This is a genomic window from Sphingomonas sp. TX0543 (genome assembly GCF_048565505.1).
Taxonomy (GTDB): Bacteria; Pseudomonadota; Alphaproteobacteria; order Sphingomonadales; family Sphingomonadaceae; genus Sphingomonas.
Genome location: NZ_JBLZUS010000002.1, coordinates 169,184 through 222,846 on the forward strand (window position 1 = coordinate 169,184; position 53,663 = coordinate 222,846).

The 53,663-nt window shown below is 66.3% G+C and carries 63 protein-coding genes and 1 pseudogene (2 of these 64 running past the window's edge); 25 read left to right on the top strand and 39 right to left on the bottom strand.

What is annotated here, in order from left to right; genetic code table 11:
• Both ACM61V_RS01250 and ACM61V_RS01255 read right to left on the bottom strand, forming a co-directional pair.
• A protein-coding gene (locus ACM61V_RS01250; protein WP_137785284.1) for a xanthine dehydrogenase family protein molybdopterin-binding subunit crosses the window boundary here: on the bottom strand, window positions 1-1,285 show its 5' portion. It extends 929 nt beyond the left edge of the window; only the first 1,285 of its 2,214 coding nucleotides appear in the window; the start codon lies at window positions 1,283-1,285; the stop codon falls past the left edge of the window.
• A gap of 46 nt (window positions 1,286-1,331) precedes the next feature.
• A complete protein-coding gene (locus tag ACM61V_RS01255) occupies window positions 1,332-3,029 on the bottom strand; it encodes a class I adenylate-forming enzyme family protein (RefSeq protein WP_171007460.1) in 1,698 nt (565 codons plus the stop codon).
• A gap of 65 nt (window positions 3,030-3,094) precedes the next feature.
• On the opposite strand from ACM61V_RS01255, the gene lgt reads away from it, so the two are divergent.
• From lgt to pgeF, 4 genes are read left to right on the top strand one after another with little or no spacing between them, the layout of a single operon-like run.
• Entirely contained in the window at window positions 3,095-3,976 is an 882-nt protein-coding gene (gene lgt, locus ACM61V_RS01260; RefSeq protein ID WP_137785285.1) for a prolipoprotein diacylglyceryl transferase, read from the top strand.
• A 5-nt stretch (window positions 3,977-3,981) separates the two neighbouring features.
• Window positions 3,982-5,013, top strand: coding sequence for a class I SAM-dependent methyltransferase (locus ACM61V_RS01265; protein ID WP_419714237.1), 1,032 nt, complete (start codon window positions 3,982-3,984; stop codon window positions 5,011-5,013).
• Window positions 5,010-5,525 carry a GNAT family N-acetyltransferase gene (locus tag ACM61V_RS01270; protein ID WP_137785286.1) on the top strand — a complete coding sequence of 172 codons (516 nt, stop codon included), beginning with the start codon at window positions 5,010-5,012 and terminating at the stop codon, window positions 5,523-5,525. The genes ACM61V_RS01265 and ACM61V_RS01270 overlap by 4 nt, the downstream gene beginning before the upstream one ends.
• Window positions 5,522-6,286: a peptidoglycan editing factor PgeF gene (gene pgeF, locus ACM61V_RS01275; protein ID WP_137785287.1), complete on the top strand. Its 765-nt coding sequence runs from the start codon at window positions 5,522-5,524 to the stop codon at window positions 6,284-6,286. Before ACM61V_RS01270 ends, pgeF begins: the two co-directional genes overlap by 4 nt.
• 32 nt (window positions 6,287-6,318) lie before the next feature.
• Here pgeF and hslU read toward each other — a convergent pair whose 3' ends face one another.
• The 5 genes from hslU to ACM61V_RS01300 form a co-directional block, all read right to left on the bottom strand.
• Window positions 6,319-7,617 (bottom strand): ATP-dependent protease ATPase subunit HslU, encoded by a 1,299-nt coding sequence (hslU, locus tag ACM61V_RS01280; protein ID WP_137785288.1) that lies wholly within the window; start codon window positions 7,615-7,617, stop codon window positions 6,319-6,321.
• Window positions 7,618-7,643: 26 nt separating this feature from the next.
• Window positions 7,644-8,189, bottom strand: a complete 546-nt coding sequence (gene hslV / locus ACM61V_RS01285; RefSeq protein ID WP_137785557.1) for an ATP-dependent protease subunit HslV — start codon at window positions 8,187-8,189, stop codon at window positions 7,644-7,646.
• 128 nt (window positions 8,190-8,317) lie between these two features.
• A complete protein-coding gene (locus ACM61V_RS01290) occupies window positions 8,318-8,725 on the bottom strand; it encodes a holin family protein (protein ID WP_137785289.1) in 408 nt (135 codons plus the stop codon).
• A gap of 17 nt (window positions 8,726-8,742) precedes the next feature.
• Window positions 8,743-9,282, bottom strand: a complete 540-nt coding sequence (locus tag ACM61V_RS01295) for a glycoside hydrolase family 108 protein (RefSeq protein ID WP_137785290.1) — start codon at window positions 9,280-9,282, stop codon at window positions 8,743-8,745.
• Between the two features lie 67 nt (window positions 9,283-9,349).
• Window positions 9,350-10,675 (bottom strand): dihydroorotase, encoded by a 1,326-nt coding sequence (locus ACM61V_RS01300; protein ID WP_137785291.1) that lies wholly within the window; start codon window positions 10,673-10,675, stop codon window positions 9,350-9,352.
• A 45-nt stretch (window positions 10,676-10,720) separates the two neighbouring features.
• Between ACM61V_RS01300 and ACM61V_RS01305 the strand changes: the two genes are divergently transcribed.
• Window positions 10,721-11,434: a YgfZ/GcvT domain-containing protein gene (locus tag ACM61V_RS01305; protein ID WP_137785292.1), complete on the top strand. Its 714-nt coding sequence runs from the start codon at window positions 10,721-10,723 to the stop codon at window positions 11,432-11,434.
• On the opposite strand, the gene ACM61V_RS01310 is transcribed toward ACM61V_RS01305, so the two are convergent.
• The 5 genes and pseudogenes from ACM61V_RS01310 to ACM61V_RS01330 form a co-directional block, all read right to left on the bottom strand.
• Complete coding sequence (locus ACM61V_RS01310) at window positions 11,417-11,860, bottom strand: VOC family protein (RefSeq protein WP_419713753.1); 444 nt, start codon at window positions 11,858-11,860, stop codon at window positions 11,417-11,419. The genes ACM61V_RS01305 and ACM61V_RS01310 overlap by 18 nt on opposite strands.
• Before the next feature lie 2 nt (window positions 11,861-11,862).
• Window positions 11,863-13,164, bottom strand: coding sequence for a UDP-glucose dehydrogenase family protein (locus tag ACM61V_RS01315; RefSeq protein WP_137785294.1), 1,302 nt, complete (start codon window positions 13,162-13,164; stop codon window positions 11,863-11,865).
• A gap of 330 nt (window positions 13,165-13,494) precedes the next feature.
• Complete coding sequence (locus tag ACM61V_RS01320; RefSeq protein ID WP_137785295.1) at window positions 13,495-14,613, bottom strand: OmpA family protein; 1,119 nt, start codon at window positions 14,611-14,613, stop codon at window positions 13,495-13,497.
• Between the two features lie 109 nt (window positions 14,614-14,722).
• A complete protein-coding gene (locus ACM61V_RS01325) occupies window positions 14,723-15,226 on the bottom strand; it encodes a DUF2793 domain-containing protein (RefSeq protein ID WP_137785296.1) in 504 nt (167 codons plus the stop codon).
• Window positions 15,227-15,238: 12 nt separating this feature from the next.
• A pseudogene (locus tag ACM61V_RS01330) lies at window positions 15,239-17,373 on the bottom strand (phage tail protein).
• 88 nt (window positions 17,374-17,461) lie between these two features.
• Between ACM61V_RS01330 and ACM61V_RS01335 the strand changes: the two are divergent.
• Window positions 17,462-17,779, top strand: coding sequence for a hypothetical protein (locus tag ACM61V_RS01335; RefSeq protein WP_171007461.1), 318 nt, complete (start codon window positions 17,462-17,464; stop codon window positions 17,777-17,779).
• Here ACM61V_RS01335 and ACM61V_RS01340 read toward each other — a convergent pair.
• The 16 genes from ACM61V_RS01340 to ACM61V_RS01415 all read right to left on the bottom strand — a co-directional run bounded on the left by ACM61V_RS01340 (window position 17,764) and on the right by ACM61V_RS01415 (window position 28,599).
• The gene (locus tag ACM61V_RS01340) at window positions 17,764-18,561 is read right to left on the bottom strand and encodes a DUF2163 domain-containing protein (RefSeq protein WP_137785297.1); all 798 of its coding nucleotides are present in this window, start codon (window positions 18,559-18,561) and stop codon (window positions 17,764-17,766) included. The genes ACM61V_RS01335 and ACM61V_RS01340 overlap by 16 nt on opposite strands.
• A 1-nt stretch (window position 18,562) precedes the next feature.
• Entirely contained in the window at window positions 18,563-20,815 is a 2,253-nt protein-coding gene (locus tag ACM61V_RS01345; protein WP_419713754.1) for a DUF2460 domain-containing protein, read from the bottom strand.
• Entirely contained in the window at window positions 20,815-21,369 is a 555-nt protein-coding gene (locus ACM61V_RS01350; protein WP_137785299.1) for a tail tape measure protein, read from the bottom strand. Before ACM61V_RS01350 ends, ACM61V_RS01345 begins: the two co-directional genes overlap by 1 nt.
• Window positions 21,362-21,559, bottom strand: a complete 198-nt coding sequence (locus tag ACM61V_RS01355) for a phage tail assembly chaperone (RefSeq protein WP_137785300.1) — start codon at window positions 21,557-21,559, stop codon at window positions 21,362-21,364. The genes ACM61V_RS01350 and ACM61V_RS01355 overlap by 8 nt, the downstream gene beginning before the upstream one ends.
• On the bottom strand, window positions 21,556-21,870 hold the full coding sequence (locus ACM61V_RS01360; RefSeq protein ID WP_419713755.1) for a gene transfer agent family protein: 315 nt from the start codon (window positions 21,868-21,870) through the stop codon (window positions 21,556-21,558). Before ACM61V_RS01360 ends, ACM61V_RS01355 begins: the two co-directional genes overlap by 4 nt.
• Window positions 21,867-22,274 (bottom strand): phage tail tube protein, encoded by a 408-nt coding sequence (locus ACM61V_RS01365; protein ID WP_137785302.1) that lies wholly within the window; start codon window positions 22,272-22,274, stop codon window positions 21,867-21,869. The genes ACM61V_RS01360 and ACM61V_RS01365 overlap by 4 nt, the downstream gene beginning before the upstream one ends.
• Window positions 22,274-22,666 (bottom strand): DUF3168 domain-containing protein, encoded by a 393-nt coding sequence (locus ACM61V_RS01370; RefSeq protein ID WP_137785303.1) that lies wholly within the window; start codon window positions 22,664-22,666, stop codon window positions 22,274-22,276. The genes ACM61V_RS01365 and ACM61V_RS01370 overlap by 1 nt, the downstream gene beginning before the upstream one ends.
• Complete coding sequence (locus ACM61V_RS01375; RefSeq protein ID WP_137785304.1) at window positions 22,663-22,851, bottom strand: hypothetical protein; 189 nt, start codon at window positions 22,849-22,851, stop codon at window positions 22,663-22,665. The genes ACM61V_RS01370 and ACM61V_RS01375 overlap by 4 nt, the downstream gene beginning before the upstream one ends.
• The gene (locus ACM61V_RS01380; protein WP_137785305.1) at window positions 22,848-23,399 is read right to left on the bottom strand and encodes a head-tail connector protein; all 552 of its coding nucleotides are present in this window, start codon (window positions 23,397-23,399) and stop codon (window positions 22,848-22,850) included. Before ACM61V_RS01380 ends, ACM61V_RS01375 begins: the two co-directional genes overlap by 4 nt.
• 110 nt (window positions 23,400-23,509) lie before the next feature.
• On the bottom strand, window positions 23,510-24,517 hold the full coding sequence (locus ACM61V_RS01385; protein ID WP_137785306.1) for a phage major capsid protein: 1,008 nt from the start codon (window positions 24,515-24,517) through the stop codon (window positions 23,510-23,512).
• Between the two features lie 83 nt (window positions 24,518-24,600).
• Window positions 24,601-24,981, bottom strand: coding sequence for an HK97 family phage prohead protease (locus ACM61V_RS01390; RefSeq protein WP_137785307.1), 381 nt, complete (start codon window positions 24,979-24,981; stop codon window positions 24,601-24,603).
• The gene (locus ACM61V_RS01395; RefSeq protein WP_137785308.1) at window positions 24,969-25,262 is read right to left on the bottom strand and encodes a DUF6127 family protein; all 294 of its coding nucleotides are present in this window, start codon (window positions 25,260-25,262) and stop codon (window positions 24,969-24,971) included. Before ACM61V_RS01395 ends, ACM61V_RS01390 begins: the two co-directional genes overlap by 13 nt.
• Window positions 25,259-26,353, bottom strand: coding sequence for a phage portal protein (locus tag ACM61V_RS01400; protein ID WP_137785309.1), 1,095 nt, complete (start codon window positions 26,351-26,353; stop codon window positions 25,259-25,261). The genes ACM61V_RS01395 and ACM61V_RS01400 overlap by 4 nt, the downstream gene beginning before the upstream one ends.
• 25 nt (window positions 26,354-26,378) lie before the next feature.
• Window positions 26,379-27,707 carry a DNA-packaging protein gene (locus tag ACM61V_RS01405; RefSeq protein WP_419713756.1) on the bottom strand — a complete coding sequence of 443 codons (1,329 nt, stop codon included), beginning with the start codon at window positions 27,705-27,707 and terminating at the stop codon, window positions 26,379-26,381.
• Window positions 27,704-28,183 (bottom strand): hypothetical protein, encoded by a 480-nt coding sequence (locus ACM61V_RS01410; protein ID WP_419713757.1) that lies wholly within the window; start codon window positions 28,181-28,183, stop codon window positions 27,704-27,706. Before ACM61V_RS01410 ends, ACM61V_RS01405 begins: the two co-directional genes overlap by 4 nt.
• 224 nt (window positions 28,184-28,407) lie before the next feature.
• Entirely contained in the window at window positions 28,408-28,599 is a 192-nt protein-coding gene (locus tag ACM61V_RS01415; RefSeq protein ID WP_171007462.1) for a hypothetical protein, read from the bottom strand.
• Between ACM61V_RS01415 and ACM61V_RS01420 the strand changes: the two genes are divergently transcribed.
• Window positions 28,598-29,242: a peptidylprolyl isomerase gene (locus ACM61V_RS01420; protein WP_137785311.1), complete on the top strand. Its 645-nt coding sequence runs from the start codon at window positions 28,598-28,600 to the stop codon at window positions 29,240-29,242. The genes ACM61V_RS01415 and ACM61V_RS01420 overlap by 2 nt on opposite strands.
• Before the next feature lie 61 nt (window positions 29,243-29,303).
• On the opposite strand, the gene ACM61V_RS01425 is transcribed toward ACM61V_RS01420, so the two are convergent.
• Window positions 29,304-29,744 (bottom strand): MAPEG family protein, encoded by a 441-nt coding sequence (locus ACM61V_RS01425; protein ID WP_137785312.1) that lies wholly within the window; start codon window positions 29,742-29,744, stop codon window positions 29,304-29,306.
• A gap of 197 nt (window positions 29,745-29,941) precedes the next feature.
• Here ACM61V_RS01425 and rpmF point away from each other — a divergent pair, with 197 nt between their 5' ends.
• The 5 genes from rpmF (at window position 29,942) to ACM61V_RS01450 (ending at window position 32,919) form a co-directional block, all read left to right on the top strand.
• A complete protein-coding gene (gene rpmF, locus ACM61V_RS01430) occupies window positions 29,942-30,121 on the top strand; it encodes a 50S ribosomal protein L32 (RefSeq protein ID WP_419713758.1) in 180 nt (59 codons plus the stop codon).
• A 32-nt stretch (window positions 30,122-30,153) separates the two neighbouring features.
• Entirely contained in the window at window positions 30,154-31,185 is a 1,032-nt protein-coding gene (plsX, locus tag ACM61V_RS01435) for a phosphate acyltransferase PlsX (RefSeq protein ID WP_137785314.1), read from the top strand.
• On the top strand, window positions 31,182-32,150 hold the full coding sequence (locus ACM61V_RS01440; protein WP_137785315.1) for a beta-ketoacyl-ACP synthase III: 969 nt from the start codon (window positions 31,182-31,184) through the stop codon (window positions 32,148-32,150). Before plsX ends, ACM61V_RS01440 begins: the two co-directional genes overlap by 4 nt.
• A gap of 111 nt (window positions 32,151-32,261) precedes the next feature.
• On the top strand, window positions 32,262-32,561 hold the full coding sequence (locus tag ACM61V_RS01445) for an integration host factor subunit alpha (protein WP_137785316.1): 300 nt from the start codon (window positions 32,262-32,264) through the stop codon (window positions 32,559-32,561).
• Between the two features lies 1 nt (window position 32,562).
• Window positions 32,563-32,919, top strand: a complete 357-nt coding sequence (locus ACM61V_RS01450; RefSeq protein ID WP_137785317.1) for a MerR family transcriptional regulator — start codon at window positions 32,563-32,565, stop codon at window positions 32,917-32,919.
• Between the two features lie 53 nt (window positions 32,920-32,972).
• On the opposite strand, the gene dapF is transcribed toward ACM61V_RS01450, so the two are convergent.
• Together dapF and ACM61V_RS01460 are read right to left on the bottom strand one after the other, a co-directional pair.
• Complete coding sequence (dapF, locus tag ACM61V_RS01455) at window positions 32,973-33,932, bottom strand: diaminopimelate epimerase (protein ID WP_137785318.1); 960 nt, start codon at window positions 33,930-33,932, stop codon at window positions 32,973-32,975.
• A 19-nt stretch (window positions 33,933-33,951) separates the two neighbouring features.
• A complete protein-coding gene (locus ACM61V_RS01460; protein WP_137785319.1) occupies window positions 33,952-34,413 on the bottom strand; it encodes a DUF6456 domain-containing protein in 462 nt (153 codons plus the stop codon).
• Window positions 34,414-34,497: 84 nt separating this feature from the next.
• On the opposite strand from ACM61V_RS01460, the gene ACM61V_RS01465 reads away from it, so the two are divergent.
• Window positions 34,498-35,061 carry a helix-turn-helix domain-containing protein gene (locus tag ACM61V_RS01465; protein ID WP_137785320.1) on the top strand — a complete coding sequence of 188 codons (564 nt, stop codon included), beginning with the start codon at window positions 34,498-34,500 and terminating at the stop codon, window positions 35,059-35,061.
• Between the two features lie 561 nt (window positions 35,062-35,622).
• Complete coding sequence (locus ACM61V_RS01470) at window positions 35,623-36,123, top strand: MucR family transcriptional regulator (RefSeq protein WP_137785321.1); 501 nt, start codon at window positions 35,623-35,625, stop codon at window positions 36,121-36,123.
• A 106-nt stretch (window positions 36,124-36,229) separates the two neighbouring features.
• Here the strand turns inward: ACM61V_RS01470 and ACM61V_RS01475 are convergent, their stop codons facing one another.
• On the bottom strand, window positions 36,230-37,192 hold the full coding sequence (locus ACM61V_RS01475; protein ID WP_419713759.1) for an alpha/beta fold hydrolase: 963 nt from the start codon (window positions 37,190-37,192) through the stop codon (window positions 36,230-36,232).
• An 80-nt stretch (window positions 37,193-37,272) separates the two neighbouring features.
• Here ACM61V_RS01475 and ACM61V_RS01480 point away from each other — a divergent pair, with 80 nt between their 5' ends.
• The gene (locus tag ACM61V_RS01480) at window positions 37,273-37,959 is read left to right on the top strand and encodes a DUF2490 domain-containing protein (protein ID WP_419713760.1); all 687 of its coding nucleotides are present in this window, start codon (window positions 37,273-37,275) and stop codon (window positions 37,957-37,959) included.
• Window positions 37,960-38,040: 81 nt separating this feature from the next.
• Here ACM61V_RS01480 and ctaD read toward each other — a convergent pair whose 3' ends face one another.
• Both ctaD and coxB read right to left on the bottom strand, forming a co-directional pair.
• Window positions 38,041-39,720 (bottom strand): cytochrome c oxidase subunit I, encoded by a 1,680-nt coding sequence (ctaD, locus tag ACM61V_RS01485; protein WP_419713761.1) that lies wholly within the window; start codon window positions 39,718-39,720, stop codon window positions 38,041-38,043.
• A 2-nt stretch (window positions 39,721-39,722) separates the two neighbouring features.
• The gene (gene coxB, locus ACM61V_RS01490; RefSeq protein ID WP_137785325.1) at window positions 39,723-40,817 is read right to left on the bottom strand and encodes a cytochrome c oxidase subunit II; all 1,095 of its coding nucleotides are present in this window, start codon (window positions 40,815-40,817) and stop codon (window positions 39,723-39,725) included.
• 193 nt (window positions 40,818-41,010) lie between these two features.
• Here coxB and pyrE point away from each other — a divergent pair, with 193 nt between their 5' ends.
• From pyrE to maiA, 6 genes are read left to right on the top strand one after another with little or no spacing between them, the layout of a single operon-like run.
• On the top strand, window positions 41,011-41,595 hold the full coding sequence (gene pyrE, locus ACM61V_RS01495; protein WP_137785326.1) for an orotate phosphoribosyltransferase: 585 nt from the start codon (window positions 41,011-41,013) through the stop codon (window positions 41,593-41,595).
• Window positions 41,592-42,320 (top strand): pyridoxine 5'-phosphate synthase, encoded by a 729-nt coding sequence (locus ACM61V_RS01500; RefSeq protein WP_137785327.1) that lies wholly within the window; start codon window positions 41,592-41,594, stop codon window positions 42,318-42,320. The genes pyrE and ACM61V_RS01500 overlap by 4 nt, the downstream gene beginning before the upstream one ends.
• Complete coding sequence (gene acpS, locus ACM61V_RS01505; protein WP_137785328.1) at window positions 42,317-42,721, top strand: holo-ACP synthase; 405 nt, start codon at window positions 42,317-42,319, stop codon at window positions 42,719-42,721. The genes ACM61V_RS01500 and acpS overlap by 4 nt, the downstream gene beginning before the upstream one ends.
• A 4-nt stretch (window positions 42,722-42,725) precedes the next feature.
• Complete coding sequence (gene lepB / locus ACM61V_RS01510) at window positions 42,726-43,670, top strand: signal peptidase I (protein ID WP_137785329.1); 945 nt, start codon at window positions 42,726-42,728, stop codon at window positions 43,668-43,670.
• A 14-nt stretch (window positions 43,671-43,684) separates the two neighbouring features.
• On the top strand, window positions 43,685-44,749 hold the full coding sequence (locus ACM61V_RS01515; protein WP_137785558.1) for an AI-2E family transporter: 1,065 nt from the start codon (window positions 43,685-43,687) through the stop codon (window positions 44,747-44,749).
• On the top strand, window positions 44,746-45,375 hold the full coding sequence (maiA, locus tag ACM61V_RS01520) for a maleylacetoacetate isomerase (RefSeq protein ID WP_137785330.1): 630 nt from the start codon (window positions 44,746-44,748) through the stop codon (window positions 45,373-45,375). The genes ACM61V_RS01515 and maiA overlap by 4 nt, the downstream gene beginning before the upstream one ends.
• Here the strand turns inward: maiA and ACM61V_RS01525 are convergent.
• Window positions 45,269-46,420 carry a glycosyltransferase gene (locus ACM61V_RS01525; protein ID WP_419713762.1) on the bottom strand — a complete coding sequence of 384 codons (1,152 nt, stop codon included), beginning with the start codon at window positions 46,418-46,420 and terminating at the stop codon, window positions 45,269-45,271. The two genes, maiA and ACM61V_RS01525, sit on opposite strands and share 107 nt — an antisense overlap.
• Before the next feature lie 124 nt (window positions 46,421-46,544).
• Between ACM61V_RS01525 and ACM61V_RS01530 the strand changes: the two genes are divergently transcribed.
• From ACM61V_RS01530 to ACM61V_RS01540, 3 genes are read left to right on the top strand one after another with little or no spacing between them, the layout of a single operon-like run.
• A complete protein-coding gene (locus tag ACM61V_RS01530) occupies window positions 46,545-47,480 on the top strand; it encodes a hypothetical protein (protein WP_137785332.1) in 936 nt (311 codons plus the stop codon).
• A complete protein-coding gene (locus ACM61V_RS01535) occupies window positions 47,465-47,980 on the top strand; it encodes a DUF2141 domain-containing protein (RefSeq protein WP_137785333.1) in 516 nt (171 codons plus the stop codon). The genes ACM61V_RS01530 and ACM61V_RS01535 overlap by 16 nt, the downstream gene beginning before the upstream one ends.
• 2 nt (window positions 47,981-47,982) lie before the next feature.
• Window positions 47,983-49,173 carry a glycosyltransferase gene (locus ACM61V_RS01540; RefSeq protein WP_137785334.1) on the top strand — a complete coding sequence of 397 codons (1,191 nt, stop codon included), beginning with the start codon at window positions 47,983-47,985 and terminating at the stop codon, window positions 49,171-49,173.
• On the opposite strand, the gene ACM61V_RS01545 is transcribed toward ACM61V_RS01540, so the two are convergent.
• Both ACM61V_RS01545 and ACM61V_RS01550 read right to left on the bottom strand, forming a co-directional pair.
• Window positions 49,152-49,889, bottom strand: a complete 738-nt coding sequence (locus ACM61V_RS01545; protein WP_137785335.1) for a DUF2334 domain-containing protein — start codon at window positions 49,887-49,889, stop codon at window positions 49,152-49,154. The genes ACM61V_RS01540 and ACM61V_RS01545 overlap by 22 nt on opposite strands.
• Window positions 49,886-51,301 (bottom strand): glycosyltransferase family 87 protein, encoded by a 1,416-nt coding sequence (locus ACM61V_RS01550; protein WP_137785336.1) that lies wholly within the window; start codon window positions 51,299-51,301, stop codon window positions 49,886-49,888. The genes ACM61V_RS01545 and ACM61V_RS01550 overlap by 4 nt, the downstream gene beginning before the upstream one ends.
• 96 nt (window positions 51,302-51,397) lie before the next feature.
• On the opposite strand from ACM61V_RS01550, the gene ACM61V_RS01555 reads away from it, so the two are divergent.
• Window positions 51,398-53,026 (top strand): alkaline phosphatase D family protein, encoded by a 1,629-nt coding sequence (locus ACM61V_RS01555; protein WP_137785337.1) that lies wholly within the window; start codon window positions 51,398-51,400, stop codon window positions 53,024-53,026.
• Window positions 53,027-53,035: 9 nt separating this feature from the next.
• Here ACM61V_RS01555 and ACM61V_RS01560 read toward each other — a convergent pair whose 3' ends face one another.
• Together ACM61V_RS01560 and ACM61V_RS01565 are read right to left on the bottom strand one after the other, a co-directional pair.
• Window positions 53,036-53,230, bottom strand: coding sequence for a hypothetical protein (locus ACM61V_RS01560; RefSeq protein WP_137785338.1), 195 nt, complete (start codon window positions 53,228-53,230; stop codon window positions 53,036-53,038).
• Window positions 53,231-53,290: 60 nt separating this feature from the next.
• Window positions 53,291-53,663: the end of a phytoene/squalene synthase family protein gene (locus tag ACM61V_RS01565; RefSeq protein WP_419713763.1), read on the bottom strand. Its footprint extends 509 nt past the window's final position; 373 of the gene's 882 nt are visible here — the last part of the coding sequence; the start codon falls outside the window, past its right edge — the gene reads right to left on this strand; it ends in the stop codon at window positions 53,291-53,293.

The window sequence follows — 53,663 nt, forward strand, 5'->3', positions numbered from 1 at the left end:
TGGCCTCCGCTGCCAGGATCGCCGCCTGTGCTGCCACATCCACCTCGAGCGCTGCGCCGAATGAGCCGCCGATCAGTGTAGGGTGAAGGATCACTGCGTCTGGAGATATGCCGATCGCGCGTGCCGCCGCCTCGCGCGCGAGGCCCGGTGCTTGCGTGCCGATCCACATTTCCAGCCGGTCGCCGTGGAACCACGCGGTGGCGCATGGCGGCTCGAGCGCGGCGTGAAAGGCAGGCGTGACCAGATAATCCGCCACGATCAACCCGGGACCGCCCATTACCGGCGCAATATCGCCGCTCGTCGCGAAGCGATGACCGGGTGTTTTCAACGCGGCGTCGAGCACTCCAGCAATGCTCGCGTCGTTCACCACCGGGCCGCGGGTTGCGAAACGCGGCGCGAGCGCGGCGATGGCGCGATCAGCCGCCCACCAATCGGTCGCGAGTGCGGCCACCCAGCGTTCGTTCTGCACGACGGCGACCACGCCCCGCACCCGCTCGGCCGCCGCGCGATTGACCCCGATCAGCCGGGAATCCCCGAGCGGCCCCTGCATGATGCTGGCGAACACCATGTCCGGTAGGCGCACGTCGGCGGCGAAATTGGCCGATCCATCCACCTTCGACGGCACATCAAGGCGGGGCACGTCCTTGCCGGTCAGCCGCCCGTCCTCGTCCACGCGTAGCGGCAGATCCGCCGGCAGGTCGAAGCTGATCGCCTCGGCGGCAAGCTCGGCGAAGCGGATGCGTCGTTTGTCGGCCACGACAAAGCCTTCCGCCGTTTCGCACGCCGTCCAGTCAATCCCCCAGCGCTTCGCCGCCGCCTTGCAAAGAAGCACGCGCGCCGCCGCGCCCGCCTCCCGCATGGCAGATTCGAACCTCCGGATCGACGTGGAGCCACCCGTCAGCATCAGCGCACCGCGCACCGCGCGTTCACGGCGCAACGCGGCCGGAATCCGGTCGAACGCGCCGGCGAACAGCGTGTCGGCAGCGAGCGGATTGGCGTAAAGCGGGTTGAGCGGCGCGGCCTCGACGCCGATGGTGCGCCAGTCCGCGCCCAATTCGTCGGCGACAATCTGCGCCAGCGCGGTCCAGACGCCCTGCCCATGCTCCGCCTGCGGCACCGCGACGATCACTTGGCCGTCCGTCCCGATCTTCAGCCACGCGCCATAGATTGTCTCGCCCGGCGCTGCGGTAAGATTCGGCCGATAGCTGCGCGGCCACGCAGCCCAGGCAACGATCAGCCCCAGTCCCGCCCCCCCGGAGACGAGCAAATTGCGTCTAGTGACCATCGGGGAAGCCACTAGGCGGGATCACCCTTCGACGGAAGCGACGGGATCAGGCCGCCTCCGCTTCAAATTGTGCGCCATAAGTTGCGCGTAGCGCCACCTTGTCGATTTTCTCCGTGCCAAGCCGGGGGAGCGGTTCCGATACGATCCAGATCCGCGCCGGCACCTTGAACGCGGCGATATGCTCGAGGAGGAAATCGGTCAGTTCCCCGGCCGTCAGCGAAGCACCATCCGCCGGATGGACCACCGCGCCCGGCACCTCGCCATACTTCTCGTCAGGCAAGCCAAACACGGTCGCCTCCGCAACTTGCGGATGCTGATAGAATGCCGCCTCCACCTCCTGACAGGAGATGTTCTCGCCGCCACGGATAATGATGTCTTTCTTGCGATCGACGATGAACAGATAACCGTCCTCGTCGAGATACCCTATGTCGCCGGTGCGGAGATAGCCGTCGGCGGTAAAGGCGTCGGCGGTCGCGCGCTCGTTGTTCCAGTAGCGCTCGAAATTGGCGACCGAGCGGATGCAGACCTCGCCACGCTCACCCGGCGCGACCGGCTTGCCCGCATCGTCGAGGATCGCGAGATCGACCAGCGGCGGCGAGGGGCGGCCGGCCGAATTGGGCTTTGCGATGTAATTCCCGCGCCAGTTGCCGGTGCCGATGCCATTTGTTTCGGTGAGACCATAGCCGATCAGCGGCGCGCCCTGCATCTCGTCATGGATGCGGCGGACATGCTCCACCGGACGCGGCGCGCCACCGGACGCGATATCGCTCACCGTCGAGAGATCGTATTTGTGCCGGTTGGGATGCGTGAGCATCTCGAAACTCATCAGCGGCACGCCGACGAAATACGTGATCCTTTCCTTTTCGATCAGCCGCATCGCCTCTTCCGCGTCCCATTTCGGCATCAGCACCAGCTTGCGCCCGATCGCCAGCGACTGGAGCATCACCGGCACTTCGGCAGTGACGTGGAACAGCGGCACGTTGAGCAACGTCGCAGGCTGCAACGCGCTCACCTCGCCTTCCTGCGTCGCGATCGCAAGCATCATCAACGCCGAGGCGAGAAAGTTGAACACGCCCTGCACCACCTGCCGGTGCGTGGACAGCGCGCCCTTGGAGCGGCCGGTCGACCCGGAGGTGAACAGGATCGTGGCATGATCGTCCGGGGCGATTTCCGGCAGGGGCGTCTCATCCGCGCGCGCGGCGATGTCGGCGAGCGCCTGCGGTAGCGGCAGCCGATCATCGAAGGTGACAATGGTTGCACCCAGCCCCGTGATCGCGGCCAGCCGCGCGGCGCGCGGCGCATCGGCGAAAACCAGCCCGCAATCGACATCCTCGATCCCGTCGCGCAATTCGTCGGATTGCCACCAGCCGTTGAGCAGCGTCGCGACCCCGCCGGCCATCAGGATGCCGAAATAAAGCGTGATCCATGAGGGCGAGTTGCGCGCCGCGATGCCGACGCGATCGCCCTTCTTCACGCCAAAGCCGCCCACCAGTGCGCGCGCGACCTTCTGCGCCTCGGCATGGACCTGCGCGAAGGTAAGCCGCTCGTCGCCCGAGATCACGAATTCTGCGGCGGCATGCTGCGCGCAGAAGTGCGAGAAATAGGCGGTGAGCGTGGGCGGGGCGGCAGCGATCAGCGGCAGCTCGCGCCCGAAACGCTCCACCGAGCCAAGCGCGAGCTGACCGCCCTCGCCCGTCATCGCGGCGATCACGGTGTCCATCTTCAGGTCAAGCTCGGTCTTCATGCGCCTCTCCGCTTGGTCTTGTCATTTGACGCTACTATGCAGGGGCGAAGCACGAGGGAAAAGCCTTGATCCTGTCTTTGTTCGCCGCATCCGCCGGCCATATCCGTTTCACCGACCTGGGATTGCACCCGGACGTCTTCTCGATCGGCTTCTTCACGCTGCGCTGGTACAGCCTCGCCTATATCGCCGGGATCGTCGTCGGCTGGTGGTATCTGCTGAAGCTGCTCGCCGAGCCGGCCGCACCGATGGCGCGGCGCCACGCGGACGATCTGGTGTTCTACGCAACGCTCGGCATCATCCTGGGCGGGCGGATCGGCTATGTCCTGTTCTACGCGCCCGACATGATCCTGCATCCGATCCGCATCCTGCGGCTGTGGGACGGCGGCATGTCGTTCCACGGCGGCGTGATCGGCACGACGATCGCGATCATCCTGTTCGCGCGCAAGAACGGGCTGAACTGGCTGCGCATCCACGATTATGTCGCCTGCGTCGCGCCGTTCGGGCTGTTCTTCGGCCGGCTGGCCAATTTCGTGAACGGCGAATTGTGGGGCAAGCCGACCGACGTGCCCTGGGCGATCGTCTTCCCCCACACCGTGCCGATCGGCATGATCGAGCCGGCACGGCACCCGAGCCAGCTTTACGAGGCGGGGCTCGAGGGGCTGCTGCTGTTCGCGGTGCTCGCCTTCTTCTTCTGGCGGACGAAGGCGCGATACGAGCCGGGCAAGCTCGTCGGCATCTTCGTGCTCGGCTATGGCCTGTGCCGGTTCTTCGTCGAATTCTTCCGCGAGCCGGATTCCCAGTTCGCGGGCACCTTCTTCGCGACGACGATCCACATGGGGCAGATCCTGTGCCTGCCGATGATCGCCGGCGGGATCTGGCTGATCGCCACCGCGCGCGGGCGGCGCGAGCGCGTCGAGCCGATCGCCGGGAGCGACAGCGTCGCGTGAGCCGGATTGTGGAAGAGGGCCCGCTGCCAGAACGGCTGGCGCGAGCGATCACTCTCGGCGGGCCGATCCCGGTCAGCCAGTTCATGGCGGCCGCCAACGCGCATTACTACGGCACACGTGATCCGCTCGGCGCCGGAGGTGATTTCACCACCGCGCCGGAGATCAGCCAGATGTTCGGCGAGCTTATCGGCCTGTGGTGCGCGGACCTGTGGGATCGCGCCGGGCGGCCAGATGTGGCGTGGGTGGAGCTGGGGCCGGGGCGCGGAACGCTCGCCGCCGATGCGCTGCGCGCGATGGCGACGGCAGGGCTTACCCCGCCCGTGCATTTCGTCGAGACCAGCCCCGTACTGCGCGACGAGCAAGCCAGGCGCGTGCCCCACGCCACATGGCATGATGACGTGGAGGAGCTGCCGACTGACCGGCCGCTGCTGGTCGTCGCCAACGAATTCTTCGATGCGTTGCCGATCCGCCAGCTCGTGCGGCGCGGCGCGACGTGGCATGAGCGGCTGGTGGCGTGTCAGGACACGTTGTTTCTGCCTGTCGCCGGCAAGCAGGTGCCCGACGACGTGATCCCACCGCATCTTCGCGACGCGCCCGCCGGCTCGATCATCGAAACATCGCCCGCCTCGGTCGGCATCATGCGCGTGCTGGCCGCGCGCATCGTGGCGCAGGGCGGCGCGCTGCTCGCGATCGATTATGGCTATGAGGGGCCGGCGGTGGGCGACACGCTCCAGGCGGTGCGCGCCCACACCTATGCCAATCCGTTCGAGGAGCCGGGCGAACGCGATCTGACCGCGCATGTCGATTTCGCGACGCTGGCGCTGGTCGGCCATGCCAGCGGGGCGATCGCGAGCGGCCCGGTCGGGCAGGGCGCGTTTCTCCGCGCGCTGGGTGTTGATGCCCGAGCGACGGCGCTGGCGCAGAGCAACGCCGATGTTCTTGTCGATCGCGACCGGCTGGTGGAGGACATGGGCGAACTGTTCAACGTAATCGGCCTGCGCCACGCGGACTGGCCCGAACCCGCAGGATTCGCATGATCGATTATCGCACCCCTACCCTCGCCGACGGCACCGAGATCGACGCGATGGCGAGGAAGGTGTGGCTGGAGACGTTCGAGCCGTTCACCAGCCCGCAGAATATCGCCGCCTATTTCGCCGAGGCCTATGGCCCGAACGGCAAACTGATCCGCGATCTTTCGAATCCGGACGTATCCTGGCGCGTCGCGTGCGCCGGGGACGAGATCGTCGGCTATGCCAAGCTCACCCCGCCATTTCTGCCCGATCCCGCGATGACCGCTGGCGCGCTGCAACTGAGCCAGCTCTACATCGCCGGCACGCATCACGGCGCCGGCATCGCACAGGCGCTGATGGCGTGGACGATCGATACCGCGCGCGCGCGCGGCGCGAAGGCACTGCTGCTCACCGTCTATGAGGCGAACCCGCGCGCGATCCGTTTTTACGAGAAGCATGGGTTCGCGCATATCGGCGATTATGCTTTCCCGGTCGGCGATCAGGTCGATCGCGATCTCATCATGCGGCTGGCATTATGAGCGCGGTGGAGGTCAATCGCGCCGCCGCGCTGTCGGGCGTGGCACACGGCTTTCTGGGCCGGCGCGGCGGCGTTTCGACCGGGCTGCACGGCGGGCTCAACGTCGGCGCCGGATCGGCCGACGACGCGGATGCGATCGCGGAGAACCGTCGCCGTGCGGGCGACGCCGTACTGCCAGGCGCGGCGCTGGTGACGGTCTATCAGGTTCATTCGGCCGAGTGCGTGACGGTTCGCGCGCCGTTCGATCCCGCGCTGCGCCCTCGTGCCGATGCGCTGGTGACGGATCGACCCGGCCTGGCGATCGGCGTGCTGACGGCGGATTGCGCGCCGGTGCTGCTTGCGGATGCCGAAGCCGGCGTCGTCGGCGCGGCCCATGCCGGGTGGAAGGGCGCGCTAGCCGGGGTGACGGATACGACGATCATCGCGATGGAAGCGTTGGGCGCGCGTCGCGACCGGATCGCCGCCGCTGTCGGCCCGTGCATCGCGCGCGCCAGCTATGAGGTTGATCTCGCGTTTCGCCGTCGCTTCGAGGAGGCGGATGCGGCGAACGAACGCTTTTTCGCGGACGGGCGGGCATGCCACGCGCAGTTCGATCTGGAAGCCTATGTCGCGCATCGCCTGGCCGATGCGGGCGTCACCCGCATCGAAACGCTGGGGCTGGATACCTACGCCGACCCCACGCGCTTCTTCAGCTTCCGCCGCGCCACGCATCGCGGCGAGCCGGATTACGGGCGGCAGATCTCGATCATTGGCCTCAGATGAGGGCGGCCCCGGCCGAAGCCGGGGTTTGAAGGTTACAGCACGAACCGGCTGAGATCGGTATTCCGCGCAACGCTGGAGAGTTGCTTTTCCACATAGGCTGCGTCGATCGTCAGCGTGCCGCCGCCGCGATCCTCCGCGTCGAAGCTCACTTCCTCCAGCAGTTTTTCCATGACCGTCTGGAGCCGCCGCGCACCGATATTCTCGATCTCGCCGTTCACTTCGGCGGCAATCTTCGCCACCGCGCGAATACCGTCCGGCGTGAAGTCGATCGTGACCCCTTCGGTGCCGAGCAAGGCGCGATACTGCGCCGGCAGCGATGCCTTGGTGTCGGAAAGGATCGCCACGAAATCCTCCTCGGTCAGCCCCTTGAGCTCCACGCGAATCGGCAGCCGCCCCTGAAGCTCGGGCAGCAGATCGCTCGGCTTGGCGACGTGAAACGCGCCGGAGGCGATGAAGAGGATATGGTCCGTCTTCATGGGGCCGTATTTGGTGGACACGGTGGTCCCCTCGATCAGCGGCAACAGATCGCGCTGCACGCCCTCCCGGCTGACACTCCCGCCCCGCACGTCGCTCACCGCGATCTTGTCGATCTCGTCAAGGAAGACGATGCCGTTCGCCTCCGCATCCGCCAGCGCGACGCGGCTCACCTCGTCCTGATCGAGCCGCTTGTCCGCCTCTTCCTCGACCAGCTTTTCCCACGCCGCCGGCACCAGCAGCTTGCGGCGCTTCGCCTGCCCGCCGCCGAACGCTTTACCCATCATCTCGGACAGATTGATCATGCCGACCGATCCGCCGCCGGGCAGCTCGAACGGCATCTGCGGCGCCTGTTGCAGTTCCAGCTCGATCTCGGTGCTCTCGAGGTGTCCGTCGCGGAAGCGCTGACGGAAGCTTTCGCGCGTCGCCTGGCTCGCATCCTTGCCGACCAGCGCGTCGAGCAGACGCGCCATCGCGGCTTCCTCCGCCTTGTCCTTGACAGCGTTGCGGCGGCGCTCCTTTTCCAGCCGGACCGCTTCCTCGACGAGATCGCGCGCGATCTGTTCCACATCGCGCCCGACATAGCCGACCTCGGTGAACTTGGTCGCCTCGACCTTCACGAACGGGGCATCCGCGAGCTTCGCGAGGCGGCGGCTGATCTCGGTCTTGCCGCAGCCGGTGGGGCCGATCATCAGGATGTTCTTGGGCGTCACCTCGTCGCGCAGGTCCGGGCTCAGCTTCTGCCGACGCCAGCGGTTGCGCAGCGCGACGGCCACCGCGCGCTTCGCATCGCGCTGGCCGATAATATGCGCGTCAAGCGCGGCGACGATCGCCTTCGGGGTGAGATTGTCGTTCATGGTCATCTTTCGTGAATCGGGAGAAATCAGGCGGCGCTGCCGAGCGTTTCGACGACCAGCCGATCGTTGGTGAACACGCACAGCTCGGCGGCGATCTTCATCGCCTTGCGCGCGGCGGTTTCCGCGTCCTGCTCATATTCCACCAGAGCGCGCGCCGCGGCCAGCGCATAGTTGCCGCCAGATCCGATCGCAGCAATGCCTTCCTCAGGCTCCAGCACGTCGCCGTTTCCGGTCAGGATCAGCGTCGCATCCTTGTCGGCGACGATCATCATCGCTTCGAGATTTCGAAGGTATTTGTCGGTGCGCCAGTCCTTCGCCAGTTCCACGGCGGCACGCATCAGATGGCCCTGATGCCGTTCCAGCTTGGCCTCCAGCCGCTCGAACAGAGTGAAGGCATCCGCGGTGGCGCCGGCGAACCCCGCGATCACCTTGCCGTCCGCGCCCAAGGTGCGAACCTTGCGCGCGTTTGGCTTCATCACCGTATTGCCCATCGATACCTGGCCGTCCCCGGCCACCACCACCTTGCCGCCGCGTCGGATCGACAGGATCGTCGTGCCATGCCACACGGGCATGCTGCTTTCGTTGCTCATGGGCCCGCATATGGTGCGGCGGCCGGAAGGCTGCAATCTCCTCGCCGGTCAGGCGTGGTCGATGGGGAGGCTAACGCCCGCGAACCACACGCGATCACGGCCGCGAATGCTCAGCGCCCCTTTGCCTTCCCCCATTCGCGCGCCACCGTATAGCCCAGATACCCGGTGCCGAACAAAGCATAGAGCGGTTCGGGTATGCCGCTGAGATAGGCATTCATCCCCTGCCCGATCGCGGTCGCCCAGCTCGGCCGGATCGCTGCGATCAATCCCATCGGGATCGACCACAGCAGCAGCGCGTACATCACATAGAGGAAGCTGGGGCGAGCGCGGCTGGTCCACGGATCGGCGGAATTCGCCTCTGCCAGCACCGCGGTCATCTGTGTCTTGATCCGTTCCAGCTCCTGTGTTCCGTCGAGCCGCAGCAGTTCCAGCTTGGCCGCTTCGCGCATTTTCGGATCCGGGATCAGCCGGTCGAGCAGGCCAGCCACCGGCGCGATAATCCCATCGAGCAATGCCATAATGTCTCTCCCGAACCTCAACCGAGCCGATTGGCGAGCCAGCCGTAAAGGAACGCTTCATTGGCCGGGCGGCTTTCCGCCAGCGCCATGTAGCGCGCGCCCTGCAGCGCCTCGAGCGCCTTCATGAGCACCTTTTCCCCCGCCGCGCCGCGCCGCGTGACGAACCCATCCAGCGCCGCCAGCGTGCGTGGGCCGATCACCCCGTCGACCGCGATATCCGGATAGTCGCTTGCGCCACGATTGAGCGCATTGAGCGCCCGCTGCAGAAAGCCAGTGGCCACCTTGGTCCCCATGTTGACCCCGGTGTCGAACATTTCGGCCGCAACCTGCGGCATTCGGCGTGCCACGCGATCATAACCCGGGTGTTGCCAGTAAAGCCGCCGGTAGATGGCCGCGGCCACAGATCGCGATAGCGCGCGCATGTCGCCGGAATAGCCGTTCGCGCGCGCGACCCGCTCGGTGATGCCCCAGCGGGTGGCGCCGCCACGATCCGCCGGATGATTCGCATAGCCGCCCTCGCGACCGATCACCTCATCGATCAGTTCGTCGATATCCATTTGCCGTCCCTCATATCGGAAAACGGCAAGCCATTTAACCCAATTGGTTCATGTAGGACAGAATGACTTAGCTGAAATCGACCGACTCAAAGCGGATCGGCGTGCCTTGCGGGCCTTCCCCGAGGCTGTCTTCCCACATCGCCACCGTCCCGCGGATGATCGTGCCGATCGCCTTGCCGGTAAGCTGCATCCCGGTGAACGGCGACCAGCCGCAGCGTGAGGCCAACCAGTTCTCCTCAACCGACCAGCGCTTTTTCAGATCGACGATGGTGAAATCGGCGTCATAGCCGGCCGCGATTCGCCCCTTGCCCTCGATGCCGAAGATACGCTGCGCGCCCGCGCTGGTCAGCTCGATCACACGCTGTAGGGTTAGCCGTCCGTGCACTGCATGATCGAGGAGCAGCGGCAACAACGTCTGCACGCCCGGCATGCCGCTGGGCGATCCGGGGTAGGGCGTGGATTTTTCCTCCAGTGTGTGCGGGGCGTGATCCGAACCGATCACATCCGGGACGCCCTGGTTCAGCCAGTGCCACAACCCGTCGCGATGCGCGCCCGATCGGATCGGCGGGTTCATCTGCGCCAGCGTGCCGAGGCGCGGATAGGCCTCCTCCCCCGCGAGCGTGAGATGCTGGGGCGTCACCTCGCACGAGGCGATATCCTTGTGCTGCGAAAGCAGCTCAAGCTCGGCGGGCGTCGTGACGTGGAGCACATGGATGCGCCGCCGCGCCGCCCGCGCCAGCTTCAGGATGCGGCGCGTGGCAAGGATCGCGCTTTCGTCATCACGCCATACCGGATGGCTGGAAGGATCGCCCGCGATGCGCTCATCGGCGCGCGCGTTCATGCGGTCTTCGTCCTCGGCGTGGATCGCGACGCGGCGATGGCCGGACGCCAGCACTTCCGCGAGCCGCGCGTCCTCACTCACCAGCAGATCGCCGGTCGAGGCGCCCATGAAGATCTTCACGCCCGCGGTCCCCGGCAGCCGTTCGAGTTCCGCCAGGTCTCGCGCGTTATGGTTGGTCGCGCCGACATAGAAAGCGTGGTCGCACCACATCCGCCCCTTGGCGCGGGCGAGCTTGTCCGCGATCGCTGCGGCGCTGTCGGTATTGGGCTTGGTGTTGGGCATCTCGAACACGCCGGTCACGCCGCCCATCACCGCCGCGACGCTGCCGCTGGCGAGGTCTTCCTTGTGCTCCAGCCCCGGCTCGCGGAAATGCACCTGTGTGTCTATGACGCCGGGCAGGATATCGAGCCCGGTGCAGTCGATCGTTCGGCCGGCATCGCCGCTCGCGCCGATCGCGGCGATCTTCCCGTCCCGCACGCCGACATTCGCCGCGATCGGGCCGCCGGGCGTATGAACGATCCCGTTCGCCAGCAGGAGATCAAAGGTTGCCATCGTTCAGCCCTTTCGTCGCGTGTCGCGCATCCCTAACTGGGCGGCATGAGCGATACCACCCCGACGATGCTGCCAGACCGCGCCGTGATCCGCATTTCCGGCGAGAATGCGCGTGATTTCCTGCAAGGGCTGGTGACGAATGACGTGTCGGGCGCGCTCCCCGTCTGGGCGGCGCTGCTGACCCCGCAGGGAAAGGCGTTGTTCGATTTCATCATCTGGGAGGACGGCGCCGATCTGCTGATCGATTGCGAGGCGACGCAGGCGGACGCGTTGGCACGCCGGCTGACGGTCTATCGCCTGCGCCGGGCGATCTCGATCACCCGCGATGAGACACTTGCGGTGCATTGGAGCGCGTCCAGCAATGAAGGCACGGCCGATCCCCGCCTGGCTGCGCTGGGCAATCGCTGGATTGCCGCGCCGGGCGCGCCGGCGGAGGGCTGGCTCGCGCACCGCCTTTCCTGCGGCGTGACGGAAGGCGTTGCCGAATTAGGCGACGGTACGACACTATGGCTGGAATGCAACGCGCGCGAGTTGAACGGCGTCAGCTTTGCCAAGGGATGCTATGTCGGGCAGGAAAACACGGCGCGCATGCATCATCGCGCCAAGGTCAACCGCCGCCTGATCGTCGCCCCGCTCGGCGACGCAAGCGAGCGGACGCGGATCCGCTATCCCGCGCTCGGGCTGATGGTCGAGCATCGCCGCGTCGAGGCACTGGGCGACGCGCTGGTTCCCGAGTGGCTGTCATCCGCGATCGCTTGACCGCCGATCCTCGTCATTAGGCCACAGCCCGGGCGTCGCCAGCTCGAGCACGTGACCATCCGGGTCTTCAAAATAGACGCTGGTGCCGCCACGTGGCCAGCGCATCTCGCCACGCATTACAACGCGATGATCCGAAAGATGCGCCCTCCACCGATCGAGTGCATCGGCCGGAATCGCAAACGCCATATGCAGTGGCCCATCGCCGTCATGGCCGGGAATCGTGCCGCTTTCGGTTGTGACGTCGCGCGTCGCGCCGCCGCACGGGAACAGCAGCAGCACCCCGCCGCGCCCAGCATCGAACGCCGTTAGCCGCGCGCTCTCGATCATGATACGCAGCCCGAGCGTATCCCGGAAGAACGCTGCCGATCGCACCATATCGGAAACATAGAGCGACGTTTCCAATAATCCCGCGATCGGCGGCGCCATTGCTATCGTCCGACCGCCGTATAAGCGAAGCCCGCCCGCTCGGCCTCGTCGCGATCATAGATATTGCGCAGATCGACAAGCGCCGCGCCCGCCATCATTGTGGCAAGCCGCTTGAGATCAAGCGCGCGGAATACATCCCATTCGGTAACGATTGCCACCGCATCCGCGCCCTCGGCCGCGTCATATGCATCTCTGCAATAGGTGATGTTCGGCATCACTGCCTTCGCGGTTTCTTCGCCCTCCGGGTCGAACGCACGGACATTGACGCCGGCATCAATGAGGCTTTGCACGATCGCGATCGACGGCGCGTCCCGCATATCATCGGTATTCGGTTTGAATGTCAGGCCGAGCACCGCGACCGTTTTGCCGCGCGGTTCCCCGCCAAGCGCCGCTAGCACCTTGCGCCCCATTGCGCGCTTGCGCGTGTCATTCACCTGAACGACTGCCTCGACGATCCGCACCGGGCTTTCGAAATCTTCCGCTGTCTTGAGCAGCGCCAGCGTATCTTTCGGGAAGCAAGAGCCGCCATAACCTGGGCCGGCGTGAAGGAACTTGCGCCCGATCCGGTTGTCCAGCCCAATCCCGCGCGCCACGTCCTGCACGTTCGCGCCGACTGCTTCGCACAGGTCGGCCATTTCGTTGATGAAGGTGATCTTCGTGGCGAGAAACGCGTTGGCGGCGTATTTGGTGAGTTCGGCTGTTCGCCGCCCGGTGAAGAGTATCGGGCTTTCACCCAGATACAGCGGGCGATACACTTCGCGCATCACCGCCTTGGCGCGTTCGTCATCGGTGCCTAGCACGATACGGTCCGGGCGTTTGAAATCACCGATCGCGGCGCCTTCACGCAGGAATTCCGGGTTTGAAACCACGGTGAAATCGCCGTCCGGGCGCGTTTCACGCAGGATATGCTCGACCCGGTCACCCGTGCCCACCGGCACGGTTGACTTGTTTACCACCACCAACGGCCCGGTCGCCGCGCGGGCAATCTCCTCGGCCGCGGCATAGACGTAGCTCAGATCCGCATGGCCATCACCGCGACGCGATGGCGTGCCGACCGCGATGAAGACAGCATCAGCTCCCGCGACCCCTGCCGCAAGGTCGGTCGTGAAAGCGAGCCGGCCGGCCGCGACGTTGGCCGCCACGAGTTGGTCGAGCCCGGGCTCGTAGATAGGCATCCGGCCCGCGAGCAGGGATTCGATCTTCTCCGCAGCCTTGTCGACACAGGTGACGCTGTGGCCGAAATCGGCGAAGCAGGCGCCGGATACCAATCCGACATAGCCTGAGCCGATCATCGTGATACGCATCTGAACTCCCTTCATCAGGCGTGTTGCCGACGCGGCTCTAAAGTCTTCACCGGCAAACACCACCTCTAACCGCACATCATCAGCCCGGTTGGCAACGTCGTCCGCTTGGCAGCCGATTGCCGCGATACGATGAAACGATGCGGTCAAAGCAGATCATGGCGACAGCTTGGCGTTGGCGGCAATACCCCCGCAAGCGCGTGATCCCGGTCGCGCCTGTGCAATCAACTGTAAACGGCTAGATCCCGCCGGCCGTGTTCCTGTCCAGCCGCACACAAAAAAAGGGAGGCCGGCAATGCCGACCTCCCGATTTTCTCTGTCTTGTGAAAGACCTTACTGACCCGAACCCGGGCCGTAGGTGATTTCCACGCGACGGTTCTGCACTTCGCGGACCCCATCGGCGGTCTGCACGCGCAGGTGCGTCTTGCCGAATGCCTGCGTCGCGATCACCCCATCCGGGATCGACTTCGACGTCAGGTAAGCCTTCACCGCATCTGCACGACGCTGCGAGAGGCCCATGTTGTACTTCGCCGAACCCGAGGTGTCGGTGAAGCCCGCGACCATAACCTGCGCGTTGCCGCAGCTCTGGTACTGCGTGACCGCGTTGTCGAGGATCGACGCTGCCTCTGGGGTAACGTCCGACTTGTCCCACTCGAAGAACACGATGAACGGACCCGGCGAGCACACCACTTCAGGCGGCGGCGGCGGCGGCGGGGGAGGCGGCGGGGGAGGCGGCGGCGGCGGCGGCGGCGGCGGCGGTGCAGCCGGCTCACCGAAGTTGTAGGTCAGACCGCCCAGGATGCTGTGCGACCGGAACCGCCCGTCGTAAGCCGAACCCGCGAGGTCGTTCAGCTTCACCTTGTCAGCGTTGAAGAAGCGATACTTCAGCGAGACATCGACATGGTCGGTCAGCGGCGCGCGAACGCCGGCCAGAGCCTGCCATGCGAAAACGGTGTCGGAATCGTCCAGCGGCGACCCTGCGGTGCCCAGGTCGATCCGGCTCTTCACGCGAGCGACACCGGCACCACCGCCGACGAAGCCCTGCAGGCCATCATCCGGGCCGAAGTCCAGAAGGCCGTTCAGCATGAAGCTGAGTGCGGTCGAGCGGCCACCGGCGCCATTGTAGGTTCCGGCTGCGAGCGTGCCACCCGCATAAGGAATACCGGCAGAAGCCTGATAGCTGTCCACGTTGGCCGTCCGGTAACCGACTTCGGCCTCGAGGCGGAAGCCGCCGAAGTCGTAACCGATCACGCCGTCAGCGTCCCAACCGTAATGATGGTTGACGGTGGACGTTCCGTTCAGCGCAGGCGTCGCGCTGGCGATGTTATAATTGATGTCTTCGACGAGCATCCCGCCGAAATCAGCCCCAACATACCACGCCTTGTCGCGCGCAAGCGCCGGCGAGGCAAGTGCGGTGGAGGCAAGTGCCACTACAACGGCAAGCTTCCGCATCATAATCCCCTTCTCAATGGTGTCACTACGGACAACGCAAACTCACTACCCAAGAGAAGGTTTCCACGCAAGCGCGCAAAAACCGGGCGTTGTTGCATAAAGGCAACAATTATACCTCGATTATCCCGTGTTCCCTGAGAGTTGCCAGAATCGTGTTCAGCGCGTCGCGCGCCTGTGCATCGATCACCACGCCGCCCGTCGGATCGGGAATGGCGGCCGCCTGCGGCCCGATCACCTGCTTGCCTTCGATCATCAGCCGCGCGCCGCGAATATCCCCGCTGCGCCAGCCGCCCGCCTCGTATCGGACGGGCAGACTGTCCGGTACGCTCCACACCGTCATTCCCGGCTGCGGTGTAAGGAACCGCCATCCGCCGCTCGTCCACGCCGCCAGTGCAGCGGCGTGTTCTGCCCACGCTCCCACCGGAGAGGGGCCGACGATCCAGCAGTCGCCCGGCACCGGATCGGCCGGCGGCGCGTTCACCGCCACCGCAAGCACAGACGCCTGCGTTGCGATGTCGAGCAGCGCCAGAGCCTCGTTGTGATCGTTTTCCTTCTGCGCCTGGCCCGGCTGCAACAATGGCAGCGCGAGACGTGGCGATCGTTCGTCGCTCATCATTCTCTCCGTTTAGAAACTGAAGATCGCCGCGGGGGAGATGCCATTCGTGCCGATCTGCGCGACAGAGATCGACACCGGCCCGGCCGCGCGCTCGGCGGCGGACACCAAAGCCGCGGCGACCTCTACCGTCATCGTCCGGGTCGGCAGCGTCGCCGGCGCGATCGTGACGCGATATTGTTCGCGCTCCTCGCCCAGCGGCGTTTCCGCGCCGTCACGCCAGCGCCAGCCGCTGCGCCCGCGCCGCCGCCATCGCACCAGCGCGCTGCCGTCCACCTGCGAGACGGCCTCGATGCGCACCGGCGACGGCGGCAGGATCGAGGCCCCGGTAAGCAGCACCTCCGCCTCGGCCGAGTCCGCGACAGCATCGGCCGCAACGCGGAGCGTCCGCCCCACCGATGCGGCTACCGAAACGGCGGCGACGGCATCCTGCTCGATCAGCACGAAGCGCTCGCCCGGCGTATGTGCAACAGCGCCCGTTCCGCGGCGCCCGCGCCACAATCCGCGAAGCAGCCATCGTCGCGGCGCGATCTGTGTCGCCGCCGCGAACTGAATCAGTTCGTCGCCGATCAGCGCCAGATTCGCGCCAAGATCCAGCGCACCCGCGCCCGCATCGCCCAGCGACATATCCTCATGCGCCAGATCGACGATGATCTCGTTGCGCTGGTCGATCAGCGCCACTGGCCCGGCCGGCACCGCGCCAACCGTCGTGCCAAGCGTCGCCGGCAACGCCGTGCCGCCGATCGCTATCCAGCTTGCCCCCGCGTCCAGGCTGTATCGCAATCCTGCCCGGCGCCACCCCGGGCCGGTTCCGGCCGCGGCGATCAGGATACGCGGTTCCGTCAGCAGCGCCTCGTCGAGCGCAGGCAATTCGAAAGCGTGCAGGATCGTAGCACCCGCCACCATGTCCGGCGCGCCGACCGATCGCCCGGGCGACGCGCGCGCCGGAAGCGTCGCCGCGCGCTCCGCGACCAGTTCGAGCGTCGTCGCCATCCCCTCCAGCGACGTGCCCGTCACCGCCACCGCCCGCTCTCGCCCCGGATCGTCACGCGGTCGCCCGGCGCGATCCCGATCGCACAGGTGTCGGTCGAAACCGTGCGCCCCACACGTTCCGTTTCAGCGCGGGCGAGTGTCGCCGTCGCAATCGCCTTCGCCGCCCCCGCGCCGATCGCGACGGGAGCATCGATGGTGTCGTGCCGGTTGCCCGCGCCGGGCCGCGTCGCGCGCTGGATCCCGGTCTGATAGTCGCGATCGGGATCATAATGCGCGACGGAAACCGATTGCGGCACCGCCTCGATCGGCCGGATCGAACGGGCGCGCGTCGATCGCTTCACGCCGTCATCGGCGATCATCAGCACCGGCCCGGAACCCGGCCCGCGCATCTCGGTCGCCGCGCCGACCTGCGCAAAGCGGCAGCCACCGATCCGCCCGAGCGTTTCCACCACTGCCCGCGCCGTATCGCCATAGCCGGAGAAGCCGTCGATAACGGTCGCGGCCCCCGCGTCCCGCACCACGCCATCGCTCATCGCCGCCGCGATTCCGCCGATCGTCACCGGCCCGGCATCCGCCTGCACCTCGAAGGTTAGCGAGGGGATGCGGTTCCCGAAATCCTCCAGCGCCATATCCTCGAACACCGCATAGGCGATGCCGCGATGCGCCGGAGTCAGCGCGCTCCCCTCCGCGCTCGCGATCAGCGGATCGGCCGGCTGGTCTTCCGCGCCGGGATGGAGCCGGAAGCGCGTCGCGGATTTCCAGTCCCCCGCCGCGCCGCGCAGCAGCTTGCCGTCAGCCCAGATTCGCCGCACGCCCAGGATCTGCCGCGCCGACAGCGCCACCGCGAACGAGGCCGTGTAGCTATAGGTTGTAACGCTCGGCCGCCCCTTCCCCCCGCCGCTGGTGGCGCGATGTTCCACCAGGTCAGTCGCCCAGATGACCGATCCCGCGACCCGCATCGTGCCGAACATCTTCGGAATCTGCGTGCCGTAGCTCGACGTCTGTACCGCCAGTTCGGTCAGCCGCGGGCCCTCGCGTCCCTTCGGCTTGAACAGGACGGTCCGATCGACCGTCTGCCCGATCAGCGCGCCTATCGCGCCGCCGATCGGCCCGCCGATCACTGTGCCCACCGCCGTCAGCACCAAAGTCGCCATCTTCTTCCCCTTCCAATCGCCACGCGCCGATCACCGGCCACGGCGGTGCACCCGGTCGCTCGACCACACGGCGCAGGCCCGCATCAGCGTGAACAAGGCCCGCGTCGGTGACGATGGCGAGATGCAGCCCGCCATCGGCGCAACACAGCAGCAGATCGCCCGGCGCATCGCCCGGGCAGGTCGCCAGCCCGGCAAGCATCGCGTCTTCCAGAGCCGCCGGGCCGGATCGCAACGCATAGCCGGCCGGCACCTGCCCTCGGTAGCCGCCGGCCCGCAGCGCCCAGCCCGCCACGCCGACGCAATCCAGCCCCAGCGCCGGATCGCGCCCGTGCGGCCGGAACCGCGCGCCGACCGTCGCTCGCGCCGCCGCGACGACGCGGTCCGCGCGCGTCATCCGCCCGGATAGCGCGTCAGCAGGTCGATCCCCGGCAGATACGGCTCGCCGCGAAAGTTCACCGCGTTGCCGAACCGCCCCGCGCAGGTGGCGAGCGTCTTGTCGCATCCCTCGCTCACCTCGATCAGCGCCCCCGCTTCCACCGCGAACGGCGGCAGGCTGCGCAGCGTCACCGTCGAGCCCGACGAGGCGGTCACAGCGCTTTCGAACCCGCTGTTCGCCCCGCCGAACCAGCGCAGCAGCCCCCCGCCATAGGCATCGGCCACCGGCTCCGCCCGATCGAGCGTCAGCATTTCGTCGCTCGCGGCGGTCACCCGTGCGAACCGCCGCCGCCCCGCCATCGCCACGCGGCAGCGCCGGTCGCCCAGCGCGGCGCGGCAATCGGGCGAGGTCGCCTCCGTCGCGGGGCGATCGAGCGCCGCGGCTGCCCCGCGCAACTCGGCGGTGAACGCCTCGCCACCCAGCTCCACCGCCCCGATCGTCCCTTCGCCGAGCGGCACCGCATCGCCTCGTGCCACCCGATCGACCGCGAAGATCGCCACGCGCGCGCCGTCCCAGCGGCCCGCGATCAGGTCACGCTCGGTGATCGCCGCGCTGGAAAGCGAACCCTTCGCGTCCATCGTCGCGGGATCGAGGCCGTCTCCGCGCACGATCGCCGACGGGGTCATGCCCGGCGCCGCGCGATAGGCCATGCCGTCGATCTCCAGGTCGCGATCGTGATCGGTCAGCCCGATCGCCACGCCGTCGCGCCGCTCGATCCGCCAGCAGATCGCAAGATGCGTCACCCGGTCCATCTCACGCCTCCCGGATCTCGATCAGCGGCACCGACGGCGCGGCGCCCGCAAGAAACGTCGAGCGCGTCACGCTCAGCCGGTCCTCCGCGAAACGCACCGGCACGTCGAACGCGAAGGAGGCGGTGATCGCAACGCCCTCGGCCGGCGCCGCATCCAGCACGATATCCCCGCCCTCCAGCGCGAACGCCGCCGTCGCCACCCCACCGACCCTGACCGATACGCTCCCCGCGACCGGCCGCGTTATCCGTCGCACCGTGGCGCCATAATGCTTCACCAGCGCGAACCGCCGCGTAACGCCGTCCCCGGTCCCGATCGCCTCGTCGCCCGCCGCCGCGTCGAACGGATCGCGCAGGCGGAAGCCGCGCGCCGATCCGCCGCGTGCGCGGAAGAAATCGAGCAGCACGCGAATGTCCGCCTCGCTTCTCACCCCCGGCCCGACATCGTAGCGCGTGCGCGCCTGCTCCCACGCCACGTTGCGGGTCTCGCTACCGCCCGCGCTCGTCACGATCGTGGTGGAGAATTCCGGCGCCACTTCCGCCTCGCGGCCCAGCGCGAGCGGGAACAGCACGTCATCGAACGCGGTCACATCATCCTCCTCATCCCAGTGCACCAGGCCGTCGCGCATCACCTGCGGCAGCGCCCAGAGATACGCGCGCCGCGCGCCGCGCCGCAGCGCCGCATCGGCGGCCGCGTCGATCAGCCGCCATTGCGCGGCATCCTCCGTCTTCAGCACGAAGCCAGCGAGATATTCCTGCCGTTCGGGCGGATAGCCCAGCCGCGTGAGCGCCGCTTGCGCGCCTTCCCGCGAGGCCGCGGTATCGCCCGCCGTCACCCAGTCGTAATCCTCAAGCTGGAGCACGTCGAAGGCCGGCGCGGCCCAGCCCGTTGGCAGGTTCGCGCGCTTCGCATGGGGCGCGGCGGCATCCAGCACCGTCGGCAGATAGGCGAGCAGATATGTCTCGCACCCCGCGGCCACTTCCCGCGCCGCCGCGCACAGCGCCGCCGTGGACGTCGCCAGCGCCGCCCCGGCAGCGTCCAGCGTCGCGATCTCCGCCGCGCTCTTTGCGCCCCGGATCGATGCGATCGGCACCGGCGCGAACGCCGCAACGGCGCTGGCATCGTAGAGGCATGGCCGCCCGTCCGGCATCGTCCACCACCACGGCTCGCCGACCTGGAATTTCCCCGCCAGCCCTGCCGCCGTGCCGATCGCCACGAACGCCGCCGCCACCGCGCGCAGATAGGCCATCGCCCCCTCATGCGTGGGCGACAGGAGGGTGGACGGCGGCGACCATCCGGTCAGCGCGGGCGCGCCATCCGCCGCGCGCTGCTTCCACGCCTCCGGGCAATGCGCGTCGAACAGTTCGTAGCTCAACGACCAGATCAGGTCGTAGCCAAGCTCCTTCGCCCGCCGCGCGAAATCGCGGTGCCACGCGGCGCACGCCACGTTGAGCGCCCCGCCGCCAAGGCTCGCCACGCCGCCCGAGAGCCGGAAATAATGGCTCATCCCGACGTAATGAACGATCGCTCCGCGATACCCGAGATACAGCGCGTTTCGCAGCAGCCGCGCGGGCGTCAGATTATAGCTGTCGTCATAGCCGCTCGCGATGCCGAGCCGGTGCTCGGGTACGACCGCCTCGCCGATCGCGATCACCGCGCCGGCGCCGTCGCAGCGGATCTCGCTGATCTCGGCCCAGCCCTCGGCCGGTGCGGCGAGCGGCGCATCCGCCTCGGTATAGCCCGGCGGCACGAGCGAGAAGAACATCCGGTCCACGTCGCCCGCCCACACCGGATCCGCCTCTGCAGGCAGCATGAAGCCGCCTTTCAGATCGGCGAAGTCGATCGTGACGCGCGCGTCCTCGGGCGCGCCCTGCGCGTAGTTCCACAGTCGCACGTACCAGGAACGCGCCTGCCCCGCCGCGTCGCGCCCCTCGATCGTCAGCACCGGGCCGTTGATCGCGTCGAGCGCGCGGACGCCGCCGGATCGCCAGCGGAACGACAGCCGGCAGGCGCGGAAATCGCGCGCCGTCTCATATTTCAGCAATGGGTGATCGTGGCGGTCCTCCGCGTCCCAGATCAGCCCGGCGAGATCGTTCTGGCGATAGAAGGCGCAATCGACGCGCAGCGCATCCGGCGCGATGGTCGTCACCGCCGCCATCATCGGGCGCGGGAAGTTCACCGTCCAGAAACGCGGATCGAAGCGCGATATCGTGCCCGTCGTCTGATGCCGCCGTTCGCGGCAGAGCCAGTGCGCCATCAGTCCCCCGCCCCCTCGAGCGCGGCGCGCACCGCGCGCGCCACCTGCCGGCTGGACCGCGCGAGCACGCCCGGCGCGGTATCGGCGGCGGCGTTGATCGTGATCGCCACCCGCACGTCGCGCCCGCCGCCGCCCGTTGCCGCTGGCGCGATCGATCCGCTCGCCGTCGGCACGAACAGTTCCGGCCCGCGCTCGCCCACCCAATAGGCGCGCGCGGGCGATACCGGCCCGCCGGTCGCGCGGCCGGGCAATCCCAGCAGGCTCGTCAGGCCGCCGAGCAGCCCCGCCCCGCCGGTGATCTGCCCGATGCCCGCGCGCAGCGCCGAAGACGCGATCTCGGTCATCGCGGACATCGCCACCGTCTTGAGATCATCGAAACCCAGCTTGCCGCTGCGCACCGCGCGCAGCAGCGTGTTCTCGATCGCGCGCCCGGCGCGATCGGCGCCGCTCGCCAGCGGCCCTTCCAGTTCGCCCCGCATCGCGCCCACGTCGCGCGCGAAGCCGGCGGTGTCGGCGCGCACGCTCACCACCAGCCGTTCGATTTCCTCATCCATCGGGAAACATCTCCCTCAATCGTGCGATCGCGCCGGCATCGGGCGGATCGCCGCCCGCCGCCTCGCCGGTCATCGCGCCAACCAGCACGCCCAGCTCCGCCGGGGTTGCGCGCCAGAATGTATCCGGGGACCAGCCGAACGCCGCCCCCGCCAGCCCGGCGAGCCGGGCGGCGCTGTCGCGGAACGTCATTTTCCCGCCAGGATCTGGCCGAGCAGCAGCTTCAGCACCGGCGTCGCCGCTGCCAGCCCGCCCGCCGTCACCGCCTCGCCCAGCCGCTCGCGGGTCAGCCCCTCGGGCCGCCCGCGCAGGCAGTGCCAGAACAGCGCGACGATCTCTCCCAGCGTCAGCCTGCCCGCCACGGCGCGCTCCACCAGCGCGAACAGCGGCCCCAGTTCCTGCTCCGCCGCCACCAGCGCCGCGAAGCTCGGGCGCAGCGCCAGCATCTCGCCCGCCACACGGATCGCCGCCTCGCCGCGCGCGGGATTTGCCGGCGCGCTCATGCCGCCACCACCGCGCCGGAGCTTTCCAGATTCAGCGTGTACGATCGCTCGCCGTTGAAATCGCCGGCATAGTCCAGCCGCGTCACGAGGAACCGGCCGGTCATCGTCTCCCCGCCCTCGAACGTCAGGCGATAATCGTCGATCAGCCCGGCCAGCGCATTGGCCTTTACCCGCGCCTCCGCCGCCGATCCGGTGAACACCCCCGCCGCCGACACGCTGACGCTGCGCACCCCCGCGCCGGACAGCAGCTCGCGCCACCCGCCCGAGCCCTTGTTGGTAACGACCACCGCGTCGCCGTTGATGTTCATCTGCGTCGTGCGCATCCCCGCGACCGTCTGCCACGCGACCGGGCTGCCCCCGTCGCCGACCTTGAGCAGGAACGCGCTCCCTTTCTCCACCGCCATCACACACTCTCCCGATAGATCCGTACCGTGAACTCGCTCGTCGCGGCCCAGCGATCGTCGCCCGCCCGCGCGATCCGGCTCCGCACCAGGCGCGCCGAAACGCAGCGCCAGCCATCGCCCATGTCTGGCGGCATCGCCTCCACCGCTTCCTCGATCGTGCCCGCCACTTCGCGCAGCCACGCCGGCCGCTCGCCGCGATCGAATGCCGAGACGACCAGCCGCCCCTCGCGTCCGCGCCAGTCCTTCGTGCTCCAGTCGATCAGCAGCGGCGGATCGACCACCACGTAGCGCGGCGCCGCGCGCACCGGCGGCGCATCGAACACCGCCACCGCGCCCAGCGCCGTGCGCAGCGCCGTCACCGCCGCCGCCTGCACCGCCTGTTGCCCGCTCATCGCCCCAGCCCTCCCGGCCAGCGCAGGCGGGAGAGCACGCCGCGCCCGGTGATCGTCACGGTCGCGCCCTCGCGCGCCACCCGCACGCCCGGCAGCGCCGCGCCCGCCGCCGCCGCCACCCGCGCCGCGACCACCAGCGCGCGCGCCTTGCCGATGCGCGCCGCGATCTCGCCGGCGCGCGTCATGCCCGTCGCTCCGTCGTCAGCCGCAGCCGCCGGTACGGCCGCCACAGCGCCGCCACCGCCGCCGGCGGCTGGGTGGCGCGCCCGCGATCCTCGAACAGGTGCGCGATCAGCGCGACCACGCCCTGCGCGATCGGCGCGGGCAAGGCCGCCCAGTCCGTCGCCACCCCGGCGGTGTAGTTCACCGCGATCCGCCGCGCATTGCCCGGCGCGCTCACGCGTATCCAGCCACGGCCGTCGCCATCGATATCGATCGCATGGCCCGCCGTCGGCAGCGCGAACGGCGCGCCTTCCTCCGGCAGGCCGGTGATCTGCGCGATCGCGTTCACCGGCGCTTCCGCCAGCATCCGCCAGTCCGCCGACACCGGCAGCACCTCGTCCACCGCGCGGCGGATCAGCAACGTGCCGGTGAATGCCTCGCCGAGCAGGATGGCGCTCGCCGCCAGTTGTTCCAGCAAGGCCTGTTCGCCCACGCCGGAATCGCGCAGGAATTCGCGCGCCGCCGCCACCGCCGCCTGCGCCGCGGCGGCCGGAACCGGGGCGGCGCTCATCGGCCGGCCCGGCGCATCGCGCCGGTCGTTCTTGTCGTCACCATGTCATTCTCCCTGATCCGACGCCGCTTGCCGGGCGACGCATGCGCGTCACCCGGCCCGTCCCCGGCTCAGGCGGCGGCGAACTTCATCAGCTTGATCGCCTCGCTGTTCGACACGCATCCGCCGATCCGCTTCGTCGCGTAGAAGCTGACGAACGGCTTGTTGCTGTACGGATCGCGCAGGATCGCCGTTTCGCTGCGTTCCGCGATCAGATAGCCCGCCTTGAAATTGCCGAACGCGATGGACAGCGAATTGGCGGCGATATCGGGCATGTCCTCCGCCTCGATCACCGGATAGCCGAGCAGCGTCGCCGGCTGGCCCTGCGCCAGGCTCGGCTGCCACACGAACGCGCCGTCGCTCGTCTTGAACTTGCGGATGCGCGCCAGCGTGGCGGCATTCATCACGAACACCGCGCCCTGCCGATATGGCGCGCGCAGGCTCTGGACGAGATCGACGAGCCGCTCCTGCGGATTCGCGGAGAAATCCCCCGCCGCGCCCGCCGGCAGATATTGCAGCGTGCCGAACGCCCGCGCGCCGTCGCCGGTCGCGGCCGTCGGGGACTGGAGGAAGCCCTTGGGCCGATTCGTGCCGTTGCCGCTGACGAAGGCCGCGCCCTCCGCCTTCGCGAATTCGGTCGCGATCTCTCCGGCGAGCCATTCCTCCACGTCGAACTGCGCATCGTCGAGCATCGCCTGCGTCGCGGTGGGGTTGGCATAAAGCTCGCCCATCGGCGGCGCGATCTCCACGAAGTTCGGGCTGGCGGTTTCGGGCCGCGCGCCATTCTCCGCCGACCAGCCCGAAGGCGTGCCGCCGGTCGTCACCAGCTTGCGATACCCGGCCGATCCCACCGCCACCACGTTCGCGATCGCGCGGATCGGCGAGGCGGCCTTCAGCGTCGCGTCGATCACCACGTCGATCTCACGCGGCACGGCATAGCCGCCGCTATCGCCGGAAACGCCGCTGAACGCCTTCATCTCCATCGTCGCGCCGCTGCGCACATAGCCTGCGAACACGCGGCTTCCCGCTTTCGCCGCCGCACCTTCCAGCACCGGCCGCGCCATCACCATCTCACCCATGCACACCTCCGCAAAGCCCGCCACGCATGGCCGGCGAAAAGAACGGGGACCGTCCCCGCCCGATCTGTTGAAAATCCGCCCGGTCAGTCGCCGGGGATCAGCTCCACGCGCGCCGCCGGTTGCGCCGGCCGCGCGACGAGGCTCACCTCGAAGAGCTGCGCCGCCAGTATCTCGCGCCACGCCCCCTGCCGCGTCGCGGTCGCGCGATAGCCGACCGACAGGCCCGGCAGCGCGCCGGCGCGCACCAGCCGTGCGGCATCCTCCCGCGCCACCGCCGCCTCGATCCACAGGCCGCGCGCATCTTCGGCGATGGTCGCGATCGTGCCCACCGGGGCCCCGCGATGCTGCATCAGCAGCGGCACCACCGCGGGCGCGCCGAATGCGCCGCGCCGGATCACGTCACCCGCGCGGTCCACCCGGTCATAGACGGCGGCATAGCCCCGGATGCGCGTCACTTCACCCATTGGCCGAACCCCAGCTTCACCGCGAGCACCGCCAGCAGCAGCGCCGCCACCCAGCCCGCGAACGCCTTCCACGCGCTCTGCTTGGCATCGCGCCATGCCGTCAGCAGCGCGCGCAGCTCCGCCACGTCGCGCGTCGCCTCGTCGTCGGCGAGGCCGAGCCGGGTCAGCGCGCGCGTCGCGCCCAGCTCGCCCGCTTCCTCCGCGATCGCGCGCAGCGTGGCGAGGTCCGCGCCGGTGGCGGTGCCCTGCGCGATCAGTTGCGCCAGGATGCCCGCGCTCATTGCGACCACCCGACCATCTGGCGCTTCTCGTCGTTCGTGATGAAATCGGCCGCGGTAATCATCCGCCACAGCCGCTCGCGATCCTCCACCAGCGCCGGCACGCGATCGAGGTCGATCTCGAGCCGGCCGTCGGGAAACCAGCGCTCGATTCCCGCCAGCAGCGCGCCGATCACCGCGTCCGCCAGCGGCAGCACGGTGAGCCGCCACAGCGCGCGATTCGCTTCCTTGTAATTGGCGTAGGTCGCGTCGCCCGGCAGCCCGAGCAGCATCGGCGGCACGCCGAACGCCAGCGCGATCTCGCGCGCCGCGGCCGCCTTCAGCCCCACGAAATCCATGTCTGCGGGGGACAGGCTCAGCGCCTGCCACTTCAGCCCGCCCTCCAGCAACATCGGTCGCCCGGCATTGCCGGCGCCGGCGAACCCGGCCTCCATTTCCTCCTTCAGGCGGCGGAACTGCTCCGCGCTCATCGCCGATCCGTCGCCGGGATCATAGACGAGCGCGCCGGAAGGCCGCGCGGCATTGTCCAGCAGCGCCTTGTTCCAGCTCGCCGCCGCATTGTGGATCGCGATCGCGGAGGATGCCGCGCCCAGGCATCCCAGCCCGTAATGATCGTCGACGGGGTTGAAGCTGCGGATATGGATCACCTCCTCATCCGAAAGATGCGTCGCCCGCCCGCCGACGCGATAGACATAGCCCGCCGGCCAGCCCCCCGCATCCAGCTCCACCGTCACGCGCTCGGGCCGCAGCGGATAGAGTTCCGCCACCGCGCCTTGGGCATCGCGCAGCACCTGCACGAAGCCGTTGCCGTGGAGCAGCATCTGCGCCGCGAGCACGCCGAGCAGCCGCTCGCCCCCGATGCGCGCGCTCACCAGCCTCGCCAGTGCCGGAGCCGAGCCGTCGAGCGGCGCGCCGCCCACGCTCTCCGCCACCAGTCGCACCGCGCGCTGCGCCACGGCGTTGCCGCAATAGCCCGCGCGCACCTGCGCCTCATATCCCTGCGGCCAGCGCGCCGCCTCGTCGAAATACGTGCCGCCACGCGACAACGCCGGGCGCGACCCCTCGCGCCCGGGCTTCCAGCCGAACAACTTCATGTCAGTCTCCTATGGGAGCTTGGTCCTACAGTTCCCGCACGGCCACCGCGCCGCGCCGGCCCAGCATCAGTTCGGTCAGCGCCCACACCAGCGCGTCGGCGCGATCCGGCGAGCGGCCCGGCCCCTCATATCCGCCACCGGCGGAAAGCCCGCACAGCTCGTCCTCCAGCGCCGGAAACGCGCCGACGTGCCATACCCGGCCCGCCTCGTAGAGCGCGGCGACCGGCTCCGCCCGCGCCGCCTTGCCGCGGCTGGCGTGCACCAGCGTCACCGGCAATGCCGCATCGGCGGCGAGCAATGTCGCGCGCACCATCTCGCCGCCCTGGTTCTTCTCCGCCACCACGCGATCGGCCCCGCGCCGCGCCGCGCATGCCGCCACCGCGCGCGCCCAGCGCTCCGGCGTCGCGCCCGTGACGCTCGCGTCTTCCAGCACATAGCCGCGCCCGTCCGCGCCGAGCGCCACCGCGACGATGCCGCAGGCGTCGCCGCCCACCCCTGCCGGCGGATCGACGCCCACCACCACGCGCACGGCATCGGGCATCGGCGCCGCGCGCCGCGCCTCGATCAGCCCGCGCGTCCACAGCGCACCGGCCACCTCGTCGATCAGTTCGCCTTCAAGCTCCTGCCGCCCCAGCATTGTCCCGGCATAGCTGTCCGCCATCGCCGCGACGAAGCTGGCGGGCAGGTGCGGGTTGTCCGCCGTGCGCCCGCGCGTCTCCACCACGCCGGGCAGCGCCATCACGCGCCGCATCAGCCGCGTCGGGCGCGGCGTGGTCGTCACCAGCACGCGCGGGCGCTCCCCCAGCCGCATCGTCAGCATCAGATTGTCCCACGCCGCCTCGCCGCCGCGGCCCCATTTGCCCAGTTCGTCGCACCAGGCGAGATGATGTTCCGGCCCGCGCAGTCTTTCCGGCGCGCTTGCGGCATAGACGCTGGCGGTCGCGCCATTGGGCCAGCGCACCACGCCCGCCGTCGCGCGCCACTCGATCGGCTCATGCTCGCGTGCCAGCGCGATCAGGCCGCTCGGCCCTTCGATCATCACCTGCCGCACATCGTCTGGCGTGGCGCCGACGAGCGCGACCCGCGCCTCGGGCGTCGAGCGGGCCAGCGCGCCGATCCACTCCGCGCCCGCGCGCGTCTTGCCGAAGCCGCGCCCGGCCCGGATCAGCCACACCCGCCAATCTCCCGGCGGGGCGCGCTGGCCGTCATGCGCCCATGCCGCCCAGCGATCGCGAAATTCGCGTCGCTGCGCCGGCGTCATCGCCAGGATCGCGGTGCGCCGCTCGCGTGGCGGCAGCGCAAGCAGCCGGTCGATGATCTCGGCGGTGGGATCGCTGCCCGTGCCGCGCCTCACTTTCCATCGCCCGCGGGCGGAGTGGCCCGCCGCGCCTCGATCTGCGCCAGCTTGGCCAGGATCGCGCGATCGCTGTCGTCCTGATCGGCATAGCGGCGCGTGGGGCCGGTCGCGCGGCGCGGCCTGCCCGTCGCCTCGCGGTGCCGGCTCAGCAATTTGATCGACAGGTCCACCGAAATCGCGGGCAACGGATCGGCGCCGGCGATCATGTCGCCCGGCTCGCCGCCCAGCGCGTGGCCCAGCAGCCGGGTTTCGAGCATCTCGTAACCCAGCGCCAGCGCCTCGCCCCATGCCTGCGCGAAGGCGGGGTCCTGGCGCCGCCAGCGATGGACGGTCGCGACATGCACGCCGCCCGCCACCGCCGCCGCCTTGACGTTGCAGCTTGCCGACAGGCAATCGAGAAACGCCTCGCGCTGCGCCGCCGGCCATTTCGGATAGCCGCCATTCCCCGGCGCGGTCTTCACCTGCGTGACCATGCCAATATCCCCCATCCGAGCCCACGAAACGGAAACGGGCCGGCCGCAGCAGGATATGATCCGCGCGCACCAGCCCGTTTCCGCGCCGACGCGCGCCTCGCGAGCCGCCCGCTCGGCCCCCGCAAGTCACAATTCGTCAGCGTTCCTGTTATGTACCCAAACAGCGTGACGCTGTCAAGCACTTTGTTCCCGTTTGGTTCTCGCTTTCTTCCGAAGTGCCCGTTCTAGGCGCGACGCGGCGGGTTGCTGCGCACGTGCGTCAGGGATGCGCGCACATGCTCGCATCTGATCGGGGGTAGCGCGGCATGAACGGCTGCGCGACGTTTCAGCGGCGGCGGGATCTCGTCGATCTTCTCGCGCGCATCGCCCCGTGCGCCTTGCGGGTCATCGGCGGGGCGCATAGGCGCGACACGCATGCGCGCCCTCGTCCTGCTCCTCGCCCTGCTGCTGTCCGCCCCCGCCGCCGCGCAACGCGCGGACCGCGCGACGCCGGGTTTCGTCCGCGTGCGGCTGGAAACCGCGCTCGGCAACATCGTGCTCGCGCTGAACGCGAAGCGCGCGCCGATCTCCACGGCGAATTTCATGCGCTATGTCGACGACGGGCGGTTCGACGGGATCAGCTTCTATCGCGTGGCGCGCAATCGGAAGGCGCCGCAATTCGGCTTCGTCCAGTCCGGCATCCGCACCGATGCGCGCCGGTTCCTCGATACGATCGCGCACGAGCCGACCAGCACGACCGGCATCCGCCACCTCGACATGACGATCTCGATGGCGCGGCGCGGGGAGCCGGGATCGGCGAACGGCAACTGGTTCATCACCGTCGGCGCCATGCCGTCGATGGATGCGGGTGCGGCGCAGCCGGGCTATGCCGCGTTCGGGCGTGTCGTGGGCGGGCAGGAGGTGGTGCGCCATATCCTCGCGCAGCCGACCGGCGGGGGCATGGGCGGTACGATGCTGATGAAGCCGGTCTACGTCCGCCGCGCGGTGCGGCTCGACGGGGTCGCCAGGCCGACGGGCCGGCCGCGCCCGTGGATCATCGAGCGGCGCACGGACGGCTGATCCGCACACGCCGCTCCTTCGTCACCACGCCGGTCGCGGCCGACGGTGCGGGCCGCGCCGTTCAGCCCTTGGGCGTCACGATCTCGATCGCCGGGCCGTGCGGCGGCACCGCCATGTTCGCCTGATAGGCGATCACCAGCGCCCATCCGGCGAGAATCGCGGTGACGGTCCAGGTGGCCAGCGCGCCCCCGGCGCGGAATCCGTTGGGGCTGGCCCGCAACATCCCGATCGGATGGGCCACCCGCGCCAGCACGAACACCGCCGTCAGCACCCAGAGCGGCAACGACGGGCCGCGCGCCAGCTCGATCAGGCCGGTGAGGATCAGCACGAACGGCGCATTCTCCACGAAATTGGCGTGCGCGCGCATCCCCGCCAGCATCTCCGGCCTGCCGCCGTCGCCGATCATCACGCCCTGCATGCGCCCGCGCACCAGCCGCAGGCCAAGCCACAGGTTTATCAGTCCGCACGCGGCGGCGAGCACCAATGTTACCGGAAGCAGCATCCTCTTTCCCCCTTATGTTATCCGGTTGTGAGACTGCCACTTGCCCGCACCGCTTGCAACGCGGCGATATTCGGGTATAGGCGCGTCACTTCGCGATGCGTCCGGCCGCCCGGCGCGGCTGACGTTTTGTCGGCGGCGTCACAGTCGTTTCGGATGGATCGTCTCCTGCTGAACTGAATACGGATTAAGGTGCCGCGATGGCCGTCCCCAAGCGAAAGACTTCCCCCTCCCGCCGTGGCATGCGCCGCGCGCATGATGCCCTGTCGGTGGAGGCGTTCCAGGAATGCCCGAACTGTGGCGAGCTGAAGCGCCCGCACAATCTGTGCCCGTCGTGCGGTCACTATAACGAACGCGAAGTCGTTTCCGTCGAGGGCTGATAGCCCGGCCAGTCAAGGGGGGACGCCGCTTCATGTCCGACAGTTCCTGGATCGCCGTCGATGCGATGGGCGGTGACGAGGGGCTCGCGGTCATGCTGGCCGGCGTCGCGCGTGCGCGTCGCAACTTCGAGGGGATGAAATTTCTCCTCGTGGGCGACGAGGCGGCGATTCGCGACGGGCTGAAGGCCCATCCCAACCTCAGCAACAATGCCGAGATCGTCCACGCGCCCGATATCGTCGGGTCCAGCGAGACGGCGGGCAAGGCGTTGCGCCGGGCGCGGACGACCTCGATGGGCGTCGCGATCGACTGCGTGAAGCAGGGTCGCGCCGGCGCTGCCGTGTCGGCCGGAAACACCGGCGCCCTGATGGCGATGGCGAAGCTTTCGCTGCGCACCATGCCGGGCATCGATCGTCCCGCGCTCGCCGCGATGCTGCCGTCGCTCGGCGCGAACGACGTGGTGATGCTCGATCTCGGCGCGAATACCGAGTGCGATGCGCGCAACCTGATGCAGTTCGCGGTGATGGGCGCGGCCTATGCCCGCACCACGCTTGATCTCGAAAGCCCGCGCGTCGCGCTGCTCAACATCGGCAGCGAGGATCAGAAGGGCACCGAGGAGATTCGCGATGCCGCGCAGGGGCTGCGCGCTGCGACTCACCTGCCGATGAACTTCACCGGCTTCATCGAGGGCGATCGGATCGCGCGCGGGCATGTCGACGTGATCGTGTGCGATGGCTTCTCCGGCAATATCGCGCTCAAGACGGCGGAGGGCACCGCCCGCTTCGTCGGCGATCTGCTGAAGCGCGCCTTCACCTCATCGATACGCTCGAAGATCGGCTTCCTGATCTCCCGCCCCGCGACGCAGCTGCTGCGCGATCATCTCGATCCGAACAATCATAACGGCGCGGTTTTCCTGGGCCTCAACGGCCTGGTGCTGAAGAGCCACGGCAGCGCCAACGAACTTGGCGTCGCCACCGCGATCGGCAATGCGGCGAAGATGGTGAAGGCGGATCTCGCACGGCGCATCGCCGAAGATTTGGGCAATTTCGAAAAGCAGGCGGCATGATACGTAGCGTCATCACCGGAACCGGCTCGGCATTGCCGGCGCGGCGCGTATCGAATGCGGACCTTGCCGAGATGGTCGACACCACCGACGACTGGATCGTCGAGCGCACCGGCATCCGCTTCCGCCATATCGCCGCCCCGGATGAGACCACGGCGACGCTGGCGACCGATGCGGCGAAAGCGGCGCTGGCCGCCGCTGGCGTTGAAGCGCGCGATATCGATCTGATCGTGCTCGCCACCGCCACGCCGGATCAGACCTTCCCCGCCACCGCCACCAAGGTGCAGGCGGCGCTCGGCATCGACGATTGCACCGCGTTCGATGTCGCGGCGGTGTGTTCGGGCTTCCTTTATGCGGTGCAGGTGGCGGACAGCATGATCCGCGCCTCCGCGCATCGCAAGGCGCTGGTGATCGGCGCGGAAACGTTCAGCCGCATCCTCGATTGGGAGGATCGCACCACCTGCGTCTTGTTCGGCGATGGCGCGGGCGCGATCGTGCTGGAGGCGCAGGAAAGCGCGGATCTGGACGGGCGCGGCATCCTCGCGACCCGGCTGCACGCCGATGGCCGGCACAACGAACTGCTCTATGTCGATGGCGGTCCGTCGACCACCGGCACCGTCGGCAAGGTCCGCATGAAGGGGCGGGAAGTGTTCCGCCACGCGGTCGTCAATCTCGCGACGGTGATGGGCGAATCGCTCGTCGCGGCGGGGCTTTCCTCCGATCAGGTCGATTGGGTCGTCCCGCATCAGGCCAACGCGCGCATTCTCGATGCCACCGCGCGCAAGCTCGGCCTGCCTGCGGAAAAGGTGGTGGTGACGGTCGATCGCCATGCCAACACCTCCGCCGCGTCCGTTCCGCTCGCGCTGGATACCGCCGTTCGCGACGGGCGGATCGTTCCGGGGCAGATCGTGGTGCTCGAGGCGATGGGCGGCGGCTTCACCTGGGGCGCGTCGGTCGTCCGCTTTTGAAACACGGCGTTGCCGGGGCGCGTCAAAGGTCCGTAACAAAACCCTTTCTGCGCGGGCTGCGCGGTGATAAACTTACAATAGTGCAACCATTCCGGGGGGAGTGAGGCTGGTATGAGCGAAGCGGGTACCTTGACGCGTGCGGACCTGTCGGAGGCGCTGCATCGGCAGGTCGGGCTTTCGCGCGCCGATTCATCGCGTCTCGTCGAACAGGTGCTCGATCTGTTGTGCGACGCGCTGGCCAGGGGCGATAACGTCAAGATCTCGGGCTTCGGCACGTTCGTTCTGCGCGACAAGGGCCAGCGGGTTGGCCGCAATCCCAAGACCGGGGTTGAAGTGCCGATCGCGCCGCGCCGCGTTCTCACCTTCCGCGCCAGCCAGATGATGCGTGAGCGCATCGTCTCCGCCGGGTAGCGTGGCCGGGCCGGATGTAAAGGCGGCGGGGGCGTTTCGAACGATCGGGGAAGTCGCGGCGGCCACGGGTTTGGCGCCGCATGTGCTGCGCTATTGGGAGACCCGCTTTCCCCAGCTCCGCCCCATCACCCGCGCCGGCAACCGCCGCTATTACCGCACCGAAGACATAGCCCTCATCACCCAGATCAATATCATGCTTAACCGCGACGGCTACACCGTCAAAGGCGTACAAAAATTGCTAGCCGGCGAGCGGAAGCCCATTTTAACGCCGGTGACCGTAGCGCCTGCAAGTGACGCCGCCGCAATACGCTTGATACGGTCGACTCTGCGGAGCGCATTGGACGACGACGCGGCCTGAGGATCAGTCAATAGCAATGCTGCCAAGCAGCGCCCAAATACTGCGACCGCCGGTCAAGGCAGCCCGGACACTGAGCCAGCACTCGTCTCGGCTACCATCGCCCAAGCCGCGATCTCTTCGTTGAAGTGGTGCGCGATAGTCAAATCGCCGGCGATGCCTGTCGCGAGATCAACGTGCAACGCGCCCTCCCACTCCCACGTCGCGTTGCCGCTCAACGCCACCATGCCATTGCCTGCCGCACAGGCCATCACTAATCCCCCCTTGTTGCGCACCGTCACCTCGCGATCGAAAGAAGTGCGCCCCGTCAACGCCGCGACGAAGGCCGAGGCGGCCATCGCGCTGCCGCAGCTGTCGGTAAGTCCCACGCCCCGCTCGAACGTGCGGACGTAGATCGTGTCCGGCCCAAGCGCGCGTACGAACGACACGTTGGCACGGTTCGGCAGCCAATCCGGCGCTGCCTCGCACGATGACCCGATCCTTACCAGCGCCGCCTCGTCGATGGTTTCCACGAAAGCCACCAGATGGGGGTTGGGCATGGCGACCGCGGTGAAGGCAATCATGGGATCAAGCCGCACGATCGGCCGCTCCACGATTTCGTGCGCCTCGCCGTGAAACGGCCAGGTGCTTACGTCCAGCGTCGCCGGTCCAGCCACTTCGCGGACGGTGTAAACGCCCGGCGCGAGATCCAGTTCGCGGACCACATCCACAGTCGAGTTCATTAGATGAAGCGTGGCGCGGTCCACGCCGGTGCGCTCGAACGCCATCCGCGCCACGCAACGCACGCCGTTGAGACAGGTCTCTGCTTCCGATCCATCCGCGTTGAACATTCGAAATCCAATACCGCCCCGATAGTCGGTAAGCAGCAACAGCCCATCACCGCCGACTGCCCCCCGCCGGTCCGCGAGCGCACGCGCAACGACTGGCCACTCCGTCTCATCCAGCGTGACCCCACGCGCATCAATCAGCGGAAAATCATTCCCCGATCCGTGGCATTTGACGATCTCGAACCGCATGACATGCCTTTATCAGTCCTCAGCCCAATTGGTAGTGATCCGCGAGCCGGTCGAGCGCCATTGTCAGCACAAGTCGCCCGGATCGCGTCGGCCATCCAAGCGCTCGCTCGGCCTCAGGTAGCCGCTCGCCGGCGCAGATGACGCGCCACAGGATATCCGCAAGGCCGCGACCTACGCCCGCGATCGCCGCGTCGAACCGGCGCTTGGCGGCGATATGCGAGTTCGTCGGATCCGCGAACTCGCCGCCTCCATCGACCCGCTGGACCCCCCAACGCATCGTCGTCGCACTCGCGATCGAGGCGCGCTCGTAATCGCTGCGGAGTCGTTCCCCAGCTTCGCACTGGCGCCCATCGACAAGCCCGCGCGACGCTAACCACGACAGCGGCGATTCCGCCAGATTGACCGTTACGAAGCATCCACCGCGTCTCCGCACCCCGAGCACGCCTCGATTATCGATCGCTTTCTCAACCAGTTCGCGCATCTCATCCTCCGACTGACGAATCGGAACTTGCCACAATGGCGCGATTGTAGGACAGACATTCAACCTATCTGGTTAGGCTTTATTATGATAACAGCTATCCGCGAAGTACGCATTGCTAAGGGGCTGACTTTAGAGGAAGTCGCAAAACGCTGCTACCCGCCTACAACGGCGCAGACGATCGGGCGGCTGGAGACGGGCACGCGCACCGTGTCGGTCGGGTGGCTCAATCGCATCGCCGGCGCGCTGGAGGTGGAAGCTGGCGATCTCGTTTCTTTGTCAGAGCGCGACAATCTCGCCGTGGCCGCGACGCTCGGCCCGGATGGCGCGCAAGCATTACGCCGCCCCGCCCGGGTAGTTCCGCCGAAACCAACCCCGGGCGCGGTGGCGGTCTCCGTCAGCGCGGCAACCGGAGATTACCATTCTGGCGATGCGATCTGGTGTGACATGCTCACGCCGGAACAGTTCGCGAGCGCGCTTCACTATGATGTTCTCGCGCCGAAGCCAGCGGGCAGGTTCCTATTCGGCCGGTTGCTAGCGGTCGATGGCGCCGATGTGACAATTCTGCCCCTCGCACCCGGCGCCAAGCCTCTTACGGTAGAGGACGCGCCGTGGCTTGCCCGAGCGGCGCGGCTTGTACGCACCCTTTAGCGCTTGGGGCCCCGGCTATACGATCACCACAACGAGCCGATCGGATAGCCTCAGATTGGCGAATATGCAGCCCACACGCCTCTCATCGGGGGTACGTGCCCGTCGGCTATTGGCCTGCGCGAATATCGCACTTGATTTATCTAAATGACTGGATCGAAAGGCTATTTCTTTCCGGGCCGCCAGATCTGCTTGAGATACTATTGTATCAAAACAATATGAGTTGGTCGTGATACTATATAAAGTGGTAATACCGAATTCACAAACTTCCGACAGATATATTGCTGCAAATTGGTTCAAAATAAAAATATCTATGCCAATATACATATTCTTAGATTGATGCAAAATACTTAGATCTAATAATTTTTGCACCATATTTTGATATACGATCTTCCTGTCGCGCAGGTCTATTTTCTTTTATCGTGCTTCAATCGTATTTTTACCAAGATCATTATTATATTCTCTTTTCATCGCATATTTTGTTATTTTTTCTTTTATGTTGGTATATTGACGGACGTGACGTCGCTGCTATTGACAGACGAACTAAGTTAAAAGGAGCGTCGCATGTCCGAAGATTCCGTCGATACCAATGCGGTCGAGCTCGCTACCGAGTTGACCATTGCATGGCTGTCGAACCCGAACACGCGCGCGTCTAGCGAAGATGTGCCGGCGTTTCTGAAGCAGATGCACGATGCAGTTACGACCCTGTCCGGCGAAATAGAGACTAATGTCGTTGCAGATACGACTGTGGAGTTCGTCCCCGCTGTCTCTGTGCGCAAGTCGCTCGCATCGAAAGACTTCATCATTTCGATGATTGACGGAAAGCCTTACAAGACTTTGCGCCGCCATCTCGCTGGGCAGGGGTTGACGCCGGCGGAATACCGTCAACGTTATGGGCTGAAGCCGGATTATCCGATGGTCGCCGAAACCTATTCGGAAGCCCGTCGTGCGATGGCGAAGAAGATCGGCCTTGGCCGCAAGCCGGGCATGAAGCGGAAGGCCGAAAGCGAAAGCCCGACTGCGCCCACGCGCAGCCGCCGCAAGAGCGCGCAGACCGACGGCTGATTGTCGTAGAGGCGCCCGCTTTCCTGCGAAAACGCTGCGGAAGCGGGCAAGGCGTCTGTGCCAACGGCTAGGTTTAAGCACGATCAGTCTGCGATCGCTCCACGCGTCAGATTCGCGTCAGCCAATCGAGCAACAGGTTATTCACCTCCACTGGGCGCTCTTGCTGCGTCCAGTGGCCGCAACCCTCTAAAATATATCCTTCCAAGCGCGGCACCAGTGGCTGCATCAGCGCCACCGGATCGGTGATCGCGCCGAAAAGGGTCGTAGCCGGATCTTTGCTGCCACCGATGAACAGAGCAGGCTGCTCTATCAGGCGCTCGCGATAGGGCTGGAGCCATGCAAAATCGCGTTCGTGGTTGCGGTAACGATTGATCGGCCCGCGAAAGCCGGACGCCTCAAATTCGGCGACATAATAGTCCAGATCATCGGGCGTCAGCCACGCCGGAAACGGCTGAGGATCGACCATCTGCTCCAGCAATGTCGCGCCGGCAGCCTTGTCCGGCCAGGTGCCGACCGGCGCATCGCCGGATATAGCATAGTAGAATTTGCGTAAAAAATCGCGCACGTCGCGTTCTGCTTCGATCTCGGGCGGGCCCTCGGCCTGAAACCATTCCTGATAGAAGAAGCGCCCCTTCGCCGTGAATGCCGCGCGGAACACCTCGGTGAACGGGCGAGACGGTACTCCAGCGTATGGCACTGAGAGCGCCGCCACCGCGCGAAAGCGCTCGGGATGAACGAGGGCACTGTTCCACACCATCGGAGCGCCCCAGTCATGACCGACCAGAATGACCGGGCCAGACGGTTGCAACGCAGCAGCAGCCGCCACGATGTCCGCCACCATGTGCTCCATCGCGTAGCTACCTACCGAACCTGGCTTTTCCGATCCGCCATAACCGCGCACATCGATCGCTGCGGCCGTGAATCCCGCGCGCGCGATCGGCCCGATCTGATGCCGCCACGAATACCAGCTTTCGGGAAACCCGTGAACCATGAGGACGAGCGGGCCCGTACCCTCGACCGCGACACGCAGCCGTACCGCCCCCGTATCAATAAGCTGGAAATCCGGCACCCACACTCTCCTTGACGTTTTGTTGCTGAAGAATACCCGGATCATGACAGAAAGATGGGTGCGCGATAGGCCCCGCGCGTATGCACAAAATTGCCTTTGCCATCGCCCTTGCGTCCTCCCTATTCCCCTCAGCCAGCTTTGCCGAGACCCGACAGGACGAAGCGATCTGGGTCAACGCCACTGTTATGGGGCGGATCGACGGGGGGCTGGTTTTTTTCGCGGAAGTGCAGCCGCGCATCGTTGAAGGCGCGTCGCGACTCGGACAGGTGATCTACCGCCCAGCGATCGGCTGGCAATTCTCGAACGCCGTCACTGCCTATCAGGGCTATGCCCGCGTCGTCGAACCCCACCAGGACGGAGGGGAAGCTCGGATTGAGGATCGGCTGTTCCAGCAGATCACCTGGAACGTCGGCAAAATCGGGTCGCTGGAGGTGCAATCGCGTACCCGGCTAGAACAGCGATGGCGGTCGGATGCCGAAGGCATGTCGCTGCGCGTACGGGAGATGTTGCGCTTCGAATATCCACTGGCTGACGCCGAACGGCGGGTAGCCGCGCTGGGCTGGGTTGAGGGGTTCGCCGGGCTAAAATCGGCCCGCTGGGGCGGGGTGTCCGGTTTCGACCAACTCCGTACCTTCGCCGGGCTCGAAATTCCGCTACCCGGCAAATCGACGATCGAGGCCGGCTACCTCAATCAGACACGCCACGTACGTGGCGGGCAGAGCGATATGTCGCACATCGCATCGCTCACGCTGTTCGTCCGACCCTGAAACCGCGTGGAAGCATTAATAGAAAGCGCCCGGGAATTGCTTCCCAGGCGCTTTTGTCGCTTCTTCGATCACACCGACTGATCAATGATGACCGTCGTCATCGATCACTGGCAGCGTCTCAAATTGATGGTACGGCGGCGGCGAGGAAAGCGTCCATTCCAGCGTCGTCGCCCCTTCGCCCCAAGGATTGTCTCCGGCCTTCTTACCCGCGATCAGCGAGATGATCACGTTAACGAAGAACACCGCCATGCCCGCCGCCATTATCATATAGCCGATCGTAGCAATCTGGTTCCAGTGCGCGAAGCCATCAGGATAATCCGGGTAACGACGCGGCATACCCTGGAGCCCCAGGAAATGCATCGGGAAGAACATCACGTTCACGCCGATGAAGAATACCCAGAAATGCAGGTGTCCCAGCGCCTCGTTGAGCATCCTCCCCGACATCTTCGGGAACCAGTAATAAAAACCGGCGAACAGCGAGAATACCGCGCCGAGCGACAGCACGTAGTGAAAATGCGCCACGACGTAATAGGTGTCCTGCATGTAATCATCTACACCACCATTGGCGAGCACGACGCCCGTCACGCCGCCGACGGTAAACATGAAGATGAAGCCGATCGCCCATACCATCGGGGTGCGGAACGTGAGACTGCCGCCCCACATCGTTGCGATCCACGAAAAGATTTTGATGCCGGTCGGCACCGCGATCACCATGGTCGCGGCGGTGAAATACATCTTGGTGTTTACGGAAAGGCCGGTGGTGAACATGTGGTGCGCCCACACGACGAAACCGACCACGCCGATCGCGACCATGGCATAAGCCATGCCGAGATAGCCGAACACTGGTTTGCGGCTGAAAGTGGAGATGATCTGACTGACGATGCCGAAGCCCGGCAGGATCATGATGTACACTTCGGGATGGCCGAAAAACCAGAACAGATGCTGGTACAGGATCGGGTCACCGCCACCGGCCGGATCGAAGAAGGTGGTGCCGAAGTTTCGATCGGTAAGCAGCATGGTGATCGCTGCGGCAAGCACCGGAAGCGCAAGCAGAAGCAAGAACGCGGTCACCAGCACCGACCATACGAACAGCGGCATTTTATGCAGCGTCATCCCCGGCGCGCGCATATTGAAGATCGTCGTAATGAAGTTGATCGCGCCCAGGATCGACGACGCACCTGCGAGGTGAAGCGACAGGATCGCCATATCGGTGGACGGCCCCGGCTCGCCATAGGTGGAAAGTGGCGCATAGAGGGTCCAGCCGTTGCCGGCGCCGCCGAAAAACGGAGAGGCAAGCAGCAAAGAGAAACTGGGGATCAGCAGCCAGAACGAGATGTTATTCATGCGTGGGAACGCCATGTCAGGCGCGCCGATCATCAGTGGTACGAACCAGTTGCCGAACGCACCAATCATCGCCGGCATCACCATGAAGAACACCATGATGAGGCCGTGCGCGGTCACGAGGACGTTCCATAAGTGCAGCGACTCGTCGAGACTTGCCTCGCCGCCATGCAGCATACTGGCCCAGCCCTGGAGATACTGGATGCCCGGATGCATCAGTTCTGCACGCATCAGACCTGAAACCGCGCCGCCAATGATCCCTGCGCAGATTGCAAAGATCAGATAGAGGGTGCCGATGTCCTTGTGGTTGGTCGACATGAACCACCGGGCGAAGAAGCCCGGCTTGTGATCGGCGTCATGATGATGATCGTGCGCGTGATGCGCCTCGAATGCCGAAGGATGAATTGCGGTGTCGGTCATAGTCAGCGTCCCGTCGCGCCAGCGGCAGCCGCGTTCGCGGGCGTCGCCTGGGCGGTGTTGACAGAGGTAGCGGCATTCGCGGCCGGGGCTGCGGAGTTGGCGGCGGGATCAGCCGGGGCTGCGATGGCGGCAGGTGCCGCAGCGGGCTTGGAAGCGCCCGGCATCGTGCCGCCCTTGGCCTTCACCCATGCCGCAAATTCCGCCGGTGAAACGGCTTCCACCGCGATCGGCATGAGCGCGTGGCGGGCGCCGCACAGCTCGGAGCATTGACCGAAATACAGGCCGGGCTTTTCAATTGTGAAGCTGGTCTCGTTTAGGCGACCGGGCACTGCGTCCAGCTTGATCCAGAAAGCGGGGACCGCCCAGCTGTGGATCACGTCATTGGCGGTGGTGATGAGGCGAATCGGCACGCCAACGGGCAACACAATACGGTTGTCGACGGCAAGCAATCGCGGCCCGTCCGCATCGGTGCGGAAACGCTCACCGGCTGCGACCTGACTTTTTTCCTTCAACATGTTTGCGGTGATCTCGATCCCGCCATTGTCGGGATATTGGTAGCTCCAATACCATTGATTGCCGATCGCTTTCAGCGTGATCGCATTGGCGGGCGCCGGCTTGTACTGCGCCGACAAAAGCCCGATCGAGGGCACCGCCACTGCGACCAGGATCAGCACCGGCACGAGCGTCCACACGATTTCAATCGCTGTGTTGTGGCTGGTTTTCGTCGGCACCGGATTCGCCGCCCGGCGATAACGAATTCCAACCCAGATCAACAACCCGAGAACGAAAAGCGAAATAACGGTGATGAGCGGAAACAGGATGTAATCGTGAAAGTTGTGAGCGCGCTGCCCCACCTTGGTGACCTGCGGCTGGATACGCATCAGCCCGTCGGTCGGCTGGCCAATCATCGGCTTCACCGTCATGGCGGGTGCACCGTCCATCGCCAGTTCTGGCGAGGTCGGCGCGGCTGCAGCGGGCACCGCTGCGGTGGTGGCCGCAGCCTTATCCTGCGCTGCGGGCGCCTGTGCCGATACGGGCGTTAACCCGGCCAGCGCGAGGCCGGCCGCGAGAGCCAGTCCTTTGAACGCGATCTTCATCGTCTTGTTGTCACCCCTGCCTGTCCCGGCTTCATATCACCGCCAGCGCGGCGCAGATTCCGTCCATTCGGCCTGCGCTATACGCAGCCGCTCCCCTCGCCTCAAGCGCATAAGGCCATTTTTGCCGCGCAACATTGCGTGCGTCTCCGTGGGACCGTATCTGCGCTGGGCTGCGAGACGTGAAAGGACGGGCATGAACGAAGACGAGGTGCTGGCCGAGTTTCGCGCGGCGGACGCGTTGCTCGAAGGGCATTTCATCCTGTCGTCCGGTCTGCGTAGCCCGCGTTACCTGCAATGCGCGCGTGTGCTGATGGACCCGCAACGCGCCGCGCGGCTGGCCAAGGCGCTCACTGATCGCCTCCCGGCGGCGTTACGTGCCCGCATCACCGCAGTCGTGTCACCCGCGATGGGCGGCGTGATCGCCGGGCATGAAATCGCGCGCGCGCTGGGAGTCGAGGCGATGTTTGTCGAGCGGCCAAGCGGCACGTTCGAGTTGCGGCGCGGCTTCCGTCTTGCGCCCGGTCAGGAAGTGCTAATGATGGAGGATGTCGTCACCACCGGCCTATCCAGCCGCGAGGCGATAAGGGCGATCGAGGCGGCAGGCGGGCAGGTGATTGCTGGGGCAGCGCTGGTCGATCGCTCGAACGGCACAGCGGATCTCGGCGTGCCCTTCTTTCCGCTGATCCGGCTCGATGTGCCAACGTATGAGGTCGACGCGGTTCCGCCCGAACTCGCCGCGATTCCAGCGATCAAGCCCGGCAGCAGGGCAACGGCGTGAGCAATATTCTGCGCCTGGGTGTCAACATCGATCATGTCGCGACCGTCCGCAACGCCCGAGGCGGGGCGACGCCCGACCCGGTGCGCGCCGCACTGCTCGCGGCGGCAGCGGGCGCAGACGGGATTACCGCGCATCTTCGGGAGGATCGTCGACACATCACCGACGGCGATATCGCCAAGCTTTCCAAAGAGCTGACGATCCCGCTCAATCTGGAGATGGCGGCGACGGAGGAAATGCTCGACATCGCGCTGAAGCATCGCCCACACGCTGCCTGCATCGTACCGGAAAAGCGCGCTGAAAGAACCACTGAGGGCGGTCTGGACGCCGCTGGTCAGTTCGATCATCTTGCGCCGATGATGCGCACACTGAGCGCGGCAGGGATCCGAGTGTCGCTGTTCATCGAACCCGATGCGGGCCAGATCGATGCGGCGGTCCGGCTGGGGGCACCGGTGGTTGAGCTGCACACCGGGCGCTATGCCGAACTCGTCGGAGAAAGCCGGACGGCAGAGTTGCGTCGTCTGTCGGACGCGGCGGCGCTGGCGGCCAAGAACGGGATCGAGGTACACGCCGGGCACGGCCTCACTTTCGACAATGTCGCCCCCATCGCCGCCATCCCGCAAGTACGCGAACTCAATATCGGGCACTTTCTGATCGGCGAGGCGATCTTCGTCAGCCTCACCGAAAGCGTACGCCGGATGCGCGCGCTGATGGACGAAGCGCGGTGATCGTCGGCCTCGGCTCCGATCTGTGCAATATCGAGCGGATTCAGTCTTCGCTCGATCGTTTCGGCGCGCGGTTCGAGCAGCGCGTCTTCACCGATGTCGAGCGCGCGAAAGCGGCGAAGCGCCCACTTACCCGCGCAGGCACCTTTGCCAAGCGTTTCGCCGCCAAAGAGGCTTTCTCCAAAGCGGTTGGAACCGGATTCAAGCGCGGCGTGTTCATGCGCGACATCGGCGTAGTCAACGCCCCCTCCGGCGCGCCGACCCTGGCGCTGACTGGCGGTGCAAAGGCTAGGCTTGACGCGATGATCCCGGAAGGCCACGTCGCCCGCATTCACCTGACCCTTACCGACGATCACCCCTGGGCGCAGGCGTTTGTGATCATCGAGGCGGTCGCAACCGAGTAATATCATGGCCGAGGAGCTGGCATTGACGAGCGAACCGCCGGCCGCGCCGGAAACCGCCACGCGTCGCGGGATCGACTGGCGTGGCGAAGTGCGCGGCATGTTCTGGCTGATCCTCGCGGTGCTGGGCTTCCACAGCTTCATTGCGAAGCCATTCTATATTCCAAGCGAATCGATGCTGCCGGGCCTTGAGGTGGGCGACCGGCTGGTTGTCTCCAAATATGCTTACGGCTGGTCGTTCGTTTCGCCGACGATCCCCAATCCGGTCGCGATCTTCGAAAGCGTCGTGCTGCGCCAGTCGGAGGATAGTTGGTCGGTCCAGCTTCCCTTCATCAAGGGGCGGCTGTGGGGCAAGATGCCGGAGCGCGGCGATGTCGTGATCGTCACTCCGCCGGGTCAGTCGAGCGACTACATCAAGCGCGTCATCGGCCTGCCCGGCGATACGCTGGAGGTTCGTGGCGGAGTGGTGATCCTCAATGGCCGGCCAATCCCGCGCAGCGCGATACATTATCGCGACCTTCCGGTGGATGCCAACGCTACCTGCGATCCTGCGCAATATCCCGGCGCGCGCCTCACTCTCGCGAACGGCACCACCGTTTGTCGCCTCCCGCTTGTTACCGAAACCTTGCCCAATGGCCGCCGCTACGAGACGGTCGATCTTGAGCCGGACAGCCCCGGTGATTTTTATCACGCGGGCAATCCGATCACGATCCCCGCGGGCCATGTATTCCTGATGGGCGATAACCGCGATCGTTCTGCCGACAGCCGTTTCGCGCTCGGCGGGCTGGAGCGTGGGCTTGGCGGCCCTGTGCCGTGGGAGAATTTGGGTGGCCGCGCCGAATTCATCACCTTCTCGGTGGATGGTTCGGCGACCCTCAATCCGCTTTCGTGGTGGTATTCGCTGCGCGCTGGACGCGCCGGCACTTCGCTTCATCCGGAGCAGGCCAAGTGAGCCGCGGCAACCGCATGGAGGTCGTCGAGGGCGCCAGCCCGCACGAGGTCCGCAATCCGGAAACACGCCGCGAAATCCGCCGTGCCGCCGTCTGGTTCGGCATGGCATCCGCGATCGCACTCGTCGTGCTGCTGATCCAGCCGCTCCTCATCATCTTCGCCGGCTTGGTGTTTGCCGCGCTGCTCGATGGCGGAGTTCGCCTGCTCGGGCGCGTGCTGCCGATCGGGCGCGGCTGGCGGTTGCTGATTGTCTGCCTGCTGACAATCGCCTTCCTCATCGGCACTTTCTACATCGCCGGGGTGCAGATCACCGATCAGGTGACCCAGCTCCGGTCCACCGTCGAGGCGCAGGCGACGCGCGTGCTCGGGTGGCTTTCTGCGCAGGGCTTGCTGCCGGGTGCCAAGGACATTTCAGGCATAGCGCGCGAGGCGTTGTCCTCGGTCGGTCGACTCACCTCATGGGTCGGCACCGCGTTCGGCGCGCTGACCACGATGTTCATGATAATGGTGATCGGCCTGTTCGTGGCGATGGACCCAAAGGTCTACGATCGCGGTCTGCAATGGATGGTCCCGGAGGATAACCGGCGCGAATTCGCGGTAACCGTGCGCGAGATGGGAAAGACGCTACGTCGGCTGCTCGCGGGACGCCTCGTCGGCATGGCCGCGGAAGGCGTGCTGGTCGGCGTCGCGTTGGCAATCGCGGGTGTGCCAATGGCCCTGATTCTAGGCATCCTGACAGGGATGCTCGCCTTCATTCCCAATATTGGCGCCTTCATCTCCGGGGCGCTAACGATCGCAGTCGGTTTTTCGGCCGGGATGAACACTGGCTATGCGGCCATCGCCGTTTATGTCGCGGTCCAGTTGTTCGACGGCTATGTCGTGATCCCGATGGTAGCCAAGCGGGCGGTGGACCTCCCCCCTGCGTTAACGCTGGGTACGCAGATTCTGGCGAGCGCGTTATTTGGCATCATGGGCCTTGCGCTTGCGGATCCCATGACAGCGCTTATCAAGACGGCGATGGAGCGCCGTTCCGAGCATGTGGAGGATCAGGACGCCATCGCCGTCGACGCCACGCCGTGAGGATCGTGCTTCACGATTACTGGCGCTCTTCCGCAGCCTATCGTGTGCGGATTTGCCTCAATCTCAAGGGAATACGCTACGAGCGCGTGGCAGTGAATCTGCTGGAGGGTGAGCAGCGTACTCCGGCGAATGTCGCGATCAATCCGCAGGCGCTGGTTCCCACGTTGGTTGTGGACGGCCGTCCATTGACGCAAAGCCTGGCGATCATCGACTTCCTCGACGCCGAATTCCCCAATCCCCCGATGGTGTCACGCGATCCCTTCACGCGCGCGGATCAGCTCGCCCGCGCGCTCGTGATAGCCGCAGACATCCACCCGATCGACAACCTGCGGGTACTGAGGCGACTAGAAACGCAGTTCCGCGCGGATCAGTCCGCGCGCGACGAATGGTATAGGCACTGGATCGTCGAGGGGTTGAACGCTCTGGAAGCGATGGTCGGTGACGAGCCTTTCCTGGGCGGCGAGGCACCGGACATTTCCGACTTATGCCTCGTGCCGCAGCTTGCCAATGCGCGGCGCTTCAAGGTGCCGCTGGACCAGTGGCCGCGACTTCTGTCGGCGGAAGCGGCGTGTCTGGCACTGCCCGCCTTCCAAGCCGCCGCGCCGGAGAATGTGCGCCCGACATAAGCGAATCGAACAACTCAAGATAACGCAGCGGCGAATCTGCGCCCGGCGGCAATACCGGCTTCGGTCGAATCGCATCGGGCCGAAGCCATGCGTTAAGCGCGCGCACGAGCGCATCGCCATCATATGTCTCCACGATCGTGCCGAACCGCGCCGACGATACGATCTCGCGCACCGCCGGTGACGAGTCGGTCGTGACGACCGGCGTACCGACCGACAGGGCCTCGCGCAGAACGCCCGGCACGCCCTCGTAATCCGACGTCAGCACCAGCAACTCGGCCGATCGCATTGCCAGCAGCGGATCGGGCGCATGACCGAGAAGCCGCAGATCTACGCCCAGCGAGCGAGCACGCGCTTCCATCGCCGCGCGCTCCTCGCCCTCACCCAGAATGACAAGTGGCAGCGGCTCGGCGATTCGCGGCATCGCATCAAGCAGGCGATCCCATCTTTTTTGCCGCACCAGCCGACCGACCCCCAAAATATATCGCTCCGGAAGCCCCTCGATAGTTGATCCGGGCAGCGGCATCGCTGGTGGATTGGCGATGATGCGCACCCGCGACGAATCGATTCGCGTCGTTTCGAACACATCGCGGGCGCTCGCCTCGGTCATCGCAATAATGTGGTCGATGAACCACGGATGGGTACGCAGCCATGCCGAATGCCCGAGTGCGAACAGCGGCGGATGGTCTCCGCGGCGCATCGCATTGGATACCTTGCAGATGAATGGCGGGCATGAACTGCCCAGCCGCAGGCGGGTCCAAAGCGCGATGCTGGTATAGTAAGAGCCCGGACAGAAGATGATATCCGGCTTTATTTTCCGTATGATAGCCGGAACCGCAAACAGCGAGCGGAATGTCCTGCCGCCCAGCGGAATGACCTCCAGCCCCACTGGAATCTCGGCTGCCAGCGGCCCGCCCGTACAGCCCACCGCCAGCGTGACGCGACGCCCCGCCTCGATCCAGCCGCGCGCGAGCCGCAGTTGCGCTCGTTCGACGCCGCCGCCATCCAGCGTTTCGGCATAGGTGAAGATGTGTTTAGCTCGATCCATCTTGCGCACTGCCATGCAACAGCCCAGATTCGCCCACAAGAATCCACAATCTGCCGCGAGAGGGTTAATTGCCCGAAATCGGGCGAATCGAGAGATTGTTTTGCCCGCCGGAGCTCCACCCGAAATGCCCGCAGCGATTCTAACGCCCGATCCGGTTGCCGACCTGGCCGGTTTGGAGCCGGTAGAGACGATCAAGCGCCGCTGGCCGATGATCCTGGGCGGGGTAGTGACGATCGCGATGATCGTGAGCCTTGGGCATGAATTGCTCAGCGCCGGCCTTGCCGGGCTAAACCGCACCGTGCCGTCTAGCCCGTGGTTCTATGTCTCCTTTGCACTGCTCTACGTGACCTTCCCGCTCGGCGACCTTCTGATCTTTCGTTATCTCTGGCGGATCCCGTGGCTCGGCGGCTTCATCGCGCTGAACAAGAAGCGAATCGCGAACGACGTCGTGCTCGGCTATTCGGGCGAGGCGTATTTCTATGCCTGGGCGCGCGCGCGGGCGCACATGGTTGCGGCCCCGTTTGGGGCGGTGAAAGATGTCAGCATCCTTTCCGGCATCGCCGGTAATGGCGCGACGATCCTGCTCTGCCTGATTGCGCTGCCGCTCGGCTATCAGCTCATCCCGCTGCCGATTCTGAAGACGGTCATGTGGTCGGCATGCATCACGCTGTTTATCTCGGTGGCGATCGTCGCCTTCTCCAAGCGCGTCTTTTCGCTGCCGCGCCGCGAACTGTGGACGATCTTCAACATTCACGCCGCGCGGATCGCGATCACATCGGTGTTGCTGGCGCTGTGCTGGCATTTTGCGATGCCTGGCGTTTCTGTCGGCATGTGGCTCTTCTTGTCGGCCGGCCGTCTGCTAGTGTCGCGGCTGCCGTTTCTGCCGAACAAGGATCTGCTGTTCGCCAATTTCGCGATCCTCATCGTCGGGCAGGACAAGGCCTTGTCGGAGATGATCGCCTTCACCGCTGCCCTCACTCTTCTGGTTCACGTCTTGCTCATCGCTGTTATCAGCGCGGGCAGCGGCATAGCAAAGGCACGCGCATGGCACGCCGCCTGATTTCCCTCGCAATTCTTGCGTTATTCGTGGCGCCGCCGGCCGCGGTCGCCCAGCCGATCGGCGAAACCGACGCATGCGTGAATGGGCCGGGCATCCGCGCCGACATTCTCGGTATGAAGGATCGCGCCGGCTCGTTGAAGCTTGAGCTCTACCCCGCGACGCAGGACGATTTTCTGCGCGACGATCACGATCTGAAGGCGGAAGGGAAAGTGTTTCACCGGATCTGGCAGGCTACGCCGAAGAACGGGCCGGTGGTGATGTGCATGCGCGTGCCACGTCCCGGCACTTATGCGCTGCTATTCACTCACGATCGCGACGGGAAGAACAAGTTTAACTTCTGGACCGACGGCGTTGGCGTGCCCGGCAACCAAAAGCTCGGCCGCTCGCGACCCAAGGTCGGCTATGCGATGGTCAATGTCGGCGTCGGCGTCACCACGATCATGATCCGTGCGCAATATTTGCACGGGTTCCCGCCTGCCTTCGGCCCGCTGGGACGCTGAATATGCGCATCGTCGACGTCAACGAAATCTATTCCCCCACCGGCGGCGGGGTGCGCACCTATATCGACCGGAAGATTGGCATCATGGCCGATCTCGGACACGAACTGATAGTTCTCGCCTGCGGGAAGGAAGAGCGAATCGAGGATCGCCCCGGCGGCGGGCGCATCCATTTTGTGAAATCACCCCCGATCCCGTTTGACAAGAACTACGGTTTGTTCTGGGATCGCGCTGCGATCACTCGCCTGCTCGATCATTACGACCCGGACGTGGTGGAGAATTGCAGTCCGTGGAAGCCGGCGTGGTTCGTGGGTGACTGGCAAGGCCGCGCGCTGAAATCCTATTTCATGCATAACGACAATATGGCCGCTTACGCCCAGCGCTGGTTTGAAGGCGTGGCGAGCGCCGAGCGCGTCGAGCGCGCGTTCGCCTGGTACACGCGCTACATGGCGCGCTTCCTTAACAAATATGATTGCGTCGTCACAAACGGCCCCGCGCTTCAGAAGCGACTCACGGCGCGCGGTCTGCGCATCGACGCCTCGTTCCCGCTCGGTATCGAGCGCCAGCATTTCTCGCCTCGCTTCCGCGATGAAAAATTGCGGCGCGCGCTGCTGAAGCAATGCGAGCTGCCGGAGGATGGCTTGCTGCTTTTCGGCGTCGGGCGTCATCATCGGGAAAAGCGCTGGGACATGATTATCGACGCGGTTGAGCGCGCCGGAGCGCACCTGCCGGTTGGGCTGATCCTGATAGGGCATGGCGGCCAGACGCCGGCGCTGGAGCGTCGCGCGGCGGGCAGTCCGCATATCCGGCTGTTCAAGCCAGTCTACGATCGCGAAAGACTCGCCAGCATCATGGCAAGTGCGGACGCCTGCATTCACGGCTGCGAGATCGAGACGTTCGGGCTGGTCGTGTCCGAGGCGCTGGCCTCCGGGGCGCCGCTGATCGTGCCGAACGAAGGCGGCGCGGGCGAAGTGGCGCGTCCGGAATTCGCGGAGACCTATGCCGCCGGAAATGCGCGCGCGTGCGCCGACGCGATCTTGCGGCTCGCCGCACGAGATCGCCGTATCCTGCGCCGAGCCGCCGCCGTGGCGGCGGGGCAGGTGGTGGACGATCGCCAGCACGCTCAGGCACTGGTCGATTACTATGCCGACCGAATCGCGCTGCGCGACGGCGTTCAGCGCGCCAGATCGGCGTAGCACGACGGCACGCGCCCGCCGCGCGTGAAGGCGCGAAAGGTGCGATCGATGCTGTCCAGCAGGCGCGGCACATGCGCGTCGCCGGGGTGCACCGCCACCCGGACGACCCGTGCCGGCTGAAGCAGCGAGCGCAGCACGGCAGCGGCGGCGAGCGAGCTTAGCTGTCGCCCATTCGTCCGGCTGGCCCAAGTGATGACGGGGCCGCGTGTCAGCACCTTGTCCGCGGCGCTCGGCACCCATACCCGTCCATGGTTTTCGGCCAGCGCAAAGCCCGCCTCTCCCAGCGCCCGCATCGCATCGGGCGAATAGAGCCACGCCGGTGCGATGAACCCCGCCGCCGGGCGGCCGATGATATCCTCCACCAGTGCCTTGCCGCGTTTCATCCGATCGAGCGCGGTTGCGTGATCGAGGCCGAGGAACTCGCCCTCGCTCGCGGTCATATGCTTGGCCTTGAGGGCCGCGATTCCCCGATGCTCGGTGGTGTCGCGGTGGAACCAGCCATGGACGAACATCTCGACACCCGAATCCGCCCAGCCGCGCAGCTTCGTCGCGAAGGGCGTGCCGGGCGCCAGCGGCGCTTCACCCCAATGATCCGGCACCACCAGCATCGCGAGGCGTGGGCCGCCCAAATGCCTGGACAGTCGCGCCAGCAGCGCCTCCACCTCGCACTCGAAACGCGGGCCGACATCGTGGATTGAGGCAAGCAGTCGCTTCATCGCTTCAACTCATAGACCGAAATGGTCTCGTCCCCCAGCGGCATGGCATGAACAAGGCGATACTCGCGCGTCATCGCGGCGGTCACGATTGCGCGGATATCCTGTCGCTCCCCGCGCGAGGCCGGCCGCATCACCACCGTCGTCGGCCGCAGCGACAGGATGCGTCGCACCTCCCGGGCCTGGTCCACGCCGACCGCGCGCTGTTCACGAAGACGATAGAGGTGGCTGGGGAACATGTAGCGGCTGGGATGGCAACGCGCCGTCGCGGCATAAAGCTTTGTGTCGCCGGAATAAACCCACAGGCAACCCGGCCCTGGCCCCACCGCCTGCGTCAGCGCCGCGAATTCCGCCGGGCCACCCCGCCCGATTCGCTGCATCACCACGTTGACAGTGCCGACCAGCGCGACGAGCACTAGGATCGTGAGGCCCGCGCCACGCCGCCGCCCCAGGAACCCCGCCGCGCAGATCGTGCCCGGCACCATCGCCGGCAGGGCGTAATGTTCGTACCAGCCGCCGAACAGCAGGATGCCCATCAGCGCCACCGCGAACCAACAGCGGACGAAGCGCCGCGATGCCGCGTCGCCCGCTTCCGCCACCCCGTGCGAGCTGAACGCCATCGCTATCAACGGCGACAGGAACAGCACAAGCTGCGCCAGATTGCCCCAGCGTTCCATCGCCGGATCGTCCGCCCGCGAGAAAATCGACCATACGTTGGCGTACAAAAAAGCATCGAAAGCGCCGATCGTAGCATAGAAGAGCGCGATCGCGGCGGTCGGGGCGAGCGCGAGCATCGCCAGCATCACCGCGCGCGACGCCACGCGCGCCATGCCGATCCTGCCGCGCCAGTCCCGTGCGACGATCCACAGCCCGAAGAACACCCCCTCGAACACTGCCGAGGTCTTGATCGTCAGCGCAATGCCCACCAGCAGCATCGCGGCCGCGTCGCGTCGCCATAGCCTCGCGCCATTGCTGGCGATCAGCAGCGCCGCCGCCGCCATCGGCAGGTTATAGAAAACCGGCGATTGCCCGCCCTGCCCCTGCGCGACATTCAACCACAGGATATAGGCAGCGCCCGCCAGCGTCGCGCCGTCCCGCCATCCTGCGCGGATCGCGAGCCGCGCGATGAACCCCGCCGTTGCCACCACCGACGCCAGCGCCATCGCCTGATAGGTCCAGATGCCCCACCAGAATGGCAATGCGGCGGGCGGCATATAGAGCAGGAACAGCCCCGCCGGCTTCCTGTCCCAAATGTCGATATAAGGGATTGCGCCACGCCACATCGCCTGCGCGACGGTGAAATAGAAATCCTCGTCGACATGGACGACGGGGTTGCCGAACGTCGCCGCGCGCGCCGCGATCGCGACGATCAGCAGCACGAGCAGGCGGTGGCGATCGATCAGGCGCGAATGCATCGCCACCGGCTCTATCCGAGATGACACGGACCTGTCACGATCGCACGGCAGACGACGCGCAAGACGCCGCACGCTTTCAGGAAGGATGTCGCCACGATGATCGACCTTTCACGCCGTTCCCTGCTGGCCACCGGCACGCTGGGGCTCGGTGCGTTCGCCCTCCCCGGCTTCGCCGCTGCGGAGAGCGTGATGGCCGCACGGGGTTTCACCCACGCGGTCGCGTCCGGTGAGCCGGGGCCGGACGAGATGCTGCTGTGGACACGTTATATACCGGTTTCCGGCGATTCGGCCGAGTTGAAGGTCGAGCTTGCCGAAGCCGCTGATTTTGCGCGGGTCGTTGCGTCGGGCGCGCAGATCACCGGCCCATGGCGGGATTGGACGGCCAAGATCACCGTGACCGGGCTGAAGCCCGGCCGCACCTATCATTATCGCTTCGTCGCCCCCGATGGCAGCTTCTCGCCGGTCGGCACGACTCGCACCCTGCCCGATGACGCCGCGCGCAGTTTCCGTGCCGCGATCTTCTCCTGCTCGAACATGGGATTTGGCTGGTTCAACGCTTATGGTCATGCCGCCGCGCGGAACGATCTGGACCTGTGGATTCACCTCGGCGACTATTTTTATGAATATGCGCTCGGCGAGTATCCCTATAGCACGCAGGCGGTGGCGGGCCGCGTGCCGCAACCTGCGGGTGAGCTCATCCATCTCGCCGATTATCGTCTTCGCTACGCGAGCTATCGCGCCGACCCCGATCTTCAGGCGCTTCACCTGCGGCTGCCGATGCTGGCGCAGTGGGACGATCACGAAAGCGCTAACGACAGTTGGGAGGGCGGCGCGGAAAACCACGATCCCGTCAAGGAGGGTGACTGGAATGATCGCCGTGCCGCCGCTATCCAGGCATACCGCGAATGGATGCCGGTGTCGGACGAGCCGTGGAAGGCGTATGACATCGGCACGCTTGCGACGCTCTATCGCACGGAATCGCGGCTGCTCGCCCGCACCCGCCAGCGCGAAATTGAGGAATTCCTGAAAACGCCGGATGTCACGGTCGCGCTGAAGAATTTTCGTGACCGAGACTGGCAGGATCCCGCCGTCACCATGCTTGGCAGCCAGCAGGAGGCATGGCTGGCCCACGGGCTCCGTACTTCTGTGAAAGCTGGCAAGCGCTGGCAGGTCGTAGGCTTCGGCACCGTCATGGGTGACCTCCACACGCCCGCAGACGCTCTCTCATGGCTCAGCACCAATGCGGGTGAGCGGGCGCAAGGCTATGTCAACGCCGGGATCGCGGCGGCAAAGCTCGGCATGCCAAACAATTACGATAGCTGGGGCGGCTATCCTGCCGCACGACGCCGCTTCCTCGAATCGGCCCGCGCTGCCGATGCGAACCTCGTCGTCATCACCGGCGACAGCCACAATGCCTGGGCGTTCGATCTGGCGCAGGGCGGCAACGCCACCGGCGTCGAGTTCGCCGGCCATTCGGTGACATCGCCGGGCTACGAGAATGCGCTGGCTGCCGACCCCGCACAGATCGCAAGATCGCTCGTCGCCGCCAATCCCGAACTGAAATGGTGCGACACCAGCCGCCGCGGCTACATGGCGATGACGATAACACCGGATCGCGTGGCCAACGACTGGTTGTTCGTCGATAGCGTCCGTGTGCGTTCGGCAAAGGCGTCGGTCGGGCACAGCGTCGTCGTGCAACGCGGCCGGCGGGCGATGATGTCCTAGTATCGGGCGCTACTCTCCGCGTTCGATCGGCAGCGACAAGAGAATCTGCTCGCGCAGCATCGCCTCAAGCTCTTCGGCGCCCTGCCCGTGCGCGGTGGCGCGCTTGCGGAGCAGCGCACGGAGCACGCCCGCGCGCGTGACCGGCGGACGCGCGGCGCGACCTTTTTCGAGCGCGCGCGACAGCGTGAGTGAAAGCCTGGACATATCTGTATCTTAGGCGTCGGCGATTTGCGCGGTGGATAACGATCGTGGTTACCGACTGATTTACCTTGGCCGCGTCCACAGCGATGCCGCGCGCGGCACATCCGTGATCGGGCGCGATGCCGCCAGCCACGCGCCCATTACATGCCCGAGCTTGCCCGCCTTGCCGGTCGAAACACGATGATCCCAGGCATGAGCGCCGCGCCGGGCGACTTCACGCGCAATGTCGCCGTAGATTCCCGCAGCGGCCAGCACCGCCCAGCGCGAGCGCCGCGGCAGGCGCGCAGCACCGATCCGTGCACTCGCCTCATGCTGCGCCGCGCGATCGGTAAGGCGGCGCACAAGCACTACCAGCCGATCGCGGAACGGCGGCTTCATGTGCTGGCCCGGCGGAATATCCATTTCCGCGAGCCATTCCATCGGCAGATAGCAACGT

Bases quoted from the DNA above. Each gene is read 5' to 3' on its own strand.
- pgeF (WP_137785287.1), top strand. From the start codon at position 5,522: ATGAGCGCGGTGGAGGTCAATCGCGCCGCCGCGCTGTCGGGCGTGGCA.
- plsX (WP_137785314.1), top strand. From the start codon at position 30,154: ATGTCCGACAGTTCCTGGATCGCCGTCGATGCGATGGGCGGTGACGAG.
- ACM61V_RS01390 (WP_137785307.1), bottom strand. From the start codon at position 24,981: ATGGGTGAAGTGACGCGCATCCGGGGCTATGCCGCCGTCTATGACCGG.
- ACM61V_RS01340 (WP_137785297.1), bottom strand. From the start codon at position 18,561: ATGGACCGGGTGACGCATCTTGCGATCTGCTGGCGGATCGAGCGGCGC.
- ACM61V_RS01445 (WP_137785316.1), top strand. From the start codon at position 32,262: ATGAGCGAAGCGGGTACCTTGACGCGTGCGGACCTGTCGGAGGCGCTG.
- ACM61V_RS01550 (WP_137785336.1), bottom strand. From the start codon at position 51,301: ATGCATTCGCGCCTGATCGATCGCCACCGCCTGCTCGTGCTGCTGATC.
- ACM61V_RS01310 (WP_419713753.1), bottom strand. From the start codon at position 11,860: ATGGCGCCGCCGATCGCGGGATTATTGGAAACGTCGCTCTATGTTTCC.
- ACM61V_RS01545 (WP_137785335.1), bottom strand. From the start codon at position 49,889: ATGAAGCGACTGCTTGCCTCAATCCACGATGTCGGCCCGCGTTTCGAG.
- pyrE (WP_137785326.1), top strand. From the start codon at position 41,011: ATGAACGAAGACGAGGTGCTGGCCGAGTTTCGCGCGGCGGACGCGTTG.
- rpmF (WP_419713758.1), top strand. From the start codon at position 29,942: ATGGCCGTCCCCAAGCGAAAGACTTCCCCCTCCCGCCGTGGCATGCGC.
- ACM61V_RS01365 (WP_137785302.1), bottom strand. From the start codon at position 22,274: ATGGCGGTGGAGAAAGGGAGCGCGTTCCTGCTCAAGGTCGGCGACGGG.
- coxB (WP_137785325.1), bottom strand. From the start codon at position 40,817: ATGAAGATCGCGTTCAAAGGACTGGCTCTCGCGGCCGGCCTCGCGCTG.
- ACM61V_RS01440 (WP_137785315.1), top strand. From the start codon at position 31,182: ATGATACGTAGCGTCATCACCGGAACCGGCTCGGCATTGCCGGCGCGG.
- ACM61V_RS01355 (WP_137785300.1), bottom strand. From the start codon at position 21,559: ATGACGTTCCGCGACAGCGCCGCCCGGCTCGCCGGGCTGGCGGGGGCG.
- ACM61V_RS01360 (WP_419713755.1), bottom strand. From the start codon at position 21,870: ATGAGCGCGCCGGCAAATCCCGCGCGCGGCGAGGCGGCGATCCGTGTG.
- ACM61V_RS01295 (WP_137785290.1), bottom strand. From the start codon at position 9,282: ATGGATATCGACGAACTGATCGATGAGGTGATCGGTCGCGAGGGCGGC.
- ACM61V_RS01535 (WP_137785333.1), top strand. From the start codon at position 47,465: ATGGCACGCCGCCTGATTTCCCTCGCAATTCTTGCGTTATTCGTGGCG.
- ACM61V_RS01255 (WP_171007460.1), bottom strand. From the start codon at position 3,029: ATGAAGACCGAGCTTGACCTGAAGATGGACACCGTGATCGCCGCGATG.
- ACM61V_RS01425 (WP_137785312.1), bottom strand. From the start codon at position 29,744: ATGCTGCTTCCGGTAACATTGGTGCTCGCCGCCGCGTGCGGACTGATA.
- ACM61V_RS01460 (WP_137785319.1), bottom strand. From the start codon at position 34,413: ATGCGCGAACTGGTTGAGAAAGCGATCGATAATCGAGGCGTGCTCGGG.
- ctaD (WP_419713761.1), bottom strand. From the start codon at position 39,720: ATGACCGACACCGCAATTCATCCTTCGGCATTCGAGGCGCATCACGCG.
- ACM61V_RS01540 (WP_137785334.1), top strand. From the start codon at position 47,983: ATGCGCATCGTCGACGTCAACGAAATCTATTCCCCCACCGGCGGCGGG.
- ACM61V_RS01300 (WP_137785291.1), bottom strand. From the start codon at position 10,675: ATGGCAACCTTTGATCTCCTGCTGGCGAACGGGATCGTTCATACGCCC.
- hslU (WP_137785288.1), bottom strand. From the start codon at position 7,617: ATGAACGACAATCTCACCCCGAAGGCGATCGTCGCCGCGCTTGACGCG.
- lepB (WP_137785329.1), top strand. From the start codon at position 42,726: ATGGCCGAGGAGCTGGCATTGACGAGCGAACCGCCGGCCGCGCCGGAA.
- ACM61V_RS01325 (WP_137785296.1), bottom strand. From the start codon at position 15,226: ATGAGCGACGAACGATCGCCACGTCTCGCGCTGCCATTGTTGCAGCCG.
- ACM61V_RS01380 (WP_137785305.1), bottom strand. From the start codon at position 23,399: ATGAGCGCCGCCCCGGTTCCGGCCGCCGCGGCGCAGGCGGCGGTGGCG.
- ACM61V_RS01350 (WP_137785299.1), bottom strand. From the start codon at position 21,369: ATGGATGAGGAAATCGAACGGCTGGTGGTGAGCGTGCGCGCCGACACC.
- hslV (WP_137785557.1), bottom strand. From the start codon at position 8,189: ATGCCCGTGTGGCATGGCACGACGATCCTGTCGATCCGACGCGGCGGC.
- ACM61V_RS01320 (WP_137785295.1), bottom strand. From the start codon at position 14,613: ATGCGGAAGCTTGCCGTTGTAGTGGCACTTGCCTCCACCGCACTTGCC.
- ACM61V_RS01560 (WP_137785338.1), bottom strand. From the start codon at position 53,230: ATGTCCAGGCTTTCACTCACGCTGTCGCGCGCGCTCGAAAAAGGTCGC.
- ACM61V_RS01270 (WP_137785286.1), top strand. From the start codon at position 5,010: ATGATCGATTATCGCACCCCTACCCTCGCCGACGGCACCGAGATCGAC.
- ACM61V_RS01375 (WP_137785304.1), bottom strand. From the start codon at position 22,851: ATGACGCGCGCCGGCGAGATCGCGGCGCGCATCGGCAAGGCGCGCGCG.
- ACM61V_RS01415 (WP_171007462.1), bottom strand. From the start codon at position 28,599: ATGCGTGTCGCGCCTATGCGCCCCGCCGATGACCCGCAAGGCGCACGG.
- ACM61V_RS01395 (WP_137785308.1), bottom strand. From the start codon at position 25,262: ATGAGCGCGGGCATCCTGGCGCAACTGATCGCGCAGGGCACCGCCACC.
- ACM61V_RS01515 (WP_137785558.1), top strand. From the start codon at position 43,685: ATGGAGGTCGTCGAGGGCGCCAGCCCGCACGAGGTCCGCAATCCGGAA.
- ACM61V_RS01370 (WP_137785303.1), bottom strand. From the start codon at position 22,666: ATGAGCGGGCAACAGGCGGTGCAGGCGGCGGCGGTGACGGCGCTGCGC.
- ACM61V_RS01470 (WP_137785321.1), top strand. From the start codon at position 35,623: ATGTCCGAAGATTCCGTCGATACCAATGCGGTCGAGCTCGCTACCGAG.
- ACM61V_RS01315 (WP_137785294.1), bottom strand. From the start codon at position 13,164: ATGCGTATCACGATGATCGGCTCAGGCTATGTCGGATTGGTATCCGGC.
- ACM61V_RS01555 (WP_137785337.1), top strand. From the start codon at position 51,398: ATGATCGACCTTTCACGCCGTTCCCTGCTGGCCACCGGCACGCTGGGG.
- dapF (WP_137785318.1), bottom strand. From the start codon at position 33,932: ATGCGGTTCGAGATCGTCAAATGCCACGGATCGGGGAATGATTTTCCG.
- ACM61V_RS01400 (WP_137785309.1), bottom strand. From the start codon at position 26,353: ATGAAGTTGTTCGGCTGGAAGCCCGGGCGCGAGGGGTCGCGCCCGGCG.
- ACM61V_RS01465 (WP_137785320.1), top strand. From the start codon at position 34,498: ATGATAACAGCTATCCGCGAAGTACGCATTGCTAAGGGGCTGACTTTA.
- ACM61V_RS01525 (WP_419713762.1), bottom strand. From the start codon at position 46,420: ATGGATCGAGCTAAACACATCTTCACCTATGCCGAAACGCTGGATGGC.
- ACM61V_RS01420 (WP_137785311.1), top strand. From the start codon at position 28,598: ATGCGCGCCCTCGTCCTGCTCCTCGCCCTGCTGCTGTCCGCCCCCGCC.
- ACM61V_RS01305 (WP_137785292.1), top strand. From the start codon at position 10,721: ATGAGCGATACCACCCCGACGATGCTGCCAGACCGCGCCGTGATCCGC.
- ACM61V_RS01480 (WP_419713760.1), top strand. From the start codon at position 37,273: ATGCACAAAATTGCCTTTGCCATCGCCCTTGCGTCCTCCCTATTCCCC.
- ACM61V_RS01410 (WP_419713757.1), bottom strand. From the start codon at position 28,183: ATGGTCACGCAGGTGAAGACCGCGCCGGGGAATGGCGGCTATCCGAAA.
- ACM61V_RS01530 (WP_137785332.1), top strand. From the start codon at position 46,545: ATGCCCGCAGCGATTCTAACGCCCGATCCGGTTGCCGACCTGGCCGGT.
- ACM61V_RS01345 (WP_419713754.1), bottom strand. From the start codon at position 20,815: ATGGCGCACTGGCTCTGCCGCGAACGGCGGCATCAGACGACGGGCACG.
- ACM61V_RS01385 (WP_137785306.1), bottom strand. From the start codon at position 24,517: ATGGGTGAGATGGTGATGGCGCGGCCGGTGCTGGAAGGTGCGGCGGCG.
- ACM61V_RS01290 (WP_137785289.1), bottom strand. From the start codon at position 8,725: ATGGCATTGCTCGATGGGATTATCGCGCCGGTGGCTGGCCTGCTCGAC.